The following is a 57,671-nucleotide window of genomic DNA, read 5'->3' on the forward strand; positions in this document are numbered from 1 at the left end:
ATGGACTGGGACTGGCTGGCCAGCTCGGTCAGGTCGGCCTGCTTGAGGGCATCCAGCACGTCCTGCCGGGTGGTCTTCATGCGATCCACCCAGTCATGGTCGGCGGGCAGCACCGCTTCGGCGGTAGAGAGCCAGGACGCCGTCGGGCTGTGGTCCATGATGAACTCGCGCAGGGCGTCCAGCTCATCCAGGGCCTTCACGGCCTTTTCGTGGGCCAGCACTTCGGGAGCGTTGTAGCGGAAGTTTTTCAGCTTACCCGGCGAGGAGTAGGCCTGCAGCGATTCAAAGAAGCCCTTGGCCTCGTCCAGCCCGCTGGCCTGGCTGGCCAGGTCGGTGCCTGCGAGCAGATCCAGGCCCCAGAAGGAGAGCCCTTCGCGCAGGGTCTGCTGGGTCATGACGATGCGCTTGACGATCTTGCCCACCGCTTGTTGCAGGTTCTGCACCGGCTCGTCCTTGCCCTGAGTGACGAGCTGGGCCATGCCCGGCGTCATGCCGAGCAGTTCGAACAGCGCTTTGAGCGCGGGCAGGTTCCATTCCTTGGGCTGCTCCAGGTGCTTGAAGCGGACCAGCTCGTCCATGCCGGTCGCGGCAAGCTGCTGTAGCCCGGTGGCGTCAAACTTTTTGCCCGGAATGGCGAGCACGATGTCGCCGGAATAGACCAGCGAAGCCAGGATGACCGCCACCCATTCCGGCTCAAGCCGACCACCGCCGGGGTTCATGTATTCCAGCCCGTGGTCGTCCTGGATGATCTCGCTGCGGTTGACTACCTGGCCGTGCCCCTTGGCCTTGACGGTATCGAGAATGAACTTGGTGTACTTCGACTTGTAGGGGTCGATCTTCTCGCCGTCGAGCAGCTCCAGGGCGTCCAGCACGGCGGTGGCCTGCTTGGTGCGGTTCTGCCCGGCGATGGCTCGCAGGGCGTCCTGCGCTGCCTGGGCGCGGTTGTTGCCGGTGATCAGGACCGAGAAGAACGGGTAGTCCGGGGCCTGGTTCTCGAAGTTCGGTGCCAGGCAGACACCGGCGATGGTGTTCACCAAGTCGCGGAAGTTGATAGTCTCGTGAGGCGACAGGCCCGACAGGTCGCGGATGGATTTGCCCTTGGCCCATTCGGTCATGGACTTGGCACGGCCCTGATAGGTGACCTCGAAGGCATCGCTCATGTGCTTCTGCAGCCACTGGACCAGCTTCTTCAGGAAGCCGTTGGCCTTCGATTCATAGGTGGCCTTGGCATGGCCCGACGAGGTGGCTGCAAGATCCAGCGCGGCCGCATAGGATTTCAAGCTGTGCATGAAATCATCAGGGGTTGGGGACGAGGGATTAGGGGCGAGAGAACCGCTCTCTTTGCTCGCCCCTCGCCCCTCGTCTCTCGCCCCTTTCAGATTCAGTTTCAGGAACACTTCGTCAGAGTTCTTCTCATCTTTAAATCTTGGACAATCAAACGGCGGCAAGAAGTAGAGGTAAAAGTCCCGCTGCGGCACGGCGGTGGAACGCTCGTTCGGTGCCCCGAAAAAGAGGTAGCCGGAGCGGGCTGCCTTGTGCTCCTGCCAGACCAGTTCGTGCTGCCAGATTTTGTAGCCGGTCACATAGGTGGCGTCCTGGCATTCCATGACCCGCTTGAGCGCCTCGTAATAGAAGCGGTCGAGCTGAGCCTGGCCCAGGCTTTCGGCCCGCTTGTCGATCAGGGCGTCGAAGTCGTCGGTCTTCTTCAGGTCGAGATAGAACTGGCGGTTGTCAGCATTAAAGGAGATGAACTGGCCGCTGACTGTCTTGTGGATCTCGCGCAGGACCGTTTCCACATGGGTCTGGAGATCCTTGTCGGGTTCGTCGCTACCCAGCTCGGCGATCAGCGGATCAAACAGGCAGAGACGGTCGCGCAGTTCCTCGGCGGATGCGCCCATGGGGGCATAGATGTCGCCAGTGGTAAGGCGGTGGACGGACAGAGCATGGATCAGGCGTAGCGCCATCGGCTTGTATTGTTTGCGGGTGATGGCGTTCTCGATGCGGGATTCCAGAACCTGGCTGCAATCAATGACTGCCCGGATTTCGGGAATGGCGCGGAACGAAGCGTTCTGCTTGAGGGTACCCCAATAGCTGTCGAAGGCAATCAACCCTGGCGGGTTGATTGCCAGGGGCGAGGGGTTAGGGGCGAGGGACGAGTCCATTTCCGGAACATCGTGGTTGAGGATGGCCTTCATCACATTGGAAAGCGTTTTGAGCACCTCGCGTTTTTCCACCACGGTGACCCGCTCGAAGGTGTCGATGTAATCGGGATGCACCGGGAAAAGGCGGACAAACTCGTCCATTCGCTCGTTGAGCCCGCCGTAGTATTTGGCAAAAGGCATCAGGTAGTCGCGGATCTTGGCCTGCTGCTCGGCGGTCTTCTTGAGTAGGCGCTCGGCCACGACAAATTTCACGTCGCTGCGGGCGATAAGGATCTGCTCGAAGCGGTCCTTCACCCGGCGGATGCTGTCGGCGACAAAAGCGAAGCGCGGGCTGTCGAAAATGGCTTCCTGGACACCGGCCATGAAGCGGAAGCGCAGGTCCTTGCAGACCTCGCCGACCTCGCGGAGGAAGTTGAGGTCGAGGATCAGCTCCTGGTCCTTGCGGGTGCGCAGGTAGTCGAGCAGCTCATCGACCACCAGCAGCAGACCATGCTCGGGGAAGACCTCGCCGAACTTGGCCATCATGTCTTCGAAGGCCCGTTTGTGGCTGGAGATGGTGCCCGCCTCGGGGAAGACATATTCCACGCCGAGTTTTTCGAGATGCTCTTCCAGTTCGGCCACCAGGATGTCGCGCAGGGACATGGTGGTGGCTCCGATCTCGGTACGGATAACCTTGAAACGCCCGGCGATCTGAGAGGCTGCGTCGCGGACACCTTCGCTTTTCAGCCCTTCCAGCAGGGAGGCATCTGCGGCAAGGCTGGAGACCACCGACATCAAGTGCGACTTACCGGTGCCGTAATTACCGACCACCAGCAGCCCCTTGTTATCCACCGGCTGGTCGAACTGCATTTGAGGAATGACAAGCTGCGTGAGCCGTTCCGCCATTTCCTCGGAAATGACATAGGTGTTCACCAGGTGCTGCGCTGCGCTCGATTTGTCCGCGTCACGCAACTGAACGACCGACTCAATCGGGTCGAATTGGATAAGGTCTCCGTATTTCATGAAAGCTCCGCTTTAGGGGCGAGGGACGAGGGGTTAGTGGCGAGTTTGCTCATCAGACTGTTGGTCATTTTGTTGATTTCCACTTGCAAGCTCAGGATTGGCGAAAGCTGATTCGCAGACAGGTAGCCAAGTCGTTGGGCAATGAGTAATTGAGTCTCAACCTCTGCCAATGAGCCCCTTGCGATTGACAGGAATCGATGGAATTCTTGTGTTGAGCTTCTTGCATGGCCTTCAGCAATGTTTGATGGGATCGAAACAGCGGCTCGTCGAAGCTGATTCGTCAAGCCGTACAATTCTTCCTTTGGAAATGCCCTAGTCACCTGATAAATCATCGCAACCAAATCCATCGCCTTTTGCCAGACAATCAAATCCTTATAACTCTGCACGCTCATATCTCGCCCCTCGCCCCTAAATCCTCGCCCCTCGCCCCTAAATCCTCGCCCCTCGCCCCTAAATCCTCGCCCCTTATTTCAACAATCAGCGCATCGACCGAGTCATAGCTGCGGTACTCGGGATGGCCGGTTTCGGCGTACAAAAGCCTCCCGGAGGACATGGTCCCGTTCCACGAAGCCACCACGGCCCGATTTCTCGAAATGGACTGCAGCAGGCGCAAGGGGTCCTGCTGGAGATCCTTGTCGAAAAGGATCTCGAGATTATCCAGCACCACGGGTGCTTGAGCCTGGTCCGCGATCTGATCGAGGATGCCCGGTAGCCGAAGCGACCGCTGCTTTGCCGTCAGCTCAAGCAGTTCGCCTGAAAGCGCCAGATTGACGTTGACGACGGACGAGCCGAATTCCTCGGCAATATCCCGAAGAACGCCGGTCTTGCCGGAACCGGTCTCACCCACCAGCAGTACCAGGCGGTGATATAAGCCTTCGGCTGCCTGGAGGGATCGTTTTATCTTGTCGTGAATCGGCTCGGCCATGGTCGCTCCTTATTGCTCGGTGTCCGGCTTATCGGATTTGTCGGCCGCACCGCCGGACTCAACCCAGGCGTCAACCTGACTTGTTTTAAATTTCCAAAGGCGTCCCATGCGATAAGCCGGCATCCCCTGCTTGATCCATTTATAAACCGTGTCGCTACTGACCCCAAGGTGTTCGCAGATCTCATGAATCGACAACCAGCGATCTTGCGCATTGGTCATTTTTTGTGCTCCGAAAAAATGTGGAGAGCAGAAATGCTCTTCCTAGCAGTCTGTCGGACTTTTCGTCCGAAAAATGTTAAACTCGCCGGGTCTTATTAATCCCCGCGAAGGTGAAATTTCCATGAGTCATACGTTCCGCCAACTTGATCGCGACACCCTGTTCCTGTTGCCACCGTCCATGCATGATTGGCTTCCGGAAGGACACCTTGCCCGGTTTGTTGTCGAGATCGTCGGACAGCTTGATCTGACCGCGATCAAATCCGCCTATGCGGGCCGAGGCTCCAGAGCTCACCATCCGGAGATGCTGTTGGCACTGTTGTTTTACGGTTATGCCACCGGCGTGTTCTCCAGCCGCAAGCTGGAGCAGGCGACCTATGATTCGGTGGCCTTTCGTTACATCGCCGCCAACGAACACCCCGATCATGATACCATCGCCAGCTTCCGCAAACGGTTTCTCCCTGAGTTGAGTTCACTCTTTGTCCAGGTTCTGCTAATTGCCCAGCAGATGGGTTGCCTGAAACTGGGCAAAGTCAGTCTCGATGGTACCAAGATCAAGGCCAATGCCTCCAAGCACCGGGCGCTGAGTTGGAAGTACGCCAACCAGCTTGAAGCACAGCTCAAGGCCGAGGTGACCGACCTGCTACGTCAGGCAGAAGACGCCGACAACAGCGAACGGCCTGATGGCCTGGACATTCCCGCCGAACTGGCACGCCGCGAGAAACGCCTGGAGGCGATCGCCCGGGCCAAGGCGGAGATTGAACACCGGGGAAAGGAGCGCTATGCCGAAGAACAGGCTGAGTACGAAGAAAAACTTGCCAAGCGTAAGGCCAAAGAGCAGAAGACCGGCAAGAAGGCCCGGGGCAAACAGCCCAAGCCGCCCGAGCCGGGACCGAAAGACAAAGATCAAGTCAACCTCACCGACGATGAATCGCGGATCATGCCGATCAATGGCGGTGGCTTTGATCAGTGCTATAACGCCCAGGCCAGTGTCGACCTGGAAACGATGCTGATCGTTGGTCAACACCTCACCCAGAACCCCAATGACAAGCAGGAACTCGACCCGGCCCTTGAGCTCCTCAAAACGTTACCGCAGTCCCTGGGGACGGTGGATACCTTGCTGGCCGATGCCGGTTACTTCAGCGAAGCCAACGTTGAGAGCTGTCAGGAAGAGACAATTCTCCCCTTTATCAGCGCTCATCGCGACAAGCACAACCCAAATCTCAAAGAACGTTTTTCCGAACCTGAACCTTTAGCCGAAGGTGCTGATTGCGTCGAAGCAATGAAGCATCGGTTACAGACTCAGGACGGCCGGGCCCTTTACGCAAAACGAAAATGCACGGTCGAGCCGGTGTTCGGCATCATCAAGGCCATCATGGGCTTCCGCCAGTTCCTGTTGCGCGGGGTGGAGTCCGTCCGCGGTGAGTGGAATCTGGTCTGCATGGCCTGGAATCTGAAACGGTTACATGTCCTGGCGGCCTAAAACGGCCCAGAACCTTTGTTTTTGTCTTCAAATAACGAATCAGCAGCCAACTGGAGCCGACGACTCAGATGCTTTGGCTGATTTTTTTCAACACATGCCCTCCGGAGCCGAATAGTTGTGGTCTGTCAACTCCAAGCCCGACAGACTGCTAGAAGGCGGGTAAAAATGAAGAGGCCCCTCCCACCATAAAATAATGTCAAGGATGTAATATTTGAAGGCAAAGGTCAAACGATATTAGCCGATATGGACCGATTCTGAAGGTAGAAATATTTTTGAATTGTAGTGTTTCATGCACATGACTTTTACTCTTGATCAGCAGCACAGCACACCCCAGACTTTTCATTCAGACCAACAAATGTGTGGGTTGAAAAATACCGTACCGAATGCACGACTGTTTGCGAGACTGCAAAGCGGAAGGGCAAGCTGGCTCAAAAAGGCCAGGTGGGAAGTCTGTCACCAGAAAGTCCTCAGATGATTACGGCAACATAAAAGAAATACTTAAAGCGACCATTATGTTCTTGATTCAGCCCAAAAGTTGATTCCCTTGCCATGGAAGGTTTTCCACTTTTCCCACATTGAAAAGTGGCGCGTCATTGGCGGCTTTGGCAAAGATCTTGGTTGGCTTGGCAACGTCGGTGCTTCAGGGATGTTCCGCCAGATTCTTGCGGGTGACGACAGAAAGCAGTTGAGGCCAATTGTGCGCGCGCTCAATGCAGCCTCGGAACTCAACCCGCCTATTTCGTGGAAGGAACTTGAAGGGGTACTCGATGACCTGGTGGCGGGAGGGTTCACGATGAAAATATGGGGGAGGCTTCTTTGCCTTTCACGACCGAACCTCTACTGCACTGTCTCATCAAATTCGGTACGCTCCAGCCTCTCCGATACGCTCAACCTTCCCCAGGTAGCTTTCGAAAAGAAAGAGGGGAAAAGAGGGTCGGACCAACCCAACTACCTGACATCCTTAACCTTTGTGCTCAAAAATATGTGTTTTTCTCTACTATGGGCTGATTTTGGGCTGGAAAATCCTCGCCATAGCCCTCTTCAGATTCACGCAAAACACAACAATCTCCGTTCGCGATGATGGCGCGGCTTTTTCCTCGTACACCAAGCAGACGTTGGGTTTTCAGGACAAACTCTTCACTTCCGACCGCAAGGCTTCTGGTCCAAGCCTCATCGCGCTGCAGGGCATTAGTGCGCAACGCTTCGCCCACCCAAGATCCATGATAATCGGCCAGCGCTTGCAGAGTGCTCAGACCGGCAGCGTCAACCAGCGCATCAAGATCAAGGAGCCGATTACGCCGCCGCTGACCCTGAATTTCACGGTAACCGCCATGAACCCACTCTTGCGGATGACTGACGACACCAGCGCGGACCATGTTCAGATCGATGTACACCAGGCAGCGCAGTAAATGCTCACCGGATTCTATGGCGGTGGCATGATACCGATCTTCCCAGAAAGCGCCTTTGCGTTGCTTGCGCTGGTTATATTCCTGTCCTGTGCGGCCGGCGATCAGTTGCATGGCTGAAGGGATGCTGCCGGCGGAGCCATGGTCTTTGACCAGAAGGTGCACATGATTGCTGGTCACCGTGAAGTTGAGAAGTTTCATTCCAAAGCGTTTGCGGGCTTCGCCGAGCCAGAAAACAAAGCGGCTGCGGTCGCGGGCGAATTTAAGAAGGAATTCCTTTTTGTGACAACGATGGGTGATATGCCAGATGCAGCCTGGGATGTAATGCCGATTGGCTCTTGCCATGGGTTCCCCTCCCCGAAGGATTTCATGTCAATACAGCTAAAGAGTTCCATTTTGCCCTCAAAAATCGAGCTATAGTGGGATTTTTGGAGGTGTTAATTTGATTTTTCGACATTATTCCAGAGAGTTATCTTGGTCCGACCCCATGGGAACCCATGATTTTTCGACATTATTCCAGAGAGTTATCTTGGTCCGACCCCATGGGAACCCATGTTTTGTGACAACGATGGGTGATATGCCAGATGCAGCCTGGGATGTAATGCCGATTGGCTCTTGCCATGGGTTCCCCTCCCCGAAGGATTTCATGTCAATACAGCTAAAGAGTTCCATTTTGCCCTCAAAAATCGAGCTATAGTGGGATTTTTGGAGGTGTTAATTTGATTTTTCGACATTATTCCAGAGAGTTATCTTGGTCCGACCCCATGGGAAACCCCACAGCGTCAAGCAGGTGCGCGAGGATCTTGCGAACCAGAGACAGCCGCAGGACAGGCTGCCGAGTTGCCCAGGGGGAAGCCGCAACCGGGGGCGGCGATGAAGATCTGGATTGATGCCGACGCCTGTCCGCGCGTGATCAAGGAAATCGTTTTCCGGGCATCCAAGAGGGTGCAGGTTCCGGTGTGCCTGGTGGCCAACACCGACCTGTCAAGATCGCATACGGCGCTGATCTCATCTGTTCGAGTGGCTGGTGACGATGATGCCGCCGACGATTATATCGTCGAACACGCAGCGGCCACCGATCTCGTGATCACAGCGGATATCCCCCTGGCGGCACGAATTGTCGCACAAAACGGGATTGCCATCGATCCGCGGGGGGAGATTTATTCGGAGGACAATATCGGCGAGCGCCTCTCTACACGCGATCTGCTGCATCAGTTGCGTGAAACCGGGTTGGTTCAGGGTGGCCCGGGGCGTATGGGCGCGACGGATCGTCAGAAGTTTGCATCCGCTTTCGACCGGCTTTTGACGCAGCGGATGATCTCCAAACGCTAAAAAAGACAGGCCGGATTTCCTCGAGGAAATCCGGCCTGTCTTTTTTTATATCAATGGTGGGGGCGGTCGGAGTCGAACCGACATGGACTTGCGTCCGCTGGATTTTGAGTCCAGTGCGTCTACCAGTTTCACCACGCCCCCTTTGGGACAAAAGCGAGGGAATTATAGTGGGAAGTTCTGCTCGGGTCAACAGTCTTATTGCATTTGCCGGTCAATGGTTCTCTGCAGCTGTTGCAGCAATGATTGCCAGAGCCTTCCGCCGCCAACGGTCTGATTTTCTACCTGGGTGACAGGGAGCACATCAATGAGCGAATTGGTCAGAAAAATCTCGTCTGCTGTCCACAGGTCTTTTCTACGGATCGTTTCTTCGCGGCATTCGAGGTCAAGGTCGGCGGCGGCATTCATGATCTGGCGGCGCATGACACCAGGCAGCACAAGTTCTCCTGCAGGAGGTGTGATCAGTGATTTGCCGCAGACGATGAACAGGTTGGAGGTTGACCCTTCAATAACCTCATCATCCTCAGTAACAAACAGCGCCTCGCGGGCCCCTTGTTTGCGGGCATGAGCCATTGCGTACAGGCAATCGGCGTAGTTGCCGTGTTTGAGCTGTGGAAGATGGGAGAGGGGGTTGACGCGACGGTTGGGGGCGAATACACAATGAGCGCCCTGCAGCCGCTCGGCCGCATCGGGTTCTTCGGTCGGGGTGGCGATCAGAACAAAGCGTCCGGCTTTGGCCGGTGGAAATTCAAGCCCGGTGAAGCTGCCGCGGGTCAGGGTCAGGCGCAACCGCGACACCGGGCGGTTCATGCGTTGCGCGGTGCGCTCGAGGGCGCTCTCGATGCGTTTCCGATCAAACGGGAATCCAAGCAGGTCGGCGGAAAGTTCAAGGCGATCAAGATGCTCTGCGGAAAAAAGAATCTTTTTCTCCCGTGCCTTGAATGTCTCGAACAACGTATCCCCGTAAAGGAAACTGCCGTCGGTGACGGGAATACGGGCCTCGCCCGGTTCAAGGAACCCACCATCAATATTGACGATCATCGAGATACCTCCAGAGCCTGGCGCAGGGCAGCCCCTTTGGCCAGGCATTCGTGCCATGCGTGTTCCGGATCTGAACCCGCGACGATACTGGCGCCGGCCCGATAGGTCAACAGGCAGCCGCATTTTAATATGATCGGATACATAGATACAGTCTTTATGGTGGCCGTTTTCAAAACAGGAGCTGTGCGCATCAGACCAAGAGACTGATCAGCGACAACAGGGCTGCGGCCATCAGGAAGGGATCGCAGCTGTGCCATTTGCCAAGGCAGATTTTAAGCAGAACAAACGAGACGAAGCCGAAGGCAAGCCCGGTGGCGATAGAGTAGGTCAGCGGCATCAGGATCAGGGTCAGGAAAGCCGGCAGGCTTTCCTCGAAGTCATAAAAGTCGATCTGCCCGATCCCGCGCATCATGAACAGGCCCACCGCCATAAGGGCGGGAGCGGTAGCATAAGAGGGAACTGCAGCGATTAAAGGAGTGAAAAATGCCGCGAGAAAAAAGAGAAGGGCAGTGAAGACCGAAGTCAAGCCGGTTCGCCCGCCATCGGCCACGCCACTTGCCGATTCGACATAGGCGGTGGTTGTGCTGGTGCCGAGCAGGGCGCCGCCCACCGTGGCCAGAGCATCGGCGGTCAGCATGCGGGAAAGGCCGGGAATTCGACCTTCACGGTCGGAGAGGCCCGCCTCGCGGCAAACCGCCAGCATGGTTCCCAGGCTGTCGAACAGGTCGACGAACATGAAGGAGAAGATGCTGGCCCACAGGGAAATCTTCATCGCTCCCCAGATATCCAGGGAAAACGCCAGGGGCGTTATCGACGGGGGAGGCGCAACGATGCTTTCGGGAAATGGGGTCAGTCCAAAGAGCATGCCCGCTACAGCCGTACCGAGAATGGCGATGAGGATCGAACCTCGCACATGTAGTCGCTCCAGAAGCGCGATGCCCAAAAGCCCGCCAAGTCCCAGAAGCACTTCCGGCGTCAGTGAGCCCAGTTGCACCAGGACAGCCTCGCTCTGGACCACCAGACCGAGGTTCTGCATCCCGATAAATGCGATAAAGAGGCCGATCCCCACAGATGTGGCAAGTCGCAGCGAGGCCGGGATGGCTTGCACCAGGCGCTCTCGCACGCCGAGAAGTGTCAGCACCAGAAAGAAGGCTCCGGAGAGAAAAACAACACCCAGTGCCGTTTGCCACGGCAGGCCTTCCCCAAGAACCAGGGTGTAGGCGAAAAAAGCGTTGAGACCCATACCAGGCGCCATCATCAATGGGACGTTGGCCCACAGAGCAATCAGCAGGGTGGCCAGAGCGGCAACAAGACAGGTTACCGTGGTCAGGGCGGCCCGGTCCATGCCGGTTTCGCCAAGGATCGCCGGGTTGACGAAAACGATATAGGCTCCCGTCAGGAAGGTGGTGGCGCCGGCAATTGCCTCGGTTCGCAGGTTGCTGCCTCGGCTGTGCAGATGAAAAAATTTCTCAAGCATGAAAAGTCCATGTTGAAGGGGCCGAAATCAATACAGCAGCCCATGTTTCATGTTGGTCCTTCAAAAGCACATCCGGCCGGGAGATCAGGGGCTTCGGGTATCGAGAACTTCCCACAGCCGCTCAATGTCCTTGATGAGGACACGATTTTCTGCCCTGTTGATGGCATGGTAGAGTGCGGCTACGGCCTTGTCTTCTTCTCCCATCTTCTGAAAGGCGAGAGCCTGATGGTAGAGGACAAGGGCCTGTTCATCATGATTTTGTGCCAGCGAAGCGGCCTGTGCCAGGTGCCGCAATGCTGCTTCCGGGTTGTTTCGGGCAATTTCTACAGCTGCTTCGGCATCCAGACGAAAAAGCGACTCGGGGGTGAGCTGCTCGAGATCCTGTGCTGCCGCGGCATTATCTCCAAGTTTCAAGGCGCGCAGCACAGCCATTCGATAAATCAGCTTTTGTTTCTGCGAAGGCGTTGGGCTGCTGTTCAAGGCTTGTCCCAGCACCTGCAGCGCCTCTTTCTCGAGCTGCAGTATTTCAAGTATTTCTGCACGGCGGAGATATTTCTCGGTTTCTGAGGGAGCCGCCTGGATTTCCCGGGCCAGAGATTGCTCAGCCTCATGCAGCCTCTGCTCAAAGGCGCCGTTTCGATTTTTGTCGCTGGCATACGTGGACGAGGGCGACGTTGTTTCGGGAATCCTTGCGCTGCAGCCGAAAACCAGACCAAGGATTAACAGTGGGAGAAGATAATGAAAAGGCGAGAGGTCAATTTGCATGCGGATAAAGGTGAGCCGCCCCATTCACTGGAGGAAAGGGGCGGCTCCGTATTGGATGCCTTGTCAGCGAGGAGGTTCGATCCCCGTCAGTTTTTTAAGGGCTTCAAGATATTTTTCACCGGTTTTGCGTACGATCTCTTCGGACAGCCGCGGCGGCGGTGCCTGTTTGTTCCAGTCGAGTGTTTCGAGGTAGTCGCGCAGAAACTGCTTGTCAAAGCTGGGCTGAGGTCCCCCGGGTTTGTATTGATCCTTAGGCCAGAAACGGGATGAATCGGGTGTCAGGGCTTCATCGATCCAGATCAGGCGGTCATTCAGAATGCCGAACTCGAACTTGGTGTCGGCGATGATGATCCCTTTGGTGTCGGCCAGATCACGAGCCCTTTTGTAAATGGACAAAGTGGCCTCGCGTGCCTGTCCCGCCCATTTCTCTCCACACAACTCCACAGCCTTGGAGTAGGGGATGTTTTCGTCATGCTCACCGATCTCGGCTTTAGTGGAGGGCGTAAAGATCGGCTCGTTCAGCTTGCTGCTCTCCTGGAGACCTTCGGGCAGTTTTATGCCGCAGATCGTTCCGCTCTGGCGGTACTCTTTCCATCCCGAGCCGGAGACATAGCCACGCACGATGCACTCGATGGGCAGCGGATCGGCCTTTTTGACCAGCATGCTGCGTCCTTCGAGGTCGTCGCGGTATTTGTGGGTCTGGGCGGGGAAATCCGAGACGTCCATCGCAACGATATGGTTGTCGATGATGTCGGTCATCCGCTCGAACCAGAAGCGCGAGATCTGGGTCAGGACATACCCTTTGTAGGGGATGGCTTCATCCATGATGACGTCGAACGCGCTGATGCGATCCGAGGTTACGATCAGGAGATGCTCGCCCAGGTCGTAAATGTCGCGGACCTTGCCGCGATTTACGAGGTTGAGATCGGAAAGATTGGTTTCTTTCACCGTTTTCATGCACATTACCTTTCAAGCAGATTCGACAGCGCAGGGGTTATCTCGATTGTTGCTTCTTCGCGCAGGGCGGCCAGCTCTTCTTCAAGGGCCTGTTGTTCTTTTTGTGACTGGAGGGCGGTTCTCAGCTCCTTTTTAGTCTCTTCGTCCAGGGCAGCCATGTCTGCGGCGCTGCGCTGCTTCAATACAGCGACAACGAATTTACCTTCGACCTCATAGACCTGGGGGAGAACAGAACCTAGCTTCTCGACGGTGAATGCATCCTTCGACATCGGCTCGCTGTTTCCGACCCGCGGGATGAACGTCTCATAGGTGCGGGAGAAAGTGCCGGTTTCTTCGACTTCTACACCTGAAGATTGTGCAGCTTGAGCCAGAGATTTGCCGTTTTGGAGAGCCTGCATCGCCTTTTTGGCCGTTTCTTCAGCCAGTTCGCAAGACTTTTCTCTGCGATAGCGTGCTTCAACTTTTTCGCGTACCTCGGAGAGTTCGGGCAGGCGACTGGGGCGGACCTCTTTGACGGTGAAAAGATAAACCCCGTCAGAGGCGACCACCGGTTTTGCAAGCTCGCCGGGCTTGAGGCTGAAGGCGACCTGGTTGATTTCCGGAATACGGCCGATGCCGGGAATCGACTCGTCCCGTGCAAAGAAGTCGGTTTCTTCTACGTTCAGGCCGCTTTCCTGAGCAGCGCCTTCAATATCGCCGTCTTTGCGGTTGAGATTGTAGGCATCCATCGCTTTTTCGATGGCAAGCTGTTTGGCCTTCTCTTCACGCAGGCTTTTTCTGACGGTGTCGATAACCTCGTCCAAAGGCTTGAAGCCGGCTTCGATGTGCCCGGTGACCTTGACAATGTGAAAGCCGTGGGAGGTGCGAACGAGGTCGCTAATTTCCCCCGGCTTGAGGTCGAAGGCTGCCCGCTCGAAATTCTGTGTCATGGTGCCGCGCGGGAAATACCCCAGTGATCCACCCTCGCGCGCGGTGGCGTCATCATCGGAGTAGCGTCGCGCCAGATCGGCGAAATCTTCACCGGTCCTGACCTGCTGCAGAACCTTTTCGGCCAGTTCGCGCCGCTTGTTGACCTTTTCCTGTTCGGCGTCCTCCTCGACCCGGATCAGGATGTGAGATGCCTCCACCTGCTCGGGGATTTCGAACTGTCCCAGGGTGCGCCTGTAGTGTCGGTCCAGCTCTTCTTCGCTGAGAACCACCTCGTCGCGGTAGTTCTCAGGATTGAACTCGACGTATTTCAGCGCAACGGTTGCAGGGATGCGGAAGTCCTCCCGGTTCTGCTCGAACCATGCGGCAAGCTCAGCCTCTTCGACCTGGACTTTGTTCTCGAAACGGGCTGGAACAAAGGAGATGAAGTCGAGGTTGATCTCCTCCCGGCGGCGGCGGAACTCGTCGGCGATTTCTTCTTCGCTGACGGAAACACCCTGTTTGATACGCTCGATCATTTTATCGATCAGAAGCTGGCGGCGCTGCGCGGCCTCGAACTCATCCGGGCTGATACGCTGGTATTGCAGGACCTCCAGATAGCGATTTCTGCTGAAGACCCCGTTTTCCTGAAAAGAAGGGATCTGGGCGATGGACTCGACCAGCTCTTCCTTGGAGACCTTGATGCCCGATTCTCGTGCCTGCTGCGCCAGGAGTGTCTGGTCAACGACCCGCTCCAGAGCCATCTGTTTCAGCCCGAGCTGGCGCTCCATCTCAGGTGTAAACTGTTCGCGGTAAAGGCTCTGATAGAGCGTGTAGAGATTGCTGTAGGCGCGTTGATAGGTGTCGAGAGGAATCTTGTCGCCGTTGATGCGCAGCGCCGTGGCGCTGGAATCCCCTCCGCGATCGTCACCTCGCCCCCAGACCAAAAAAATCGTGCCGACAAAGGCGGCGATGATGACCCAGAAAACAAGTTTAACGATGGTTGACTTCTGTTTTCTACGAATAAGATCAAGCATTTTTTCAAGAGTCTCCTCAGCTTTAGGACATGAAAATAAGAGTGCATATTAAGACATGGGGCAGGGTAGAAGCAATATTTTTTTGTATTTTATAACCTTGCTAAACAGGGGCGGTTTTGATACTGTAATCGCCGATTTAAGGGGGTCTGCCTCTATGCGTGAAAGGAGTCGCCGAAAAAATGTTTAACCTTTTCAATTCCGTACTCGGCCTGTTTTCCAACGATCTGGCCATTGACCTCGGTACGGCCAATACTCTGGTCTACCTGCGGGGCAAGGGCATCGTGGTCTGCGAGCCGTCGGTGGTTGCCGTGCAGAAGGACAGCGTCGGGCAGCGCAAGGTGCTGGCGGTGGGGATGGAGGCCAAGAAGATGCTGGGGCGCACCCCCGGCAGCATTGTCGCGATCCGCCCCATGAAAGACGGGGTCATCGCGGATTTCGACATCACGCAGGAAATGTTGCGGTATTTCATTCAGAAGGTTCATAACCGCAAAACTCTGGTTCGCCCCCGTATTGTGATTTGCGTGCCTTCGGGCATTACGCAGGTTGAAAAGCGCGCAGTCAAGGAATCGGCTGAGTCCGCCGGTGCTCGAGAAGTTTACCTGATCGAAGAGCCGATGGCTGCTGCGATCGGTGCGGGCCTGCCGATCACCGAGGCTTCCGGGAACATGATTGTCGACATCGGCGGCGGCACCACAGAGGTTGCTGTAATTTCGCTGGCCGGGATCGTGTACGCCAAAAGCGTGCGGGTCGGAGGCGACAAGATCGATGAGGCGCTGGTCCAGTATCTCAAGCGCAAATACAATCTTTTGATTGGCGAGCGTACCGCCGAGCAGATCAAGATTGAGATCGGCAGCGCCTATCCCGATCCCGATGGCGAAGTGCAAACGATGGAGGTCAAGGGGCGCGATCTGGTGAGCGGCATTCCGAAAACTCTGGAAGTCGACTCAAGTGAGGTCCGCGAAGCTCTCTCGGAAACGGTCAATGCCATTGTCGAAGCTGTCCGCATTGCCCTTGAACGGACTCCGCCGGAACTGGCGGCCGATATTGTCGACAAAGGAATCATTCTCGCGGGTGGCGGCGCCAACCTGCGCAACCTCGACATTCTGCTGCGCGAAGAGACCGGGCTCCCCGTCGTTATCGCCGAGGATCCGCTTTCCTGTGTTGTGCTCGGTTCCGGCAAGGTGCTCGACGAACTGGATCTGCTCAAGCGCGTCACGGTGACATCCTGAACGTAGCGAAATTCTGCTGCGAAGGTGAAGCACGCAGAAAGCTTGTGACGCTTTGATTTTTTCAACAAAGAGGGCCTGATGGCCCTCTTCGTGTTTTCCCGAGGTGGCTTTTGCGGGAACCCTATAAAAAATATCGACCGATATTGCTGGGGCTTGCTCTACTTCTGGCGGCGCTTCTTCTCTACAGTTTCAATTTGCGGCAGAAGCAGAGCACCAGCCTCTTTGAAAAAGCGGTCATTACCGTAACCGCCCCCCTGCAGGAAGGATTTGACCTGGTCGGTGAACGGGTTGCCCGTTGGTGGTCCCATTATGTCTGGCTGATGGATGCCGCCCGCGAGAACGAGGCGTTGAGGGAGGAGAACCGGCTTCTCAGGGGGGAGATCGACACCCTGCGGGAAATTCGACTCGCCAACGAGCGCTTGCGAAAGCTCCTTGAGTTCAAGGATGAGATTGCTTTGTCGGCGCTGCCGGCTCGTGTTATTGGTTTTGATGCCTCGACCTGGTCCCGTACCGTCGTGCTGGACAAGGGGGGACGCAGTGGCGTTGAGGAAGGAATGCCGGTCGTGACCAATGCCGGTGTTGTCGGGCGCGTGATCAAGGTCGCCCCCGCCCACTCGCGCGTTCTTCTGATTACCGATGCGGCTTCTGCTGCGGCAGTGCTGGTACAACGTACGCGGACCCGGGCCGTTTGCCGTGGTCGCGGTGATACGTTGATCCTTGATTTCGCTTTGCGTCAGGAAGACGTGCAATTGGGAGACCAGGTCGTGACTTCAGGCACGGGCGGTATTTTCCCCAAGGGGCTGCTGATGGGGGAGGTGGTAAAAGTCGCCCGGGGCGACTACGGCTTGTTCCAGTCGGTCGAAGTGGAGCCTGCAGTGGATTTTTCACGCCTGGAGGAGGTGTTGATCCTGACGGAGGAGTCCCCGTGAAACCTGTCGTTTGGATTTTGGGTGCCGGCATTCTCGCTGCTTTTCTGCAGACCACGATTCTCTCCCGCATTAATCCGCCTTCCATCCGCCCTGACCTTTTCGTTTTTCTGGTGGTTTACCTGGGCATGACCCGGACTACGGCCCAGGGCGGCCCGCTGGCCTGGTTGCTGGGGCTCCTCAAGGACAGTTTTGCAGGTGTTACCTTTGGTCTTCATGGGTTTGCCTTTGTCGCGACGTTTCTTTTGGCCCGGCTTGTTGTGCGTCAGCTCAACCCTGAAAGTTCCCTGCTTCTGGTTCTGCTGGTTTCGTGCGCCATGGCCGTGGAAAACGGACTGATCGCAATGAGCCTGCTGATGCTGGCCGATGCCGGCGACGGTTGGCGCATCGTTCTGCAGCAGATCCCGGCCCAGGTTGTGGTTGGGGCGCTTTTGTCCTGTTTTTTTCTGCCTTTCATCCGGTGGGACAGTCGCCGCGCGCGTGCCGCCAGCGGATCACGTCTGCCATGATGAACGTGAAAAGTCAGTGGTCGGATAAACCCGATCTTACCAAACGTTTCCTTTTTCTCTTTCTGGCCGCTGTTGCCATTATGCTGCTCCTGCTTCTGCGGTTGTGGTATCTGCAGGTCATAAGTGCAGAGCGGTTTCAGCACCTTTCTGAAAAAAATCGTATCCGTTACATTCCCATTTCCGCGCCCAGGGGACCCATTTACGACCGCGACGGACATTTGCTGGTGGACAATCGGCCTTCATTCAGCGTCTCTGTCATGCGCCAGGACGTGTCCGACCGCGACCAACTCCTTGAACGGCTTTCCGAGTATCTTGAAATTCCCGTCGAGGATCTTGCTCGTCGCTGGGAGGCCGGACGAAGATTTCCCTATTATCGTCCCGTTCCTCTGGCGGAAGATATCAGCCGCGAACAGCTCGAGCGTGTTCAGGAGAATTCCGTTGACCTGCCGGGCGTGTTGATCGATGTGCAGCCGCTGCGCTCTTATCCTTACGAAGATGTCGCCGCTCATGTGTTTGGCTACCTGGGAGAGATCACCGAACAGCAGTTGCGCAGTGGGGAGTTTCGGGATTACCGCTCGGGCGAATATGTCGGCAAGAGCGGCCTGGAGAAGAAGCTGGAATCCTATTTAAAGGGGAAAGACGGGCAACGTCTCCTGGAAGTTGATGTGCGGGGCAAAGAACTGCGGGTATTGAGGGTCCAGGAGCCCGAACCCGGCAATCGGGTGTTTCTGACCCTGCGGGAGGATGTTCAACTGGCAGCAGAGAGGGCCCTGGCCGGTCAAGCCGGAGCGGCAGTTGCCATCGATGTCAAAAGCGGCGAGATTCTGGCCATGGCCAGCCGCCCTTCCTTTAACCCGGCCATGTTCGCCCGCGGAATTTCAGGCGCTGAATGGATTGCTTTGCTGCAGGACTCCCGTCACCCCCTCCAGAACAAGGCTTTGACAGGGCAGTACCCTCCGGCTTCGACGTTCAAGATTGTCACGGCACTGGCGGCATTGCGGTCCGGCGCCGCAACAGCTTCAACCCGGGTTGACTGCGATGGTCATATTACCCTGGGACGACGCGATTTTCGATGTTGGAAACGTTATGGTCACGGCCCGACAGACTTGAAAAAAGCGATGCGCGAAAGCTGCGATGTCTGGTTTTACCGCGTCGGACTGGAGCTTGGCATCGACAAGCTCTCCGAAATGGCCCTGGAACTTGGACTCGGCAATGAACTGGGGTTTGATCTCGGCGGAGAAAAATCGGGACTGGTGCCGACTCGGGAGTGGAAACGTGCGCGATTCAATGCCTCCTGGTATGATGGCGAAACGGTCAATACCTCGATCGGGCAGGGGTTTGTTCTCGCCACTCCGTTGCAATTGGCCACCATGACTGCAACTGTGGCCAACGGTGGATTGCTGGTGCGGCCGCGTATTATCAAAAAGATTGAAAGCTGGGACGGGGAAGTTCTTCTGGAATCCGAGACCGAGGTGTTGCAGACTGTCGAATTTCAAGGCAATAATCTGGAAATCGTTCAGAACAGCCTTGAAGCGGTCGTGAATGAACCGCGCGGAACCGGTTGGGCAGCGCGTCTTGATCAGGTAAAAGTCGCGGGGAAAACCGGGACAGCGCAGGTGGTGCGCCTTCGTGCAGACGACGAGGAGCCGGATGAGGAAGGGATTCCCTATCGATTCCGCGATCATGCCCTGTTTGTCGCCTATGCGCCTGCCGATGACCCGCGTATCGCCGTTGCCGTTATCGTTGAGCATGGTGAGCACGGCAGCACTACGGCCGCACCAGTGGCGCGCAGCATCCTGCAGGCTTATTTCGGACTCCCGGAAGACCGCGTATCTCCGGTCAACGGCTACCCTGGAGACTGATTTTTATGTTTGACCGCCGTTTACTGTTCAACTTTGACTGGACTCTGCTGCTGACGGTTCTGGCCCTGGCTGCAATCGGCATCGCCAGCCTCTACAGTGCCACCTCCGGCTGGGAGACGACCAGTACCCCCATTTATCTCAAGCAGCTTTCCTGGCTGGGAATCGGTCTTCTCATCGCTCTGGGAATGTGTTGTTTCGATTACCGCCACCTTGAACACATGGGATTCAATCTGTACCTGGCCAACCTGCTGTTGCTGGCGGCGGTTCTGGTGGTGGGCAAGACCTCCATGGGGGCAACCCGCTGGCTTGATTTCGGGGTTTTTAATCTGCAGCCGAGCGAGGTGATGAAGATCGTCATCATCATCACCCTTGCGCGCTATTTCAGTGAACACGGGCACCTCCAGGGACATACGCTGCGGGAACTGGTGCGTCCTTTCGCGCTGGTGGCGGTTCCTGTCGTGCTCACCATGAAACAGCCGGACCTGGGAACAGCGCTTCTGATTCTGTTTATCGCCGTGGTTATGATTCTTTTCGCCGGCATCCGTCGCTCAACCCTGACGGTCCTCGGTGTTCTGGGCACGCTGGCGGCCGGTGGCGGATGGTTTCTGCTACGTGATTATCAGAAGCAGCGCATCCTGACATTTCTCAATCCCGAAAACGATCCCCTCGGGTCCGGTTATCACATCATCCAATCAAAAATTGCCGTCGGCTCCGGCGGTTTGTTCGGTAAGGGCTACATGCAGGGAACCCAGTCCCAGCTGTCTTTTCTGCCTGAGCGCCATACGGATTTCGCGTTTTCAGTTTTTGCTGAAGAATGGGGGTTCGTTGGAAGCTTCTTCCTTTTAATGCTTTATCTTTTCCTGATTGTGTGGGGGATTTATATTGCACGCTGCGCCGCCGACCGCTTCGGTACTTTCCTGGCGGTGGGGGTGGTGGCCATGCTGTTCTGGCATATCGTGGTCAACCTGGGGATGGTGATCGGACTGTTGCCGGTCGTCGGCGTGCCTCTTCCTCTGTTTTCCTATGGGGGCACAAGTATGGTGACGACCATGATCGGAACAGGACTGCTGCTCAATGTCAGTATGAGGCGCTTCATGTTCTGAGCGCGGATATCTGAACGCATTCCTCGCGAATGAAGAGTTTTTGTTATAATGAACCACGAACCTGCAACGACTGAACCCTGGCAGGAGGCTGGTGTTATGAAAAAGGCTCAATTCTGGCAACCTCTGGATCAGAACCGCGTCCTCTGTAATCTGTGTCGGTTTCACTGTCGCATCACACCTGGACGGCGCGGGTTATGCGGTGTGCGGGAAAATCGCGATGGTGCCCTCTATACCCTGGTCTATGGATGGAGCATTGCCGAACACGCCGATCCGATAGAAAAAAAACCGCTGTTTCATTTTCTGCCCGGCACGCGGAGTTTCTCCGTTGCGACCGCCGGCTGCAATTTTCACTGTCTGCACTGTCAGAATTATCAGATTTCCCAACTCTCCCGTGAAGCAGGCGGAGAAATCCCCGGCCAGCCCCTGTCCCCGGAACAGATTGTCTCCCGCGCGCTGGATGCCGGCTGCCGTTCCATCGCCTATACCTACACCGAACCCACCATCTTCTTCGAATACGCTTACGACACGGCCGTACTGGCCCACGAAGCCGGCCTGAAAAATGTTTTTGTCAGCAACGGCTATATCACAACCGAAGCTTTGGAAAAAATCGCTCCGTACCTTGATGCCGCCAACATTGACCTGAAAGCGTTTTCCGACAGATTTTACCGCGAAGTGACCGGCGCGAGCCTGGCAGGTGTGCTGGAGTGCCTGCGCGATTATCATCGGCTGGGAATCTGGCTGGAGGTGACCACGCTGCTGATCCCGGAACATAACGATGCCCCTGACGAACTGCAGGCGATGGCTTCATTTATTGTCGATGAGTTGGGAGTGGATACACCCTGGCATGTGACCGCATTTTATCCCACTTATCGCATGAACGACGTGCCTCCAACCCCTCCGAAAACCCTGCTGCGAGCACGTCGTATCGGTCAGGAGGCCGGGCTGCACTATGTCTATACCGGCAATGTTGCGGATGTGGAGGGTGAAAGCACCTTCTGTCCCCAGTGCGGCGCGCTGGTCATCGAGCGGCGCGGCTTTCGCCTGGGCACCTGCCACCTGGATGAGGGGAAATGCCGTGAATGCGGAGCCCGCATTGCCGGAGTCGGTCTGGATTAGTCCCTTGCCTTATCACGGGGCGGGGATGCCGGCCGAATTGGGAAGCCAGAAGTCGTTGTTGTCGAGCGGGTCGAAGTAGCGGATTCGGCCAGGCCCCGGCACGGGATGCGTTTTCTCCCGGGGGGTGTTCTCGTGGAGCAGGCGGTCGACGGTGAGCATGATCGCCAATGCCGGACCATGCCGGTCGAGGGCGTGAAGGGCATAGGCCGAACAGGTCGGCGTCATGGGGCAGCGGGGGCCATCAACGGGCGAGATGAATTCTTGGAAAAAGCCGATCCCGTAGCGCAGGATACTCATGTCGCTGCCCTTGTCGACCGGTGCTGAATTGCGCGCTGCCGGTACCTGCCACGGCCCCCAGGATGGTGCTTGGGCATTTGCTTTTGCGCCTCCGCTGGGGCCCGCCAGCAGCAGGATCAGGGCGGCGCCCCACAGGACTCTCATTCTGATGCATCCTTCGGATCGTCACCGCGCTTTTTTTTGTGCCGCAAGGATTCGTGATAGCGCATGCGCTCGCCGATCATCTTTTCGTAGCCGCGATCCGTCGGGGTGTAAAACCGCCGCTCCGCCAATTGGTCGGGGAGGTGGGTCTGGGGCGCCACGCCGTGTTCATAATCATGGGCATAGCGGTAATCGCGCCCGTATCCCAGGTCTTTCATCAGGGAGGTCGGTGCGTTGCGGATGTGCATCGGCACCGGCAGCGCGCCGCTGTTGCGCACTTCCTTCAAGGCGGCGTTTATTCCGGCATAGGAGGCATTGCTTTTGGGTGCCGTGGCAAGGTAGGTCACGCCCTGGGCCAGATTGATCCGTGCTTCGGGCAGTCCGATAAAATGCACCGCCTGCTGAACGGCGAGGGCGACCTGCAGGCCGCGCGGGTCGGCATTGCCCACATCTTCGGAGGCGAAAATAACCAGGCGGCGGGCGATGAACAGGGGATCGTCGCCGGCCTCCAGCATGCGTGCCAGCCAGTAGAGGGCGGCGTCCGGGTCGGAGCCGCGCATGCTTTTGATCAATGCCGATATGACGTTGTAATGCTCTTCGCCGCCTTTGTCGTAGAGCAGCGGCTTTTTCTGCAGGCTTTCTGCGACGTGGTCCCGTGTCAGAACATGGCCTTCGGCTGAGAGGGTTGCGACTTCCAGCGCGTTCAAGGCGGCGCGCGCGTCGCCGTCGGCGCTTTCGACGATGAAGTCAAAAGCCTCCTGCTCTAGTTCCATGTGGCGGTCCCCAAGGCCGCGTGGATCGCTCAGTGCGCGACGCAGCAGCGCGCCGATGGCCTCGGCGTCAAGGGGGTGAAGGACAAAGACACGTGAGCGCGACAGCAGCGCGGCATTCACTTCAAAGGACGGGTTTTCGGTCGTTGCGCCGATCAGAATGATGTCGCCGCGTTCGACGTGGGGGAGAAAGGCATCCTGCTGCGCCTTGTTGAAACGGTGAATCTCGTCGATGAACAGCAGTGTCTTGCGTCCGTGGTAGGCTTTGTCTTCCCGCGCCTTGGCGACAATCTCCCGCACGTCTTTGACTCCCTGCAGCACAGCCGAGAAGGAAACAAAATGGCTGCGGGTGGTGTGCGCGATGACTTGGCCCAGGGTTGTTTTGCCCGTGCCCGGCGGGCCCCAGAAAATCAGGGAAGATATCCGGTCGGTTTCAATCAGGCGCCGCAGGGGCTTTCCCGGGCCAACGAGATGCTGCTGCCCGACGACCTCGTCAATGCTGCGCGGCCGCATGCGTTCGGCAAGTGGGGCATCGGGGGATTCCTGTCTGCTGTGTTCAAATAGATCCATTTTAGATTTTATCTCCAGTCGGAGCGATTCTAGCATAAGGATTCCTGCTGCAACAACTGCCGCGGATGCCATCGACAGGGATAGACTCGGAGCCCGAGCTGTGGTAATTTCCGACGGCAATCAAGGAGGATTCCGGATGAAGAGAGTTGGACTCTACGCAAAAAAACATCATCCCGACGCCGTCGGTTTCGGACGCGAGGTCATGAACTGGCTGCTCGCGCGCAATATCGAGGTGATGCTTGAGGAGGATCTTGCCTCTGCTCTCGGCGTCACGCGCGATTATGTGGATGACGAGATTCCCGAGCGCTCGGATCTGATCATCGTTCTGGGGGGCGATGGAACCCTGATTTCAGTCGCCCGTCATGTCGGGGCGCGCATGAAGCCGATCCTCGGCGTCAATCTCGGCAGCCTGGGATTTCTTACAGAGATCACGCAGGATGAGACTTTTACCACGCTTGAACGGGTGGTTAAGGGAGATTTCGAGGTTTCCGGCCGTTTAATGCTCGACGCGGTGGTGCGCCGCGACGGCAACGAAATTGCGCGCTATTCCGTTCTTAACGATGCCGTAATCAACAAAGGGGCCCTGGCGCGCATTATCGATATGGAAGCCTGGGTCGATCAGGATTACCTGACGACATTCAAAGCCGACGGGCTGATCATTGCGACACCCACCGGTTCCACCGCTTACAACCTGGCCGCCGGCGGACCGATTATTTATCCCGGCCTGAACTGCCTCGTCATCTCGCCTATCTGCCCTCATATGCTGACCAACCGGCCGGTGATCGTTTCGAGCAAGTCGGTGATCCGCATCGAGGTTAAATTCCAGGACCAGCATGTGGTGCTGACAGCCGACGGACAGGTGGGCATGCCGCTGCGCGGCGGCGATGTGGTTGAGCTGCGTCGCTCACAGACCCGCACCATGCTGGTCAAGAGCCCGAGCAAAAATTATTTCGAGGTGCTGCGCGCCAAATTACGCTGGGGGGAGCGCTGAGGTGCTGACCGATCTCAACATCCGCAACTTTGCGATCATCGACCGGCTGCATGTGCGTTTCGGCGCCGGTTTCAACGTTCTCAGTGGAGAAACCGGCGCCGGCAAGTCCATTCTTCTCGGCGCGGTCGGCCTGCTGCTTGGCGCGCGGGCGCGTGTCGAGGATATCCGCACCGGAGAGGATGAAGCCGCTGTGGAGGCCTTGTTTGAGATCGACGAGCAGATGGCGGCCGACCTTGCTCCGTTGTTCGAGGAGGGGGCGATCGACTTCGATGGATCGGAGGTTCTGATTCGCCGACTCGTGAGCCGCAACGGCAAAAATCGCGTGTTTCTCAACGGCGCCCTGGTCACTCTGGGGCAGCTGCAGGCTGTCACCGGAAAACTGGTGACCATTTACGGCCAGCATGAGCACCAAAGTCTGCTCAAGTCTGAAAATCACCTGAAACTGCTTGATGATTTTGCCGGCAGCAGATCTCTTCTCGCCTCTTATCGCAGGGCTTATGAAGATCTCCGGCGGGCGCGCGAGAATCTGGACCGGCTGGAAACCGGCGAACGCGAACGACGGCAGCGCATCGATCTGCTCTCTTTTCAAAGCAGCGAAATTGCCGCAGCGCATCTCCAAGAGGGGGAAGACGAAGAGCTTGAGAGTGAAAGGCGCCTGCTGCAGAATGCTGAAAAACTCACTGCCGCGACGCTGGGCGGATTTAACCATCTGTATGGGGAGGATGGAGCCGTCTGCGAGATGGTCGATCAGGCGGCGACCTCCCTCGAAACACTGCTGGAGGTGGATTCACGCCTGGGCGAATTTGCCGAAGCCCTGCGCAGCGCACAATACAGCCTGGAGGATGTCGCGGCGCAGCTGCGCAGTTATTCCGAGGTCCTGACCTTCGATCCCCAGCGCCTTGATGAAGTGGAAAACCGTCTTGCCGTGCTGGCCGGGTTGAAGCGCAAATACGGCAGCACCGTTGCCGACATTCTGGCTTATCGTGACCAGATCGACAAAGAGCTTACTGAACTTGAGGATATCGACGAGTCGCGCGCACAGGTCACCGCCCGTATCGAACAGTGCGAAAAGGATGTCCGTGCTCGCGGCGAAGAACTCTCTGCCCTCCGGCGACAGGCTGCTCTTGAGCTGGCGCAGAAGGTGGAGCATGAACTGACGGATCTGGCCATGGGGCAGGCCCGGTTCGAGATCCGCTGCAGCACGCTCGAGGATTTTTCCGCTAATGGCCTGGAGAAAGTCGAGTTTTTTCTTGCGCCTAACCCCGGCGAGGAAGCGCGCCCCATGGCCCGCATCGCTTCAGGCGGCGAGCTGTCCCGCATCATGCTGGCCCTGAAGCGAGCCGCCCCGGGGCATGAAACTCAAACGCTCATTTTCGATGAAGTCGACGCCGGCATCGGTGGCGTGACTGCCACGCGGGTCGGTGAGAAGCTGCGCTCACTGGCGTCGGAGCAGCAGGTGCTGTGCGTAACACACCTGCCCCAGGTGGCCGCTTTCGCCGACCGGCAGTACCTCATCGCCAAGTCCGAGGTCGACGGGCGAACCCGCACCGAAGTTGATCTGCTTGATGAGCAGGGGCGGGTCCGGGAGATGGCCCGTATGCTTGGAGGCGCGCGCACCACCGAGCGCAGTCTTGAGCACGCACGTGAGCTGATCAGCTCTTCCGTGGTGCGCTGACCGTTTATCTGCTTTTACCTGTTGGCGTCGCGCCGCAGTACGGTGCGACAGAAAGGATGGCACACATGATCCGCAAAGCCCTGATCCCTGATGCCAGGGCAATTCAGAAACTGTTGATGGATTATTCGCGGGACGGGCTGATGCTGCCCCGTTCGCTTTCCGAGATTTATGAAAATATTCGTGATTTTTATGTCTTTGCTGAACAGGGCACCGTTCTCGGGACCGTCTGTCTGAGCATCTGCTGGGAGGACCTGGCTGAAGTGCGCTCCCTCGCAGTGGCAGAATCCGCATCCGGCCGGGGTATCGGCCGCAGCCTGGTTGAAATCTGCCTGGAAGAAGCCCGGGCATTGGGGCTGCGCCGTGTCTTCGCCCTGACTTACAAGCCTGGCTTTTTTGCAAAAATCGGTTTTCGGGAGATTGAAAAAAGTGAGCTTCCGCACAAGATCTGGGGCGATTGTCTGAAGTGTGCCAAATTCCCCGATTGTGATGAAATTGCGGTCTGCATCGATCTTTGAATGACGCTGAAAGTTGGGTTGAACTGCGAATTTCTTGACAAAAGCCTTTAATGTTTCGTAATAAAAGAGGTGTTGTCCGAGCCGTGCAACCCGAAAAGAAAGGTTTTCGTTTGGCCAACGGAAAATTCACAATCCTGGTAATCCCTGAAGACGCCCAGCAGGTGCGGCGGGTGGTTCTGCGGCGTGGAACGCTGCGCCTTGCCGTTGTTGCGCTTTTCCTGCTGTTTGGCGCGCTGGGGTTCCTGAGTTGGGATCTGACGCGGAACCGGGCCGACATTGGTGAGCTTGAGTGGCTGCGCCAGGCCCATGTTTCGCAGGATGTGGCCATGCGCGAGCTTTCCCGCGAACTTGAGTCTCTCCAGCGTCAGATGGCTGTGCTCGCACAAAATGATGCCAAGGTCAGGGTGCTGGCCGAGCTTACTCCCGCAGCGCTCGAGTCGGGTACCGGCGTGGGCGGCCCTGCTGAAATTTCTCCGATGGAAGAGGCCTCCGATCTGCAACGTGAAATTGACCGGGTACGTGAGGCGATTTCCCTGCGTCGCGACAGCCAGGAGCAGATTCGCGGTTTTCTAAACGATCAAAGTTCCCTGCTGGCTGCCACTCCCCAGGGCAGGCCCACCAAAGGCTGGATCACTTCTGGATTCGGTATGCGAAATTCCCCCTTCACCGGCGTGCGTAAAATGCATGAAGGCATCGATATCGCCTGCCGAACGGGAACGCCGGTTATTGCCACCGCCGACGGCATCGTCAGTCGTGCGCAGAGCGTGGACGGATACGGCAAGCTGGTGGTGGTCGATCATGGCTACGGGTATCAGACCTTTTACGCCCATAACTCACGCATCCATGTCAAGGTCGGCGATCGGGTCAAGCGCGGCCAGAAGATCGCCGCCGTCGGCAGTACCGGCAGTTCGACCGGTCCGCACGTTCATTACGAAGTGCGTCTGAATCAGGTTCCCGTCAACCCCTATAAATTTCTCTGAGTTTTTTGGTCGCAGCAGCAAGTTTCCGTCGCCGGGTTTCCGCCCGGATTGTTTGTGTTTTTCCGGAGTTGCGTGCTGCTTTGTTCTTGTGGCTCCCCGGGCGATGTGCTAAAATCCCCGCCTGGTAATGTTCATGAAAAAGTTCGTTTTTTTGTTTTTTTCTGATGCTTTTTCATCAGCTGCCTGATTGCTTTTCCCACCTCAATATCAAAGTATGTCCCGCCGCCGGCGCAGGGTTTCGTTTGCTTGGTTGGCAGGGCTTGGAGTTTGTAAATGATTGGAAGTCTAGTCCGTAAACTGGTCGGCAGCAAAAATGAACGTGAGCTGAAGCGCTTACAGGCAGCGGTCGATCGGATCAATTCCTTTGAGCCCCAGATGAAAGCCCTCAGCGATGCCGCGCTGCAGGCCAAAACCCCTGAATTCAAAGAACGATTTCAACAGGGCGAAACCCTCGATGACCTGCTCCCCGAAGCGTTCGCTGTGGTGCGCGAGGCCAGCCGCCGGGTTCTCGGAATGCGCCACTTCGATGTTCAGCTCGTCGGGGGGATGGTGCTGCACTCGGGGCGCATTGCGGAGATGAAGACCGGTGAGGGTAAAACTCTTGTCGCCACGCTGGCCTGTTACCTCAATGCCTTGTCGGGCAAAGGTGTCCATGTCGTCACGGTCAATGATTATCTTGCTCGCCGTGACGCCGAATGGATGGGCCAGCTTTATCGCTTTCTCGGGCTGACCGTGGGCGTTATCGTGCATGGTATCAACGATGCGCAGCGCAAAGAGGCCTACGCCGCGGATATCACCTACGGCACAAACAATGAGTTCGGGTTCGATTACCTGCGCGACAACATGAAGTTTTCCCTGGACGATTACGTTCAGCGACCCTTCAATTTCGCCATCGTCGACGAGGTCGACTCCATCCTGATCGACGAAGCCAGGACTCCCCTGATTATCTCGGGTCCAAGCGCTTCTTCAAGCGATCTGTATTCCGCGGCCAATCGTGTCGTTCCCATGCTTAAAAAAGGGGAAATCGTCGAATCGCGCGATGGCAAGGTCGGCCAGACGGTCAAGCACCACACCGGCGATTATACCGTGGACGAAAAAGCACGCTCCGCGACCCTGACGGAAGAAGGCGTTGCCAAGTGCGAGCGCCTGCTCAATGTTGAAAATCTCTATGATCCAAAGAATATAGAGCTGCTCCATCACCTCAATCAGGCTCTCAAAGCCCATGCGCTGTTCAAGAAGGACGTCGACTACGTCGTCAAGGACGGCGAGGTGATGATTGTCGACGAATTTACCGGTCGCATCATGCCGGGTCGGCGCTGGAGCGACGGCCTGCACCAGGCGGTCGAGGCCAAGGAAGGCGTCAAGATCGAGAGCGAAAACCAGACGCTGGCCACCATTACCTTCCAGAACTATTTCCGCATGTACGAGAAGTTGGCGGGCATGACGGGTACCGCCGATACGGAAGCCGCGGAATTCCATCAGATATACCAGCTCGAAGTCGTGGTCATCCCGACCAACCGGCCTTTGGTTCGTAATGACCAATCCGATGTCATCTATAAAAGTGAGATGGAAAAATTCAAAGCGGCCATTGAGGATATCGTTGAGTGTCATCAGTCGGGGCAGCCCGTTCTGGTGGGCACGATCTCCATCGAAAAGTCCGAAACGCTGTCCGAGATGCTTAAAAAGCGGGGCGTCCCTCACAATGTCCTCAATGCCAAGCATCATGAGCGCGAAGCGGAGATTGTCGCCCAGGCCGGACGTCGCGGTGCCGTTACCATTGCCACCAACATGGCCGGGCGCGGAACCGATATCCTGCTCGGCGGTAATCCCGAAATGCTCGCACGCAAAGAGGCTGCTCTGAATGAGGACCCGGAAGCCGCCTATCCGCAGCTTCTGGAACGCTACGAAGCTCAGTGCGCCCAGGAAAAGCAGGAAGTCCTCGATGCCGGAGGCCTTTACATTCTCGGGACCGAGCGTCATGAGTCGCGTCGTATCGACAACCAGCTGCGCGGGCGTGCCGGCCGTCAGGGTGATCCCGGCAAAAGCCGTTTTTATCTGTCTCTTGAAGATGATCTGCTGCGGATTTTCGGCTCCCAGCGTGTCTCTTACGTCATGGAAAAGCTCAAAATCCCCGACAACGAGCCGATTGAGCATGGTATTATCTCCAGGGCGATTGAAAACGCTCAGAAAAAGGTTGAAGGGCACAACTTCGAAATCCGCAAGCACCTGCTGGAATACGACGATGTCATGAACCAGCAGCGCGAAGTCATTTACAACCAGCGCCGAGAGGTTCTTGGCGGCGAAAATATCGAAGAAACGGTGCTGGCCGTTCTTGATGAAGCGGTCGAAGATATGGTGGCGACCTTTTGCCCTGAAAAGGCCCATCCCGAAAAATGGGATCTGGATGGACTCTGGAACGATTTTTTCAATCTTTTCTCTTTCCAACCGCAGTTGCCCGAAGGTGACCTTTCTGCCATGTCGCCCCGGGAACTGGAAGAATCTCTGCGTGAGCAGGCACGGGGACGCCTCAAGGAAAAGGAAGCGGAATTCGGCACTGAGATCATGGCCCACCTCATGAAAATGCTGCTGCTGCAAACCATTGACATGCAGTGGAAAGATCACCTTCTCTCCATCGATCACCTCAAGGAAGGAATCGGGCTGCGCGGTTATGCTCAGCGCAACCCGAAGCAGGAGTACAAAAAAGAGGCCTATGGCCTTTTCATGGAGATGATGGGGCGCATCCGGCAGGAACTGCTCATGAAGCTGTTCCGCGTCCAACTGGCACGGGAGCAGGATGTCGAGCAGATCGAGGCCGAACAGCGTCGCCGCAAGCTGGTGATGAACCGGGTCGGCGGCGAGGATCAGGCGGCCAAACCGGTCACGCGGGATACCGACAAGGTTGGTCGTAACGACCCATGCCCGTGCGGAAGTGGCAAAAAATACAAAAAATGCTGCGGAAAATAAAAGGGGCATGACAGGGTGAATCAGGGGGAGATGGGCATGGATCTGGCTGACAGGAACGAGGTGGCGCCGACCATTCTGGTTGTTGATGATGCGCCTTTTTTCCGCCAGTCTGTTCGCAATGATCTGGAAAAGCACGGTTTTCGGGTGCTTGATTCCAATCATGGCGGGGAAGCGCGTACGCTGTTGGCCCAGGAAAACGTCTGTGTGGTGCTGACCGATCTGGACATGCCCGAGATGGATGGGCTCAATGTGCTGCGCATGGTGCGAGAGCAGTATCCCGAACTGCCGGTCATCATCATTTCTTCGCACCAGGATTTCTCCGCAGCCCGCCAGGTGCTGCGTCATGGCGCCCTTGACTACCTGGTCAAACCGTTGGAAGAGGACGAACTGATCGAGTCGGTGCGCCGTGCGGTTGATGTTCACCGCGCTTCGCTTGATGAGGCTGCTGCCCAGCGTGAGGCGCAGCGGCGTCTGTCTGACCTGATTCTTCTCAAGGAGATCGGTGAAACGGCCAGCAAGGGCGACGATCTGCAAATCCTCTTCGACAAGATCGTTGATTCCATCAGTCTCTCTGCCAATGTGGAGATGGTTTCGATGATGCTGCGCGATGACGAGGGCAATCTTTCCATTGCCGCAGCGCGCGGACTGTCTTCGGATATCATGAGCCGGGCCAAGGTTGCGCCGGGCGAGGGTATCTCCGGCCACGTCCTGGCGACCGGGCGTCCGGTGCTGATCGCAGACCTGTCGCGGGATCAGCGGTTCCATTCCGCAGGCGACGCCGAGCGTTACAAGAACCAGTCGCTGTTATCCGTCCCCATCCGCATCAAGGACCGGGTGCTGGGCGTCATCAACGTCAACAACAAACTCTCCGGCGAGACCTTTCACGTTGAAGACCAGAATCTTCTGACCACCATCGCCCACCAGGTTGCGCTCGCCATTGAAAATTTCAAGCTTGTTTCCAACCTGCGCCAGCAGGCCCGGGAGCTTGAAGAGGCCAACCTGCACCTGGTCAAGTTCAACAAGGCACGATCCAAGCTGGTCTGTAATCTTTCTCACGAACTCAAAACCCCGCTGACTTCAATTCTCGGTTTCGTTGACCTGATCATCAATTTTTTCGATCATATCGACCGGGATGAACTGCGCGATTACCTGGGTAAGGTGCACTCTGAAAGCCTTCATATGGAGAAGCTTATCTCTGGGATGCTGCGCCTGTTCACCATTGATTCCGGCGGTGAGCAGTGGGATTGGCGCAGTTTCTCCATCGAGGGTCTGCTCAGCGAGGCGATGAACCGTAAAGGCTACGAAATCAACGAGAAAGAGATCGCGACCCGGGTGGAAATCCCACCGGATCTCCATGATATTTATGGCGATCCGGAAAAGGTGGCCATGCTGATCAACGCCTTGGTGGACAACGCGGTCAAGTTCAATCGGCTGGGAGGGGGAATTCTGGTGCGGCTTGAAAACCGGCTGGTGGAAGAGAGGCCGCATGTCTATATGAAAATTCACAACGATGGCCTGGCTGTGCCGCCTGAAGCAAGTGAGGATGTTTTTAACGAATACACCCAGTTGGGTGACATTAATACCGAGAAGCCCACGGGAGTCGGCATCGGGCTTGCCATCTGCAAGGCCATTCTCAATCGCATGGGCGGACATATTTTCCTGGAAGAAACCGACGGCGAGGGCACGACCTTTGGTGTCCTTTTCCCTACCGGCTGAACAGAGGAGCCCCCGGGTATGAGCGAGCAGAAGCCTCCCCGCGTCAAAGGGTATAAATTTGCCTCCCGCAGTGCGGGACTTAAGAAATCGGGACGTCCGGATCTGGCCTTGATCTTCTCCGAAGTTCCCGCGCGTTGTGCCGGAGTGTTTACCACCAACAAAGTCGTGGCCGCCCCAGTTGTCGTCAGTGCCCCGAAGGTTCGGGCAGGGCAGTGCCAGGCGGTGCTGATCAACAGCGGCAATGCCAATGCCTGCACAGGTCAACAGGGGCTCAGCGATGCTCTGCGTTGCGGCGAGTTGGCTGCTGCTGCGCTGGGTTTGCCCGAAGACCTGGTGGTGGTGGCATCGACCGGCGTGATCGGGCAGAATCTTCCCATGATCAAATTCGAACAGCATATCGGGTTGCTGCCTGGGGAACTCGAGGCCGGCGGCGCGCCCGGAGTGGCTGAGGCCATGCGGACCACCGATGCCTTCGCCAAGATCAGCTGGCGCGAGGGGGAGGTTGCAGGCAAGTTATACCGGATTCTCGGTCTGGCCAAAGGGGCGGGGATGATTCACCCCAATATGGCGACCATGCTGGCCTACGTCGTCACCGACGCCCTGGTTTCCCCGGAATTGCTTGACGAGACCCTGCGGTGGTGTGTCAATCGCTCTTTCAATGCCATCACGGTCGATGGCGATACTTCGACCAATGATATGGTGTTGATTCTGAGCAATGGCCAGGCGGAAACAGAGGAAATTTTTCCCGGAACCCCGCAGGCACAGGATTTTCAACAGAAGCTTCTCGAGGTTCTGACCGAACTGGCAAAGATGATTGTGCGCGACGGCGAAGGAGCCACGAAAGTGGTTCAGATCAGCGTGCGTGGAGCACAAGACAGCGTTCAGGCGCAGACCGTGGCGCGCAGCGTGGCCACATCCAGTCTGGTGAAAACCGCTTTTTTCGGGGAAGACGCCAACTGGGGACGCATCATCGCGGCCGTGGGCTATTCCGGTGCCGAAGTTGACCCCGATCGTATATCGATTTATTTCGATGACGTGGAGGTGGTTAAAAGCGGGTTGGGCACCGGCCCGGAGCAGGAAGCTCTGGCTACGGACGTGCTGAAAAAGCCTGAGTTTACAGTGCATATCGATTTAGCTCTCGGTGACGGGGAAGGTGTCTATTACACCTCCGACCTCACCTATGACTATGTACGCATCAATGCGGACTATCGAACCTGAATCCCCGGTATGACCTGATGAATCCTGCCTGCCATATCGATCATACCCTGCTTAAGCCCGACGCCACGCATGACCAGATCCGTACGCTGTGCGAACAGGCAGCTGAGTATCAATTTGCCGCAGTCTGCATTCCTCCTGTTTATGTCGCTCTTGCCGCGGAACAATTGTATGGCTCAGGGGTCGAGATCGCCACAGTGGTCGGTTTCCCTTTGGGATACTGCGATCCGCGCACCAAGGTGTTTGAAACCCGTGTTGCGCTGGAGCGGGGTGCGACCGAAATCGACATGGTTATTCCCCTGGGTGCGGCTCGTGAGAATGATTTTTCGCGGGTGGGCGATGAGGTGGCGGCCGTTGTCGAGGCCGCACCGAATGTGCCGGTGAAGGTGATTCTCGAAACGGCATTATTTGCTCCGCAGATTGTCAAATGCCTGGCCGAAACGGTGTTGGAGGCGGGAGCCGCCATGCTTAAAACATCGACCGGCTTTGGCCCCGGGGGGGCGACTCTGGAGATGGTGCGCCTGCTGGCACAGGTGGCGGATGGGCATGCCGGGGTCAAGGCGGCGGGCGGCATTAGGGACTGGCCGACCTGCAGTCAGTATCTGCGGGCCGGCGCCACCCGCATCGGCACCAGCAATGCTCTGCAGATCATGGCGCAGTGGCAGTCCGGAACCCATCGGTGAGCAAGGCGGGTACGGTCATCGAACGGGTTGTCCTGATTGTCCTCGACGGTGTCGGTGTCGGCGCACTGCCCGATGCGGAAGTCTACCGTGACGGGAGCGCCAATACACTGGGGCATGTCGCCCGCAGTCACGGAGGGCTTTCCCTGCCTCACCTTGAAGCGCTGGGCCTGGGGAACATCCTTACGCTGAGCGGTGTCTCACCCTGTCCCAACCCGCAGGCCGGGTGGGGGAAAATGGCGGAAAAAGCCGCCGGCAAAGATACCACTGCCGGCCATTGGGAAATTGCCGGCGTGGTGATGAAGCAGCCTTTCGCCACCTTTCCTGATGGTTTTCCTGATGAAATCATGCAGGCTTTCCATAAGGCCACCGGCCTGGGGTGGCTGGGCAATGAAGTGGCCAGCGGGACTGAAATTATCGCCCGTCTGGGTGAATCTCACCTGCGCACCGGCCTGCCGATTATTTACACCAGCGTTGATTCGGTTTTTCAGATCGCCGTCCACGAGGACATCATCCCCCCTGAGAAGCTTTACGAAATCTGCCGCGTTGCCCGCCGAATCCTTGATCCATACCATGTCGGGCGCGTTATCGCACGTCCCTTCATCGGTCGTAACTCAGCTGGTTTCCGCCGAACCTCCCGCCGCCACGACTTTTCCATGCCACCGCCTGAAAAAACCGTCCTCGATCGCTTGCGCGCGCTCGATCTGCCGGTAATGGGCGTCGGAAAGATCGGCGACATCTTTTGCGGGCAGGGTCTCAGCGCCTTCCACCCGAGCCGGGACAATCGCCACGGCATGGAGCTGACGTGGCAGTGTTTGGCGGAAATCAAGCGAGGGCTGGTATTCACCAACCTGGTGGATTTCGACATGCTTTACGGGCATCGCCGCGATGTTGCGGGTTTTGCCGCAGCCCTGCAGGATTTCGACCGGTGGCTGCCGCAGCTCATGGAGGATATGACGGGGCGCGACCTGCTGATCATTACCGCCGATCACGGCTGTGATCCGACCACCGAGGGGACCGATCACAGCCGTGAATATGTGCCGTTGCTGGTGTGGGGGCCTGCGCTGCAAACAGGGTGTGATCTGGGTGTGCGCGCAAGTTTTACCGATATCGCTGCAACCCTGGGGGATATCTTCGGCTGCGGCTCACCTGCCGGAAAAAGCTTTCTCCCCCAATTGCCCCTGCGGCTTGTATAGGCCCTTAAAAATCGAGAGATTTGGACAATTGCACCATGCTTTTGTCGATGGGACGGATCTTTCCTGTCAGCACCTTTTCCAGGTCGGTCAGTTTCATCTTCGACGCAGATAAGCCGATCATCTTACCCGACTCTCCCTCCATCAGGGCCTGTACTGCTCCCTGGCCGAATCGAGATCCGAGCAGGCGGTCGAAGCTTGACGGCGAGCCGCCGCGCTGATAATGCCCCAGCACCATGATGCGCGATTCGAAGCCGATACAGTCCTTGATCTGATTTGAAATTTCCTGGGCCGTGGCGACTCCCTCGGCCACCAGGATAATCGAATTGTCGCGCCCTTCGCGGTAACGTTTGCGCAGGTTCTCGCAGATCCTGCCGATATTGAAGGGGGTTTCCGGGATCAGGGCATGTTCTGCACCGCAGGCAATAGCCGCAACCAATGTCAGGTATCCACAATTGCGCCCCATGATTTCGACGATGAAGGCACGATCATGACTTGATGCGGTATCCTTGAGGCAGTCGATGGCGTAAACGATGTTGTTCAATGCCGTATCGACTCCCAGCGACATGGATGTGTAGGGGATGTCATTGTCAATGGAGGCCGGGATGCCGATCGTTTTGATGCCGCGCCGGTGCAGGCTGAGAGCGCCCCGCAGGGAACCGTCTCCCCCAATGACCACCAGTCCTTCGACGCCCATGCCTTTGAGGTTTTCAGCCGCGAGGTTCTGTCCGGCCTCTTCCATCATCTCCTTGCAGCGCGCACTCTGCAGAAAGGTGCCGCCACGCTGTAGAATATTGCTGACCGAACGGGTGCTCATCATGCCGTAGTTCCGGTCTATCAGCCCTTTATACCCTTTGTTGATACCGACGACCTCAAGTCCCGAAGAAAGGGCCGAACGCACCACCGCGCGCACTGCGGCGTTCATGCCGGAACTGTCGCCGCCGCTGGTCAATACCGCAATACGTTTCACAGATTTTCTCCTTTGGCTGAAGATATCAGGTGATTTCATGTTATTCGCTTCAAGTACGAGTTAACCATTCCACCTCCTCTTTGTCAAAAGCCGAATTGAGGCGGCTTGACAGGGGTGCAATGACTGTTATTTTTGATAAACAGTTGTAATTCCTTATTTCTTTCTGCCAGAGGAAAAATCCCCGTTCCGCTGAAGAGGAGACTTCAACTTTTGGATTCTCGCCGGATCCCCGATATTGTCCCCCTGGTTCCGTTGCGGGAGCAGGTGGTTTTCCCGCATATGATCTCCTCTCTCCATGTGAAAGGGGATGACATGGGTGCCGTTGAGCGGGCCCTGCAGGATCAGCGCATTCTGGCCCTGTTCTATAATGGACAGTCTTCCCCGCGATTCGACCACAACCAAATGGCGGAGATCGGCACATTGTGTCGTATCAACCAGGTCCAGCGGTTCAACGAAGGCAACGCCAAGATCACCGTCGAGGGTCTGGTCAGAGGCCGGTTGGGAACCTGTGTTCCCGACAGCCACTGTCTTATGGCGCGGGTGACGGTTCTGGAAGAGCCCCTTGATCAGGGGCTTGTGGCACAAACGCTGGTTCAGAGTGTCTATTCCCTTCTGAAGGTTGCCCTGGCCCACGGACGTCCGCTGCCCGGCGACGTCATGAAAATGGTCGAGCGCATTGAAGAGCCCGGACGTCTGGCCGACCTGATCGCTGTCTATCTGGGGCTTGCCCCTGCGGTTCAGCAGCGAATGCTTGAGATTCTCAATCCCGTGGAGCGGCTCAAGGAAGTCTACCTGATTCTTTCCGGCGAGATTCAGAAACAGCAGGTCCGCAGCGAAATTCAGGAGGAAGTCTCCCGCAAGATCGGCAAGAATCAGAAAGAATATCTGCTGCGTGAGCAGATGAAGCAGATTCAGAAAGAACTGGGTGATGATGATCCGCGCCAGAGCGAAATAGATGAATTCCGCTCCCGCCTGGAACGCACGCAAATGCCGTCTGATGTCCTGCGGGTCGCCGAACGAGAAATGGCCCGCTTTGAGCGCCTCCACCCTGCGAGTCCCGAGTATGGTGTTGCCCGCAATTACCTGGAGTACCTTGTCGAACTGCCCTGGAATCGCTCCAGCGAGGATGTGCTCGATATCCCACGCGCGCAGACCATCCTGGATGAAGATCACTTCGACCTGAAAGAGGTCAAAGAGCGTATTCTTGAGTTTCTGGCCGTGCGCTCCCTTCGACCGCAGGGAAGCAAGGGGCCTATCCTGTGTTTTGTCGGGGCGCCCGGTGTAGGGAAGACCTCCCTGGGACGCTCCATTGCCCGGGCACTGGGTCGGAGTTTTATCCGCATTGCCCTTGGCGGGATGAAGGATGAAGCTGAGGTGCGGGGCCATCGCCGAACCTATATCGGCGCCATGCCCGGCCGCATTGTGCAGGAAATCAATCGCGTCGGGGTCAATAACCCGGTATTCATGCTTGATGAAATCGACAAGATCGGGCACGATTTCCGTGGGGATCCCTCATCGGCGCTGCTTGAGGTTCTTGATCCGGAGCAGAACAACACTTTTCGCGATCATTATCTCGATGTGCCTTTCGATCTGTCCCAGGTGATGTTCATCACGACCGCCAATACCCTGGATCCTATCCCCGCAGCCCTGCGCGACCGCCTTGAAATCGTGCGCCTTTCAGGCTACGGTGATGAGGAGAAAGAGCAGATCGCCGTTCGTTACCTGATCCCCAAGCAGATTGAGGAAAACGGCTTGCAGAATGCCCCTCCCGAATTTCATCCCGAGGCGTTGCGAGCCATTATCCGGGACTACACACGCGAGGCCGGAGTGCGGCATCTCGAACGGCAGATCGCCGGAATCTGCCGTAAACTGGCCAAGGAAATCACCCTGGGGCTTGACCCGCAGCGCCAGGTGACGGTGAAGCGGGTTGGTGATCTGCTGGGTCCCTGTACTTTTTTTGCCGAGATCGCTGAGGATGTGGATCGGATCGGAGTGGCGACCGGCCTGGCATGGACTGAAAGCGGCGGAGACATTATCTTCGTGGAAGTGACCCGCATGCCCGGCCGCAAGGAACTGACCCTGACCGGGCGGCTTGGCGACGTGATGCAGGAATCGGCCCGCACCGCCCTGTCCTTTGTGCGGACCAATGCCGAGCGACTGGGGATTGACGGCGAGGTGTTCGAACGCAGCGACTTTCACGTGCATGTCCCGGCAGGGGCCGTTCCCAAAGACGGGCCTTCCGCTGGTGTCACCCTGGCGGTCGCGCTGGTGTCCCTGTTGACCGGACGGCCCGTGCGGCGGCGTGTCGCCCTGACCGGCGAGTTGACCCTGAGCGGTCGCGTGCTGCCTGTCGGTGGGGTGAAAGAGAAAATCCTGGCGGCCCGGCGGGCCGGCGTCGCCACTGCCTTGTTGCCGCGGCGCAATCAAACGCAGGTTGAAGCCATGGACAAGGGGATCATTGGAGATCTTGAAATCCAATACATGGAAACAGCGGATGATGCCCTTGCTACGGCGTTGCTCCCCGTTGAGCGTGTTCGCGGCTCCTTTACACGTTTTCCCTGTATTCCCCTTCCGATGTCGGACCGTCCGTTTGAACTTTCTCCCCAAAGAATAAATTCCTGCAAGGAGCAACCTCTGTGTGTACCTCTGTGCGTTCTATCGTCTTGCTGTGTTTTGTATTAATCGGTCTGCCCTTTGTGTCGGCTCAGGCGCAGACCCTGGCCGACAAAGTGATCGAACATGACCTGGACAACGGATTAAAGCTGCTTATGGTTGAGCGCGATGCCACACCCACGTTCACCGCCTACATCACCCTCGGTGTGGGAGCGGTGAACGAGACCAGTGAATATCGGGGAGTGGCCCATCTGCTTGAACACATGCTGTTCAAGGGAACCCGGACTCTCGGCACGGTCGACTATGAACAGGAGAAGCCGCTGCTGGAACAGATTGAGCAGGTCGGAGCAAAGCTTGATGAATTGCGGACGCGGCGGGATGTCGACCCCGACGAGGTTCAACAACTCGAACAGCGTCTGGACCGCCTGCAGCAGGAACACAAAAAATTCGTGGTCAAGGATGAGTTCGCCCGCATCTACGCTGAAAACGGAGGCGTCGGCTACAATGCCTTTACCAGCAAGGATCTGACCTCCTACCTGATATCGCTGCCGTCCAACAAGCTTGAACTCTGGGCCGCGATCGAATCGGACCGGATGAAGAATGCCGTCCTGCGTGAATTCTACACCGAACGCGAGGTGATCAAGGAAGAGCGCCGACGCTCCTACGAAACCAGTCCTCGTGGGCTGCTTTATGAAAACCTGCTGGCGACTGCCTTTACGGTTCACCCCTACCGCAATCCCATCATCGGCTGGATGTCCGATATCGAGAATCTGACCCTGGAGGAAACGCGCTCGTTTTTAAAGCGCTACTATGCGCCCACCAATACGGTGATCGCGCTGGTGGGTGATATCGATCCCGCGGAAACCATTGCGCTGATCGAGCGTTATTTCGGCGATATCGATCCCGGCGTTCCCGTCATGCCCGTTACAGCTGTTGAGCCCCCTCAGAACGGGGAAAAAAGGCGTCATGTTCAGTTCGACGCGGAGCCGCAGCTTTCGATGGCTTTTCATAAGCCGACTCTGCCGAGTCGTGAGGATTACGTTTTTGACCTACTCGACCAGATATTGGGACAGGGACCCACCTCGCGTCTTTATCGCAGCCTGGTGCTTGAGAAGCAGATCGCTACCGCAGTTTCCACCTATGGCGCCCCTGGAGCGCGTTATCCCAACCTCTATGTCATTAATGCCACACCCCGTCATCCGCATACCGTTGAAGAAGTGGAAGAGGCGATTATGGCCGAGATCGAGAGACTGACCCGCGAACCGGTGAGCGAAGCTGAACTCGAAAAGGCCCGCAGCCGCCTGCGCACCGACCGGCTGCGTTTTCTGCGCGGCAACAACGGGTTGGCCCGCATGCTGACCTACTATCAGAGTGTGGCAGGGGATTGGCGCTACCTGGTCAACTACGACCGGAAGGTGGCGCAACTCGATGCGGAGGACATTGTTCAGGTGGCCCGGCAGTGGCTCACGAAAGCCAATCGAACGGTTGTCACCCTGAGTGCTGAAGGAGAAAAGCAATGATATTGCGCAAGCTTGCTTTCCTGTTGCTGCCGACTGCCATGCTGGCGTTTTGTTTGTCGGGCTGTTCTCTCTCAGCCTCTGAAGCGTCACCGCGGAATCTGACCTTTGCGCCTCTCGAGTTTGATGTGCCCGAGATTGTGCGCGAAAAGCGGGAGAATGGATTGCAGCTCTATCTCAAGCCCGATCATGAGCTTCCCTTGGTTCGTATTACGGCTATGCTGGGTGTCGGCGCCATTGTCGAGCCGCCGGAAAAGACAGGCTTGGCAGCAATCTATGCGTCGCTTCTGCGGCAGGGGGGCGCCGGCGATCTCTCTCCCGATGAGATGGATGAAACCCTTGAGCAGATGGCGGCCAACTTTTCCGCCAATGCCGACACCTACGCCGTAACTCTTGAGCTGTCGCTGCGTGCCGCGGATCTGGATCGCGCACTGGAAATCCTCTCCCAGGTTCTGCGGCGCCCCCGCTTCGACTCGACGCGACTCGAAATCATCAAACGTCGGATGCAGGAAGAGATCCGGCGTCGCAACGACGACCCTGCGCAGCTTTCGCGCCATATTCTGTACCGGGCTCTTTATGGTGAGCATCCCCTGGGGCTTCGTCCGGAGATGGAAACGGTCAATGCCGTTGAGCGTGCCGACCTGGTCGAACTCCACCGGGAATACAGCCATCCCAATAACCTTCAGATCGGCATTTCCGGAGATTTCGACCCGCAGCAACTCGAAGGGCTGATGACCCAATATTTTGACGATTGGACCTCAGGGTCTGTCGCGCAGCTGCCGATTCCGCCCCTCGGCCAGACTCCCGCTCCCGCGACCTGGGTCGCGTCCAAGGAGCTGAGCCAGACCACGATCCTGCTGGGGCAAATCGGCCTGACAAAAGACAACCCCGATCAGTATGCCGTGCGGGTCATGAATTATCTGCTGGGCGGCGGCGGCTTCAATTCGCGCCTGATGCGCAAGATCCGCTCTGATCGCGGTCTCGCTTATTCCGTTTTCTCCTCCTATCAGGTGGGGCGCCGCCTGCCGGGGCCCTTTATCGCCGGCTGTGAAACGCGCCCTGACGCTGTTGAAGAAGTCATCGAACTGATGCGACAGACCATGGAAGAGATGCGCAGTGATCCCGTTTCTCTGCAAGAGCTCAAGCTGGCCAGGGAGAGCCTGATCAATTCTTTTGTCTTTACCTTTGAGGATCAGCACGACGTGGTGACCATGACCATGCGTCTGGATTACTATGATTATCCGGCGGATTACCTCAGCGGTTACCGGGATCGGATCGCCGCGGTCACCCGCGAAGACGTCATGCAGGTGGCGCGCCGTTACCTCGACCCCGAACGGCAGGCGTTGGTGCTGGTCGGCGATATCGATGCCGATGATCCCGCATTGAGGCGTTTTGGAAAGCCGGTCAGGCAATTCGATCAGGAATAACAATGCCGGATGAGGATGTCTTCATCGTTTTGGTGACGATCTCTTTTTTTGCCGTACCAGTATGTGCTCGACGGACTCACCGTCCTGTGGTGATGCGCCGGTCAATTGCCGGGAATCAAAAAGTGCGGCCTCGCTAACACCGGATTCACAGATGGAGGAACCTGATGGAGTACCCGGTATGGTATCTGCCCCAGTTTTCGGGGGGCAGCCTTATTGCCCTGATTGCCGTGACCCACGTATTCGTGGCTCATTTCGCCGTAGGCGGGGGGCTTTATCTGGTGCTGGCGGAGCGTATGGGGCTGCGGGAAGGCGACCCCGACGTTCTTGATTTCACTTACCGTCACGCACGCTTTTTCATCCTGGTCACCCTGGTTTACGGCAGCTTGACGGGGGTCGGAATCTGGTTCGCCATCTCCCTGGTACAGCCCGCTGCAACCTCTCTGCTGATCCATAATTTCGTCTTTTTCTGGGCCGCTGAGTGGGTATTCTTCCTGGTGGAGATCGTGGCCGCCATGGTTTATTTCTATACATTCGGCCGTATGCGGTCCGGAAGTCACCAGGTGGTCGGCTGGATCTACTTTATCTCCGCCTGGTGCAGTCTGTTTCTGATCAACGGAATCATCACTTTCATGATGACCCCCGGCGGCTGGCTTGAAAGCGGCAACCCCTGGGAGGGCTTTTTCAATCCGACTTTCTGGCCGTCCCTGCTGGTCAGGACTTTTCTCGCAATCTTCCTGGCGGGGATCTATGCCTTTGTTTCGACCGCTTTTTTGCAGGATGCACGTCTTAAGCGGCGCATGACCCGGTTTTCAAGTTGGTGGGTTCTGATCGCCGCCCTTGGCGCTCTCCCCAGTGGCTGGTGGTATCTGCAGCAACTGCCGGAGTCGGCGCGCAACATCCTGATGCACGCCCCGCCGCAGTTGGCCACAATACTGCTGGCGGCCCTCTGGATGGCCGCAATCGGCGGTGTGCTGAGCCTGATTTTCTGTCTGCTTCGCCCGCAATGGCACAATAAAATTGTTGCGTTGCTGGTTCTGGCCTGCGGGCTTGGTGTGATGGGCGGCTTCGAATGGGCTCGCGAGGGTTCGCGCCGACCCTTTGTCATCTATGACAGGCTCTATTCCAACAGCATTCCTCCGCAGAAGATCGAGATGCTCAATGAGCAGGGCTTTCTCCCCTCAGCCAGGTGGACCCATGACAAGGAAGTCACAGAAGCGAACCGTATGACCGCGGGCGAGGACCTGTTCAAGTTTCAATGTTATGCCTGCCACACGCTGGGCGGGCGCAATAACGACCTCTATTCGCGCACTGCGGGGATCGCTTTCGAGGGGATGGCCGGTTACATTGAAAACCTCCATACCATTCGCCCCTTTATGCCGCCCTTCGTCGGCACTGCGAATGAAGCCCGTACCCTGGCCGCCTGGCTGGTTAAGGATGTTCACGGAATTGAGATTCCGGCGCAGATTCTGTTGCCTGAGAAAGCGATTGAACGTGAGCATGAAGATCGCTCAACCCTCGGAGAATCTCTTTACCAGCAGCGCTGCTCCCCCTGTCATGGCTTGCGTCAGGGAGGCAACGCTATGAACGCCAGGGTGCGCGGTTGGGAACGCGACCGTATCCGCGCGGCACTGGATGACTTGCCGCGTATGAGCCCGGCCATGCCACCGCTTATGCTGCCTGCCGAGCAAAAAGATGCCCTGGCGGATTTTCTCGCCGATTTGGCGCAGGAGTAGTTCCCGATGACTGAACTCATACCCACTGCTGACGTTCTGCCCGCCGCCCCCTGGATCTTTCGCGCGCTGCAGGCACTGGTTTTTCCCATCCACCTGCTTTTCATGAACATGCTGCTCGGCTGCGCCGGAGTGGCCCTCTATGCAGGGATGAATGGGGCTGGTCCCCGGCGCCACCTGGCTCATGCCCTGGCCAGGGCCCTCCCGGTGCTGATGGCGATTGCGGTCAATTTCGGTGTCGCCGCACTGCTCTTTGTGCAGCTGCTGTGGGGGCCGTTTCTTTATACCAGCTCCATTCTTTCCGCGGTCTTCTGGATCAGTATTATCGCATTGCTGATCATTGCCTATTACGCCTTGTATCTGTACGATTTCCGTTTTGACCGCCTGGGGCGGCTGCGGCAGATTGTCATTTTTGCAGCGGCGCTCATTTTTCTTGTGATACCGTTTATCTTCACCAACAATATGACCCTGATGCTCAATCCTCAGGCCTGGGAGGGATATTTCGAGAGCAGCGCGGGAATTCTTCTTAATTGGGCGGACCCCACGCTGCTCCCGCGCTATCTGCATTTCATTCTTGGAAGCCTTGCCGTGGGCGGATTGTTCGTTGCCCTTTATATCCGCCATCGAGGTCGCCACGATTTTTTCGTCGAGGAGGAAGGGGTACGCATTGGAATGGCCTGGTTTTCCTGGTTGACTCTGATTCAGATGATCGACGGGATGGTCTTTCTGGTCTTGCTGCCTGCGCCGGTGCAGAAGATGTTGCTCGGAGGAAGCCCCCATGGCACAGGGGTTTTCCTGCTTGGTTTTGTTCTGGCTGTGCTGGCGCTGGTGGCTGGTTTCCGAGGACGGGTTACTCTGGCCGCAGTGGTCGTTGTGCCGCTGGTCTTTGTCATGAGCGAAGTTCGTGCCGTGGTTCGTTCCGGCTACCTTGCGCCTCATTTCAATCTGGAGATGGTGCCTGTTTCCACTCAGCTGTCGCCGCTGGCAATGTTTCTGACCGTACTTGTTCTGGGCGTGGCCGTAATGAGCTGGCTACTGTGGCGATGTGCCCAGGCTTTGCGTTTCGGGCGTTGACCCCGATTGTCTGTCTTTAGCATTTCCCCAATTGCTTTTTTGGGGGGAGGGGATTTGATTCATGTCCGTACCTGATTCGCCGCTGGATACCCTGCGGTCTGTCTTTGGTTTTCGAGAGTTCAAAAGTCGCCAGCGCGAGATTGTCGATACGCTGCTCGCCGGGGAGGACGCCTTTGTCCTGATGCCCACCGGCGGTGGCAAGTCGTTGTGCTACCAGATTCCGGCGCTTCTTCGCGGGGGCACCGCGATTGTCGTTTCGCCGCTGATTTCCCTGATGAAGGATCAGGTGGATGCTCTGCAGGCCAATGGCGTGCAGGCTGCCTTTTACAATTCTTCACAGAGCGCCGATGATGCGCGTCGCGTTCTTGCGCGCCTGCATGCGGGTGAGCTGCGCCTGCTCTATGTCGCGCCGGAGAGGTTGATGAGCGACGCCTTCCAGGACCGTCTGCGCGACCTGGATATTTCCCTGTTCGCCATCGACGAAGCGCACTGCGTCAGTCAATGGGGGCATGATTTCAGGCCGGAATATGTGCGACTGGGCGAGCTGCGCAGCCGCTTTCCCCAGGTACCCATGGTTGCTCTGACCGCAACGGCTGATCCGCAGACCCGCAACGATATAGCGCAGCGATTGAAGCTGGAGCGGGCGCGTATCTTTGTGGCAGGCTTCGATCGCCCCAATATCCGTTACACGATCACTGAAAAAGCCAAACCCTTCCAGCAGTTGATGACCTTTTTGGGCTCCAGGCACAACCAGGCGGGAATCGTTTATGCCCTGTCGCGCAAAAGAACCGAGCAGGTCGCCCACCGCCTGAGGGAGCAGGGGATCGATGCGGCACCCTACCACGCCGGGCTCGGTGAAGAGGAGCGGCGCAGGGTGCAGGAGGCTTTTCAACGCGACGATTTGCGGGTGGTGGTGGCGACGGTCGCCTTCGGCATGGGAATCGATAAGCCTAATGTGCGTTTTGTCGTTCATTACGACCTGCCGAAAAATATTGAAAGCTATTACCAGGAAACCGGACGCGCGGGACGTGACGGTCTGCCGTCCGAGGCGCTGCTGCTGTTCGGGCCCGGCGATGTGGCGCAGGCCCGCGCCCTGATCGAAAAGAATCAGAATCCGAATCAGAGAAGGATCGAGCTGCACAAGCTCAATACCATGGTCGGCCTGTGCGAGGCGCAGATCTGCCGCCGACGGGTGCTGCTGGGCTACTTCGGTGATGAGCTGAATGAAGATTGCGGCAACTGCGACCTGTGTCTCGATCCCCCGGAGCGGTTCGACGCTACGGTGCCGGCGCAGAAAGCCCTTTCCTGCGTGTTCCGTGTCGGCCAGCGGTTCGGCGTCGGTCATGTCGTCGACGTGCTGCGTGGTGCCGATAATGAGCGTATCCGCCGTCTGGGGCATGAGCGCCTGTCGACTTACGGCATCGGTGCCGACCTCGGCGTAGATGAGTGGAACAGTCTATTACGCCATCTCGTTCACCTGGGGTATCTGACACAGGATGCGGCGCAATATTCCGTACTCAAACTGACGGAAAAGGCGCGGCCGATTTTGCGGGGAGAAGAGAAGCTGGTGCTGCCGCGCCCCCGCACCCGGGTGGAGACGCCCCGCAAAGTCAAACGCAAAGGTCGGGAGGACCTGGACTATGACGCGGAATTGTTTGAAGCCCTTCGCCGCCTGCGTAAAGAGCTCGCCGACGCAGCCGCCGTCCCGCCTTTTGTGGTTTTCAGTGACGCCACCCTGGCGGAGATGGCGGCCTTTATCCCCAGGGATCGCGATGCACTGTTGAGCATCAACGGGGTGGGGCAGGCCAAGCTTAAGCGCTACGGTGAGGAATTCCTGCGTGTTCTGCGCAATCATGGCCAGGGCGAGGATGCCGCTGAAGACAACAGTATTCTTTTGGTGGAACACGAATGACAAACGATCCTCTGTCGCCCGATCATGGTTTTATGCTCGACCTGGTTCACACCCGCATGCCGTTCGGACGTTATGCGGGGCGCAGATTGATTGACCTGCCGGAACCCTATCTGGTCTGGTTTGCCGGGCAGGGCTTTCCCGAAGGCCGCCTGGGGCGCATGCTGCAGTCAGTTTATGAGATCAAGGTCAACGGGCTGGAGCATCTGCTGGAGCCCTTGAGAAACGTAAAAAAAGAGTAATTGTTCAGCATGGGAGCTGCAAACCCATGCGATGAATAGCAAAATACAAAAAAGAAGGGTCCCGGAAATAGAAACACGTTATACTCTGAATATCGGTTGCTGCTCAGAGTACGGATTGTTTTTTGGGGGGCGGCAGCAGCAACAACAGTATTTTCCCTGCGGATGCAGGATCGATCTGTGTGACGTGTGACGATTTGCCTTGGGGGAGAGACATGCGCCTTGATGCCGAATTGGCCCACCCGGCCGTGGAGAGTCTGGAAAAGTACCAGCAATTGCTCGATCAGGTTTTGCACAAAGATGCGAGAGTCGACAATATGAGAAGCGCCTCCGATTGTGCCCAGCCGGCGCTCCTGCTCTGGGTCGAGGCTGTGGCCCTGGCTCTCGAGTTGGAGCAACTGGATGAGAGCGAGGTTGAAAAAGTTCGTCGGCGTGCTGCCGAATACCACCCTGATGGGCTCTGCCCTTTGTTCTCCGATGGCGGGTGCCGTCTGGAGCAAAGCCGCCCCCTCTCCTGTCGTCTGCGGGATCCCCGCACACCCCCGTCTCTGGACAGAACCAGTTTTGCGGCGGACCTGGCAGCCATCAACCGTCAATTCGTCTCGGAAGTGTTTCATAGCCTGGCCCCGGAAACGAAGCAGCTGACCGTTGCTGAGTCTTTGTTGCTGGATGTGTAGAATCTGCAGGACGCCCGTCTGCAGTGAGGAGTTTTTTGAAGGTTATTATGGCAGATCTCAAGCAGGCATTCGAAAAAGTCAGAAACTTTGTGCGCCGTGATCTCTGGGACCCGGCTTTTTATCAGCAATCCCTTGGTCGGCGCATCCTTATACAGCCGGGGCAGGCGGTCACCCTTGTGGTTCGCGACTTTATTGCAGACCGTTGTCTGCTGCGTGCTTCAGCCCTGACCTTTGCCTCAGTGCTGGCCATTGTGCCCCTTCTGGCGCTGATGTTTGCCATGCTCAAAGGTTTCGGCGTGCAGAACCGGCTGGAGCCGCTCATCCTGGAACATATTGCAGTCGGTTCAGATCAGATCGTTTCTCAGATTGTCGCCTATATCGACAACACCAATGCCGGCCGCCTGGGGATGGTGGGCCTTGCCACGCTGCTGCTGACAGTGCTGGCTCTTCTTTCAAATATCGAGAAAAGTTTTAACGCGGTATGGGGTGTGGAGGAAACGCGCTCGCTTTTCCGCCGCTTCGCCGATTATTTTTCGGTGGTGACCATCGGGCCGCTGCTGATTCTTTCAGCGATCTCCATGACATCGTCGCTGCAGAGCACGGCGCTGGTAGAGGCCCTCAAAAATTACTCCTACGTCGGAGATCTGGTCCTTTTTCTGTTTAAAATCCTGCCCTTTCTCGGAATGTGGATCGCTTTTACCGCCCTCTATATTTTCATGCCCAATACCCGGGTGCGGGTTTCCACCGCTTTTGCCGGTGGGGTCATAGGTGGCTCCCTCTGGCAGTTGGCCCAATTCGGCTATGTTCATTTTCAGGTCGGCGTCTCCAAATACAACGCCATTTACGGCACAATGGCGGCTCTGCCCATTTTCATGATCTGGATCTATCTCAGCTGGCTGATCGTGCTTCTCGGGCTGGAGGTCAGCTACACTCTTCAGAATTTGGGCGCGTTGCGGCAACAGATCCGCGAAACCTCCTTTAATCAGGTCGGTCACGAGAAGGTCGCACTGGCGGTGGTGTTGCTGACGGCGAAAATATTCCATCGCGGTGAAAAGCCCTGGAGCCTGGAGCGGATTGTCTCCTATCTGCAATATCCGCCCCGCCTGGTGCGCGGCGAAGTCATTCGCTTGAAAAATATGGGGTTTCTCAGTCAGATCAGCGAAGATGGTGATGATGAATTCGCGTATCAGCCAGGGCGCTCGCCGCAGACCCTGCCCATGTACGAACTGCTTCGAAGCCTGCGTCATGACGGCCCCGAGGTGATTGGAGACGAGGGGGTTGAAGAGCAGCGGATTGTGGGCGATCTTCAGGAGAGGCTGGAGGCTGCAGAGCGTGAGGTCCTGGCCGGGGCATCATTGCAGGATCTGGTCGGCCGCCTGTCGCAGGACGCCGACAGCCGCAAGGGTCAGGCTGAGTAGGTTTTGAGTTCAAAGTGGCCGTTTTCATGCACCGCGTAGGAAAACCGGGTGATCCAGTCGCCGAGTCCCAGGAGCAGACCCTGATCCAGATCGCGCCGGAAGGCTTGGTGGAAATGTCCGGTAATGACGATGTCGCACCCCTGGGCAAGGCGGTCGCGGGCGAATTTCTCCAGCAACTCGAGGGGCAGGCTGCGTTTGCTTTTGGCCGCGTTGCCTTTCTGGCTCATGCGACTGGCCCATAACGCAACACGCCAGGTCAGGTCCCCGGGCAGTAGCGCCATAGACGCCTTGATTGGCGCGCTGCGCAACAGTCTGCGCCACAGCAGGTATCCCCGGTCCCGGTCGTTGATCAGATCCCCGTGACAGAGAAAAACCCGTTTGCCGTCGATTTCGACCGTTCCGCCGTCCGGCAGGATCAGACAATCCAGGTTGTCTCTGAAAAAGGGGCCGAGATGAAAGTCGTGATTTCCTTCGACGTAAACGATCTGCGTACCGTCACGATGCAATGACCTGAGTTTTTCGAGTATCGGTATGTAGGGGGTGAACACCAGGTGGCGGTAGCCCACCCAGAATTCAAAAAGGTCGCCGAGAATATAAAGAGTGCGCATCCGGCCGCGCTGCGATTCCAGAAACGTCAGCAGCTGCTGATAGTTTTTGGTGCCAGGGGAGAGCAGGTGGGCGTCAGCCAGGAAGATATCGCGCGTCATGGGGCGAATTTACCCGCCCCTTATGCCAAAGTCAAGCGCGGGGGGGGGGGCGGTTTTTCCGCGATCCGTTAACCTGCATTTTATTCCACAAAAACCAGGGAGGTTTTTTATGAGTGTTCAGGAAAAGATCAATCGTTTTCTCGAAGCTGAGGCTTTTGGTGTTGTGGGCGCTTCATCCAAACCCCATAAGTACGGATACAAAGTCCTGCGCTGCTATCAGCAGAACGACCGGCGGGCGATACCGGTCAATCCGGTCGAGAAGGAGATTGCCGGCGTGCCTTGCGTGAGCGACGTTTCGCAGCTGCCGCCGGAGGTTAAAAGTATTTCCGTCATCACGCCCCCGCAGGTGACGGAGAAAGTTGTCGACAAAGCGCTGGAGGCGGGGCATATCGAGAACATCTGGATGCAGCCCGGCGCTGAGAGTGCCGCTGCGGTGGAACGGGCCGAGAAGGCCGGCCTCAATGTGATCGCTGACGGCAGTTGTATTCTGGTTGTCCTCGGCTATCGCGGGCATTGAGTCGCACTGTATCTTCAGCCTTTGAATGACGGTCCGCCGGCGGTGGACAAGCGTGGGGATGATGGTTATCATGCGTTCACCTGTAAGACTGACACAATTCCCATCCCGTTGAGGACGCATTCGTGACAGAAGAATCCATCCCCGATGTGGCGACCCGCCTGAAAACCGGTTTGAGTGACGGATGGCGCACCAGCCTGAAACTGACCAAATGGGTCGTGCCCATTTACCTGGTGGTCGATCTGCTGAAACAGACCCCCGTTCTTGATCGGATGGGGGCCGTTTTTGCTCCCCTGATGACGACCTTCGGCCTGCCGGGAGAAACGGCCTTTGCCTTTGTCGCTGCTTTTACTCTCAATCTGTATGCGGCGATTGCCATTCTGGTTCCCCTTGAGTTGACCTCATGGCAGATTACGCAGTGTGGCCTGATGATGGGGATCGCTCATAATCTTCTGGTCGAAGGGGGTGTTTTAAGCAGCACCGGCGCACGCGGCGGCCTGCTGACCCTGTGTCGACTCCTCTTGGCTGCGTGCTGCGGCTGGCTGATGTACCTGGTTCGGGTTCTGTCGGCATGATTGAGCTGTTTCTCGATAGTCTGCTGGCGGCCTGCCGACTGGGGCTGAAGCTTGTTCTCATCATCGTTCCGTTGGTCACGATTTTCGAGTTGGCGCGTTACCTGTCGTTTTTCCGGCGGGTGGGGCAGGGGGTCGAGCCGCTGATGAAGGGCATGGGTCTCTCTCGGAGTGCAGCTGCACCTTTGTTCACCGGGATTTTCCTCGGCATCGCCTATGGGGCCGGCATTATCATTCGCGTTGCGCGACAGAACAATCTTTCGCGGCGGGAGGTTTTTCTGGTCGGGTTATTTCTGGCAACCTGTCACGCCGTGATCGAGGATACTTTGATATTTGTCGTGATCGGGGGGGATTTCTGGGTCATGCTGGGGGTTCGTCTTGTGCTCGCCGTGTTTTTGACGGCGCTGCTGGCCTGGCTGTGGCCCAAGCCTGATCAGGCGGCCCCCGCAGGACACTCAGACGACAGGGCGGTGCCATGAAAATAATTCTGATCCTGTGTGGGGGCCTTTTCCTCCTTCTCGGTGGTCATGTGTTCATGGCGGGATTAGAGGACTACCAATCCGAGAGCGCGCGCATGGCCCGCCAGATCGGCAGTCGACTCAATATCTCGCGACCGTTCTGGAATGAGCCGGGCGTGCGGGAAATGGCCATCGGCAGTTCGTCTATGGTGGCCGGGGCTGTTCTGCTGATTTTTATTGGCGGTGCGGGGCCGCGCCCCGGACCCTGATCCGGCCCTGCACTGGCTTTTGGCGTGAAACCACGCAATCTGATATGATAGCGGATAAACTTTCATCGTATTTCATAAAAGAGGTCATCTTGCGGACTCAGTGTCTGAGGCCGCAGAGACCATAACAACAGTTTTATGCCGTCGAGAAATGGACGTGCGATCCGGAGCATGCATGAACGAAGAATTTGACGACCTTGAAGATTTTTTTGACCAGGAAGGATTCGATGACCGTCTGGAGCTGGCCCAGATGTCTCTGGATCAGGGGGATAGTGAAGAGGCCCTTGAGCTGGTCGAGGAGTTTCTTGAGGATCACCCCTTCGATGTCGAAGCCTTGAATATCTGCGCCGTTGCCGCGACCAACCTGCAGGATGAGGTCAAGGCGATGGCGATTTACCGCAAAGCGCTGCGGCTCGATCCGAAAAACGGAGCCATTCATCACAACTACGGGGTGCTGCTCGATCGCCTCGGACGTCATCGCGAGGCGCTGGATCATCTGCGTAAGGCGTTGAATTTTCAGCCTGATTTTCCTGAAGCTTATGTCAACCTCGGCAATGTTCTGGATGAACTGGGGGAGACGCCGGAAGCCCTGAAAATGTATGACGAGGCCCTGAAACGCCGCCCTGATTCCGCAGATGCGTATTTCAACAAGGGGCATGCTCTCAATCGCATGGGGCGCTACGCCGAGGCCGAGGAATGCTTCCGGGCCGCTTTGGGCATGGAGCCCAATGACCCTGCCTGCCTCAATGGACGTGCTTTTTCCCTGGCCGGCCTGGGGCGCGATGAGGAGGCGGTTGCCTGTTACAACCGTGCCATCGGGCGCGAGCGCGGTAATCCCAACTATTTTTTCAACCGGGGACTGTCCCTGGTGCGCCTCGGGCGTTTTGAAGAGGCTCTCTTCGATTTTGAGACCGCCCTGGAAGCAGAACCCTCCTTTTTCGAAGCTCTCCTCGAAAAAGGCAATGTCCTCATGGAACTGCAGCGTTTCGATGAGGCGCGTGAAATACTCGAAGAGGCGGCACAGCGCGAACCTCTCAGCGCCGAGCCTCCCTTTTACCTGGCACTGCTGCTCGAACGTCAGGGCAATCGCGAAGCGGCTCTTGGTGCGCTAGAGGAAAGCCTGCGGATCGATCCGGACTCAATTCATACCCTCAACAACAAAGGCAGCGTTCTGATGGATCTCGGCCGCCTTGATGAAGCGATGACCTGCTTTGATGCTATCCTTGAACGCACCGATGTCTATCCTCTGGCCCACTATAACCGCGCCTGCATTTTTGCCCGTATGGGACGGACTGCTGATGCGGTCAGGGCTCTGTCCAGGGCCTCGCGCCTGGAACCGCATTTTCTGAGCGACGCACAGATCGATGCCGATTTCGACCCCATTCGAGAGAAACCATCTTTCAAAAAACTGGTGTGCGCCCAAGCCGGTGAATCCACAGGACAGCTGACGTCATGACCCCGCCCGACGCTCTCGATTCCCGCCTCAAGGGGATGATTTGTGCCAGGATTCATGCTGGTCTGGCCGTAACTGTTCAACGTGCCCGAATTTTGGTCTCCAGCAAGGCGCGAGCAGCGCAGAAGCGCAGCATACATCAGTTAGGTGAGCATTTAAGCAGCACAGCAACGCCGCTGGCGGGCAAAAGGCGGGTGTGCTGAATACGTCAGGCCATGGCTTTTTCCAGTGTCACCGTCGTGACCAACAGCCTGCTGCTCAAGCGGCGGGCGGCCGATTTGCAGGAGCGCGACCATGTCGGTACGGAAACTTATGATCGGAGTGATCGGAGCCGGTGAGGCCTCTGAGCAGGCCCGGCAGTGGGCCTATGAAATCGGGCGCCTGATCGCCTGGCGCGATGCGGTTCTGGTGTGTGGCGGAATGGGTGGAGTGATGGAAGAAGCCTGCCGCGGCTGCATCGAAGCCGGCGGCCAGACGATAGGCATTCTACCCGGCGACCAGGCCGATCAGGGCAACCCCTGGGTCAGCCTCCCGGTCGTGACCGATCTGGGCCACGCCCGCAATGTCATTATTGCCCATACCGCCCGTGCCCTGGTGGCGGTGGAGGGCGAATACGGCACCCTCTCCGAGATCGCCATCGCATTGAAGCTGGGCCGACCGGTAACCGCCCTGGGAGGCTGGCGCGATATCCCCGGCGTGATGCCTGCCGTCACCCCGCGCGGCGCCGTAAGCTGGATCTTCGACCGCCTCGGTCGGAAGGATTCCTGATCTCGAAACTGTTCAGCATGGAAGCTGCGCCCCCGCGAGGTAGATGCTCCAGATCTTCAACTGATCTGATTTCTTTCATAACGCAGTTCAAGGAGACTTACTGTTCATGGCCCTCGACCTGACACACTCTCGGGAATTTTCTGAACAGTTTATCAGTTGGGCCCAGGGAAAAGGGCGGGTGCTGATTGTCACCCATGATAATCCCGATCCCGATTCTCTGGCCTCCGCAACCGCTCTGCGCCACCTGCTTCTGGTCAAGAACGGACAGGACGCGGTGATCACCTTCGGCGGCATGATCGGGCGAGGGGAGAACCGCCAGATGGTCAGGGAACTGGAAATCAAGAGTTCCCCTATTCATTCCCTGGATCTCAATCATTTCAACGTGGTGTGCATGGTCGATACTCAGCCCGGCACCGGCAACAACTCCTGTCCCGAGGATCAGCCGGTTCATCTGGTCATCGATCATCACCCGGTCCGGGAGAACAGCCGCTGCTGCCGGTGGGTCGACATTCGCGAGGATTACGGCGCCTCCGCGACCATCCTGCATGAATACCTTCTCGCCCAGAAAATATCCATGAGCACAAAGCTGGCGACGGCGCTGTTTTATGCTATCAAATCCGAAACCCAGGACCTGGGTCGCGAGTGGTGCCGGGCTGACCGGGAGAGTTATCTGCAGCTGATTCCGCTGGTCAACAACCGGATTCTGTTCAATATCGTTCAATCCAAGGTTCCCCTGGAATATTTTCGTGTATTCAATAAAGCCATCAGCAATGCTCGCATATTCGAAGGTGTCCTGGTGTTCAACCTGTTTGAAATAAGCCATCCTGAAATTGTCGCCGAAATGGCCGATTTCCTGATGCGTGCCGAAGAAATTGATGTGGTGCTGGGCCTGGGAATTTACAAAAACAGCGGCGTCCTCTCCTTTCGTACCCAGTCTCAGGAGATCAACGCCGGGGAAGTGATGCGCCATGTGGTCGAAGGTTTCGGTACCGCCGGCGGTCACGGCATGATTGCGGGGGGGCAGGTGCCGGATCTGCCCGCCGACCCGGATGCTTTAAGAGATCTGGAAGAACGTCTGACGCAACGCCTTCTGGAGCGTTTGCAGCGCTCTCCCAACCATTGTGAAACATTGGTGGGATTTCAATCCATCCCCAGCCCGAGTAACATCTGAGTTGCTGCAGTGCTGACGCATGAAATTCCCTACGCCGATAAACAGCGCTACTCCGGGGGGACTCTAAAATATTTTGTCGCAAAACAACCCTAGACAACGCTTCGGCTTTTCGCTAAGGTAGCGTGGCATGACTGTGATTTCACCCAGGAGGCTGCGCCATGAGAGACGAGAGGAAGCAACTGGTTCACTGCGGGAGAACCATCGGACCTGAAGAAGTGGAGGCGATTCAGGAAACGGTTTCGACATGTTCAGGATTGAGCCGATTCGAACTGGCATTTACCATTTGTGAGCACCTGGATTGGCGCACCGCTTCGGGGAGTTTGAAGAGGGATGCCTGCCTGAAGCTACTGGAGAAGCTCGAACAGCAGGGATTGCTGAAGCTTCCGCGGAAGCGGACCATCGCCCCGGGAGCGGGGCTGAAGAAGCAGCCGAAGCCGACGCGCAGAACGGAGGCGACCACGGCGGTAAAAGGCAGCGTCGCAGAGATCGGACCGGTTCGGCTGGCAGGGGCGGACAGCAAGGATGCGGCCGATCTATGGAACGAGTATGTGAGCCGCTATCACTACCTGGGGTACACGCCTCCCATCGGCTGTTTCCAACGCTACTTCATCGAGAGCGAGAGGGGGCTTTTGGGGTGTCTGCTGTTTTGCGGCGCGGCGAAGTCGTTGCAGGAGCGGGATCGCTTTATCGGCTGGAGCAAGGATGAGCGACTGAGGAACCTGGGGTTCGTCATCAACAACAGCCGTTTTCTGGTGTTTCCCTGGGTACAGGTGAAAAACCTGGCAAGCCACACCTTAGGGAAGGCGGCAAGGCGCATCGGGGACGATTGGCACAAACGTTGGGGATATCGGCCGCTGCTGTTGGAAACGTTCGTGGACCCTGAGCTTTATGCAGGGACCTGTTATCTGGCAGCGAACTGGCAGTACCTGGGGATGACGACCGGCCAAGGTCTGGCGCGCAGGGGAAAGAGCTACAGCACGACCCCCAAGAAGATCTTCGTGAAGCCGCTTGCGGGAGATTTCCGCGGCGCGCTTTGCTCGTAGCAGGCAGGGGGTGGCGCCATGGGCAAAGCGAGCCGCCGTGCGAACCGCGAAGAGATCAAGGCGAAGGCAAGGCAGAGAAAACGCGCGCAGAAGGAACTCGGACGCAAGCAGGAAGAAGAGGGGTTGAAGAGGGCCTCCCACGCCACGATCGCCAACCGCAAGAGCGGCTATAAAAGCGTGGAGGAGGAGGGTCTTGCCCGCAACGAGGCGGCCTGGGAGCAGCTCAAGGTGTTTCGCGGCCAGTTGCCGGTGCTTTTGAGGCGATTGTCGGCGATACCGGATCCGAGAACCGCGAAGAAGACCAAGCACAAGCTATCCGTGCTGCTGATGTTGGGAATTCTGTCGTTCGTGCTGCAGATGGCATCCTCGCGGGAGGTGACCAGGGAAATGAGCCGTCCGATGCTCTGGGAGAACCTGAAGGCCCTGTTTCCCGAACTCGAAGAGACCCCCCACCATGACACCCTCAAGAGGGTATTGTCACAAATCGAGGTGGACCAGATCGCGTCGGTACAGCTGGAATTGATCCGGAAGTGGATACGAAACAAGAAGTTTTCCCGATACTTGGTCAATAATTGCTATCCCGTTGCGGTAGACGGTACGCAGAAGATGGCGCGCGGCTGGCTTTGGGACGAAGAATGCCTGCAACGCACGTTCAATAGAGGGCAGAGCGCGGAGCAGACGCAGTACTACGTCTATGTCCTGCAGGCGAATCTCGCCTTTTCCGGCGGGATGAGCATTCCCTTGATGAGCGAGTTCCTGTGCCATACGCAAGGAGATTCGCACAGGAGCAAGCAGGACTGCGAGCTGAAAGCTTTTTATCGATTGGCTGCGAGGCTCAAAGAGGCGTTTCCGGCGCTGCGGATCATGTTGTTGCTGGACGGGCTCTATGCGAACGGGCCAGTCATGGAGCTGTGCCGCCGGAACAAATGGCAGTACATGATCGTGCTGAAGGATGACGCCTTGCCGAGCACGGTGAAGGAATTTCAGGCCCTGGCACGGCTTGAGCCGAAGAACCGGCATTTTCAAACCTGGGGCGGCAGGCAGCAGCGTTTCAGATGGGCAAACAGGATAGAGTACAGCTTCGGGGCGAACGGCAGGAAGCGGGAGATCGTAAACGTCGTCGAATGTCTGGAGAGCTGGCAAGAGATTGGCAACCAGGGGTGCGACGTGGTGGAAAAGACCAGCCGGCACCTCTGGCTATCGAGTGAGCCCCTCGACCGATGGAACCTCCACGAGCGGTGCAATCTGGGCGCACGCTCGCGCTGGGGGGTCGAAACAGGCTTCCTGGTAGAGAAGCACCACGGCTACCAATACGAGCACTGTTTTAGCCATGATTGGAACGCGATGAAGGGTTTCCATTATCTGATGCAATTGGGGCACATGTTCAACATCATGGCGAGGTATTCGGAAAAGATCGCCAGAATCATTCGGGAGACCGGGGTGCGGGGATTGATCCGCTTGGTACGCGAAACGATAGCGAGTCCGTGGCTCAATCAGGCGTGGATCCGCGAGCAGATTGCTGCCCCTTTCCAGTTACGGCTGACATAAAAGAGGGTCAACCACACCTATCGCCGCAGGCGAAGGGGTAGGTACGCCCTGAATCAGGGAAAACAGCACGTGAGAAGCTCCGCCCACCCTGGGGCAGATGTCTCTGGGGTCATTCGGACAGCATTACGCCTCAAATTTCCCGCCGAGGCGTTGAGCACAGGCGCGGGTCATCGCTTCATGCGTCAGCACTGGAGTTGCTGAACGTAAATTGACACTCCTCCGGACCTTGATGTATAAGATTGTGCTTTGGTCTGCAAATGCCCCCTCCCTACAGGGGAAAGTGCGCATCCCGTTGCAGATCAGGTGAAGGAGAGGTGTATGCGGTATGTCCAACTGATCCTGTTGCTTTTTTTTGCGGTTTTGACCAGCTCCGTAGCGCAGGCTGTAGTGGAACTGGCGCCTGAAGGGCAGTCGCCCAAGGTCATTGATGAGGTCTACT

At 57.1% G+C, this 57,671-nt stretch carries 51 protein-coding genes and 1 tRNA gene (2 of these 52 running past the window's edge); 37 read left to right on the plus strand and 15 right to left on the minus strand.

The window, feature by feature from the left end:
• The 4 genes in view from GSUB_RS04365 to GSUB_RS04380 are tightly spaced (at most 9 nt apart) and all read right to left on the minus strand, a layout consistent with a single transcriptional unit that may run on beyond the window.
• Nucleotides 1-3,164, minus strand: the 5' portion of a protein-coding gene (locus GSUB_RS04365) for a DUF6079 family protein (protein ID WP_040199369.1). 700 nt of this gene lie to the left of the window's left edge; 3,164 of the gene's 3,864 nt are visible here — the first part of the coding sequence; its start codon is at nucleotides 3,162-3,164; its stop codon lies beyond the left edge, outside the window.
• Nucleotides 3,161-3,556: a four helix bundle protein gene (locus tag GSUB_RS04370; RefSeq protein ID WP_052464533.1), complete on the minus strand. Its 396-nt coding sequence runs from the start codon at nucleotides 3,554-3,556 to the stop codon at nucleotides 3,161-3,163. The genes GSUB_RS04365 and GSUB_RS04370 overlap by 4 nt, the downstream gene beginning before the upstream one ends.
• The gene (gene brxF / locus GSUB_RS04375; RefSeq protein ID WP_235269906.1) at nucleotides 3,553-4,089 is read right to left on the minus strand and encodes a BREX-3 system P-loop-containing protein BrxF; all 537 of its coding nucleotides are present in this window, start codon (nucleotides 4,087-4,089) and stop codon (nucleotides 3,553-3,555) included. Before brxF ends, GSUB_RS04370 begins: the two co-directional genes overlap by 4 nt.
• A gap of 9 nt (nucleotides 4,090-4,098) precedes the next feature.
• Nucleotides 4,099-4,308, minus strand: coding sequence for a helix-turn-helix domain-containing protein (locus tag GSUB_RS04380; RefSeq protein ID WP_040199371.1), 210 nt, complete (start codon nucleotides 4,306-4,308; stop codon nucleotides 4,099-4,101).
• Between the two features lie 121 nt (nucleotides 4,309-4,429).
• Here GSUB_RS04380 and GSUB_RS04385 point away from each other — a divergent pair, with 121 nt between their 5' ends.
• Nucleotides 4,430-5,788: an IS1182 family transposase gene (locus GSUB_RS04385; protein WP_040199373.1), complete on the plus strand. Its 1,359-nt coding sequence runs from the start codon at nucleotides 4,430-4,432 to the stop codon at nucleotides 5,786-5,788.
• Between the two features lie 974 nt (nucleotides 5,789-6,762).
• On the opposite strand, the gene GSUB_RS04390 is transcribed toward GSUB_RS04385, so the two are convergent.
• The gene (locus GSUB_RS04390; protein WP_040199375.1) at nucleotides 6,763-7,539 is read right to left on the minus strand and encodes a transposase; all 777 of its coding nucleotides are present in this window, start codon (nucleotides 7,537-7,539) and stop codon (nucleotides 6,763-6,765) included.
• 528 nt (nucleotides 7,540-8,067) lie between these two features.
• Between GSUB_RS04390 and GSUB_RS04395 the strand changes: the two genes are divergently transcribed.
• Entirely contained in the window at nucleotides 8,068-8,526 is a 459-nt protein-coding gene (locus GSUB_RS04395; protein WP_040199377.1) for a YaiI/YqxD family protein, read from the plus strand.
• Nucleotides 8,527-8,580: 54 nt separating this feature from the next.
• On the opposite strand, the gene GSUB_RS04400 is transcribed toward GSUB_RS04395, so the two are convergent.
• From GSUB_RS04400 to GSUB_RS04425, 6 genes are all read right to left on the minus strand, one after another.
• Nucleotides 8,581-8,667, minus strand: a tRNA-Leu gene (locus GSUB_RS04400).
• A gap of 54 nt (nucleotides 8,668-8,721) precedes the next feature.
• A complete protein-coding gene (locus GSUB_RS04405; RefSeq protein WP_040199378.1) occupies nucleotides 8,722-9,564 on the minus strand; it encodes an aminotransferase class IV in 843 nt (280 codons plus the stop codon).
• A 190-nt stretch (nucleotides 9,565-9,754) separates the two neighbouring features.
• Complete coding sequence (locus tag GSUB_RS04410) at nucleotides 9,755-11,041, minus strand: NCS2 family permease (protein ID WP_040199380.1); 1,287 nt, start codon at nucleotides 11,039-11,041, stop codon at nucleotides 9,755-9,757.
• Between the two features lie 84 nt (nucleotides 11,042-11,125).
• Entirely contained in the window at nucleotides 11,126-11,806 is a 681-nt protein-coding gene (locus GSUB_RS04415; protein ID WP_144401946.1) for a tetratricopeptide repeat protein, read from the minus strand.
• A 63-nt stretch (nucleotides 11,807-11,869) separates the two neighbouring features.
• Entirely contained in the window at nucleotides 11,870-12,769 is a 900-nt protein-coding gene (locus tag GSUB_RS04420; protein WP_435051170.1) for a phosphoribosylaminoimidazolesuccinocarboxamide synthase, read from the minus strand.
• On the minus strand, nucleotides 12,769-14,706 hold the full coding sequence (locus GSUB_RS04425; protein WP_040199385.1) for a SurA N-terminal domain-containing protein: 1,938 nt from the start codon (nucleotides 14,704-14,706) through the stop codon (nucleotides 12,769-12,771). Before GSUB_RS04425 ends, GSUB_RS04420 begins: the two co-directional genes overlap by 1 nt.
• A 179-nt stretch (nucleotides 14,707-14,885) precedes the next feature.
• On the opposite strand from GSUB_RS04425, the gene GSUB_RS04430 reads away from it, so the two are divergent.
• The 6 genes from GSUB_RS04430 (at nucleotide 14,886) to amrS (ending at nucleotide 21,451) form a co-directional block, all read left to right on the plus strand.
• On the plus strand, nucleotides 14,886-15,935 hold the full coding sequence (locus GSUB_RS04430; protein ID WP_040199386.1) for a rod shape-determining protein: 1,050 nt from the start codon (nucleotides 14,886-14,888) through the stop codon (nucleotides 15,933-15,935).
• 110 nt (nucleotides 15,936-16,045) lie between these two features.
• On the plus strand, nucleotides 16,046-16,864 hold the full coding sequence (gene mreC, locus GSUB_RS04435; RefSeq protein WP_040199388.1) for a rod shape-determining protein MreC: 819 nt from the start codon (nucleotides 16,046-16,048) through the stop codon (nucleotides 16,862-16,864).
• Nucleotides 16,861-17,370, plus strand: a complete 510-nt coding sequence (gene mreD / locus GSUB_RS04440; RefSeq protein WP_040199389.1) for a rod shape-determining protein MreD — start codon at nucleotides 16,861-16,863, stop codon at nucleotides 17,368-17,370. Before mreC ends, mreD begins: the two co-directional genes overlap by 4 nt.
• Nucleotides 17,367-19,232 carry a penicillin-binding protein 2 gene (gene mrdA, locus GSUB_RS04445; protein ID WP_235269907.1) on the plus strand — a complete coding sequence of 622 codons (1,866 nt, stop codon included), beginning with the start codon at nucleotides 17,367-17,369 and terminating at the stop codon, nucleotides 19,230-19,232. Before mreD ends, mrdA begins: the two co-directional genes overlap by 4 nt.
• A 5-nt stretch (nucleotides 19,233-19,237) precedes the next feature.
• Nucleotides 19,238-20,335, plus strand: coding sequence for a rod shape-determining protein RodA (gene rodA / locus GSUB_RS04450; RefSeq protein WP_040199391.1), 1,098 nt, complete (start codon nucleotides 19,238-19,240; stop codon nucleotides 20,333-20,335).
• Nucleotides 20,336-20,431: 96 nt separating this feature from the next.
• Nucleotides 20,432-21,451, plus strand: coding sequence for an AmmeMemoRadiSam system radical SAM enzyme (gene amrS, locus GSUB_RS04455; protein ID WP_040199393.1), 1,020 nt, complete (start codon nucleotides 20,432-20,434; stop codon nucleotides 21,449-21,451).
• 12 nt (nucleotides 21,452-21,463) lie between these two features.
• Here amrS and yidD read toward each other — a convergent pair whose 3' ends face one another.
• Both yidD and GSUB_RS04465 read right to left on the minus strand, forming a co-directional pair.
• Nucleotides 21,464-21,892 (minus strand): membrane protein insertion efficiency factor YidD, encoded by a 429-nt coding sequence (gene yidD / locus GSUB_RS19605; RefSeq protein ID WP_052464535.1) that lies wholly within the window; start codon nucleotides 21,890-21,892, stop codon nucleotides 21,464-21,466.
• Nucleotides 21,889-23,229, minus strand: a complete 1,341-nt coding sequence (locus GSUB_RS04465; RefSeq protein ID WP_040199394.1) for a replication-associated recombination protein A — start codon at nucleotides 23,227-23,229, stop codon at nucleotides 21,889-21,891. The genes yidD and GSUB_RS04465 overlap by 4 nt, the downstream gene beginning before the upstream one ends.
• Before the next feature lie 136 nt (nucleotides 23,230-23,365).
• Here GSUB_RS04465 and GSUB_RS04470 point away from each other — a divergent pair, with 136 nt between their 5' ends.
• From GSUB_RS04470 to GSUB_RS04510, 9 genes are all read left to right on the plus strand, one after another.
• On the plus strand, nucleotides 23,366-24,220 hold the full coding sequence (locus GSUB_RS04470; RefSeq protein WP_040199396.1) for an NAD(+)/NADH kinase: 855 nt from the start codon (nucleotides 23,366-23,368) through the stop codon (nucleotides 24,218-24,220).
• Nucleotide 24,221: 1 nt separating this feature from the next.
• The gene (recN, locus tag GSUB_RS04475; RefSeq protein ID WP_040199398.1) at nucleotides 24,222-25,895 is read left to right on the plus strand and encodes a DNA repair protein RecN; all 1,674 of its coding nucleotides are present in this window, start codon (nucleotides 24,222-24,224) and stop codon (nucleotides 25,893-25,895) included.
• A 65-nt stretch (nucleotides 25,896-25,960) separates the two neighbouring features.
• Nucleotides 25,961-26,410: an N-acetyltransferase gene (locus GSUB_RS04480; protein ID WP_040199399.1), complete on the plus strand. Its 450-nt coding sequence runs from the start codon at nucleotides 25,961-25,963 to the stop codon at nucleotides 26,408-26,410.
• Between the two features lie 83 nt (nucleotides 26,411-26,493).
• Nucleotides 26,494-27,390: a M23 family metallopeptidase gene (locus tag GSUB_RS04485; RefSeq protein WP_052464537.1), complete on the plus strand. Its 897-nt coding sequence runs from the start codon at nucleotides 26,494-26,496 to the stop codon at nucleotides 27,388-27,390.
• Nucleotides 27,391-27,663: 273 nt separating this feature from the next.
• Nucleotides 27,664-30,354 (plus strand): preprotein translocase subunit SecA, encoded by a 2,691-nt coding sequence (gene secA / locus GSUB_RS04490; RefSeq protein WP_040199401.1) that lies wholly within the window; start codon nucleotides 27,664-27,666, stop codon nucleotides 30,352-30,354.
• A 36-nt stretch (nucleotides 30,355-30,390) separates the two neighbouring features.
• Complete coding sequence (locus GSUB_RS04495; protein ID WP_158414039.1) at nucleotides 30,391-32,070, plus strand: hybrid sensor histidine kinase/response regulator; 1,680 nt, start codon at nucleotides 30,391-30,393, stop codon at nucleotides 32,068-32,070.
• Nucleotides 32,071-32,088: 18 nt separating this feature from the next.
• The gene (gene argJ / locus GSUB_RS04500) at nucleotides 32,089-33,288 is read left to right on the plus strand and encodes a bifunctional glutamate N-acetyltransferase/amino-acid acetyltransferase ArgJ (RefSeq protein ID WP_040199405.1); all 1,200 of its coding nucleotides are present in this window, start codon (nucleotides 32,089-32,091) and stop codon (nucleotides 33,286-33,288) included.
• 17 nt (nucleotides 33,289-33,305) lie between these two features.
• Nucleotides 33,306-33,968 (plus strand): deoxyribose-phosphate aldolase, encoded by a 663-nt coding sequence (deoC, locus tag GSUB_RS04505; RefSeq protein WP_040199406.1) that lies wholly within the window; start codon nucleotides 33,306-33,308, stop codon nucleotides 33,966-33,968.
• A complete protein-coding gene (locus tag GSUB_RS04510) occupies nucleotides 33,965-35,161 on the plus strand; it encodes a phosphopentomutase (protein WP_200890171.1) in 1,197 nt (398 codons plus the stop codon). The genes deoC and GSUB_RS04510 overlap by 4 nt, the downstream gene beginning before the upstream one ends.
• Before the next feature lie 4 nt (nucleotides 35,162-35,165).
• Here GSUB_RS04510 and pfkA read toward each other — a convergent pair whose 3' ends face one another.
• Nucleotides 35,166-36,128 carry a 6-phosphofructokinase gene (gene pfkA, locus GSUB_RS04515; protein WP_040199407.1) on the minus strand — a complete coding sequence of 321 codons (963 nt, stop codon included), beginning with the start codon at nucleotides 36,126-36,128 and terminating at the stop codon, nucleotides 35,166-35,168.
• A gap of 210 nt (nucleotides 36,129-36,338) precedes the next feature.
• On the opposite strand from pfkA, the gene lon reads away from it, so the two are divergent.
• The 9 genes from lon to GSUB_RS04560 all read left to right on the plus strand — a co-directional run bounded on the left by lon (nucleotide 36,339) and on the right by GSUB_RS04560 (nucleotide 48,732).
• Nucleotides 36,339-38,810, plus strand: coding sequence for an endopeptidase La (gene lon / locus GSUB_RS04520; RefSeq protein ID WP_235269908.1), 2,472 nt, complete (start codon nucleotides 36,339-36,341; stop codon nucleotides 38,808-38,810).
• Entirely contained in the window at nucleotides 38,765-40,261 is a 1,497-nt protein-coding gene (locus GSUB_RS04525) for a M16 family metallopeptidase (RefSeq protein WP_235269909.1), read from the plus strand. Before lon ends, GSUB_RS04525 begins: the two co-directional genes overlap by 46 nt.
• Nucleotides 40,258-41,685 (plus strand): M16 family metallopeptidase, encoded by a 1,428-nt coding sequence (locus GSUB_RS04530; protein WP_040199410.1) that lies wholly within the window; start codon nucleotides 40,258-40,260, stop codon nucleotides 41,683-41,685. Before GSUB_RS04525 ends, GSUB_RS04530 begins: the two co-directional genes overlap by 4 nt.
• Before the next feature lie 164 nt (nucleotides 41,686-41,849).
• The gene (locus GSUB_RS04535; protein ID WP_052464541.1) at nucleotides 41,850-43,418 is read left to right on the plus strand and encodes a c-type cytochrome; all 1,569 of its coding nucleotides are present in this window, start codon (nucleotides 41,850-41,852) and stop codon (nucleotides 43,416-43,418) included.
• Nucleotides 43,419-43,424: 6 nt separating this feature from the next.
• Nucleotides 43,425-44,489 (plus strand): hypothetical protein, encoded by a 1,065-nt coding sequence (locus tag GSUB_RS04540; protein ID WP_040199411.1) that lies wholly within the window; start codon nucleotides 43,425-43,427, stop codon nucleotides 44,487-44,489.
• 61 nt (nucleotides 44,490-44,550) lie between these two features.
• A complete protein-coding gene (gene recQ / locus GSUB_RS04545) occupies nucleotides 44,551-46,401 on the plus strand; it encodes a DNA helicase RecQ (protein WP_040199412.1) in 1,851 nt (616 codons plus the stop codon).
• The gene (locus tag GSUB_RS04550) at nucleotides 46,398-46,640 is read left to right on the plus strand and encodes a DUF3820 family protein (RefSeq protein ID WP_040199413.1); all 243 of its coding nucleotides are present in this window, start codon (nucleotides 46,398-46,400) and stop codon (nucleotides 46,638-46,640) included. The genes recQ and GSUB_RS04550 overlap by 4 nt, the downstream gene beginning before the upstream one ends.
• A gap of 212 nt (nucleotides 46,641-46,852) precedes the next feature.
• Nucleotides 46,853-47,314, plus strand: coding sequence for a hypothetical protein (locus tag GSUB_RS04555; RefSeq protein ID WP_040199414.1), 462 nt, complete (start codon nucleotides 46,853-46,855; stop codon nucleotides 47,312-47,314).
• 47 nt (nucleotides 47,315-47,361) lie between these two features.
• Complete coding sequence (locus GSUB_RS04560) at nucleotides 47,362-48,732, plus strand: YihY/virulence factor BrkB family protein (protein WP_040202095.1); 1,371 nt, start codon at nucleotides 47,362-47,364, stop codon at nucleotides 48,730-48,732.
• Here the strand turns inward: GSUB_RS04560 and GSUB_RS04565 are convergent.
• Nucleotides 48,720-49,439, minus strand: a complete 720-nt coding sequence (locus tag GSUB_RS04565; RefSeq protein WP_040199415.1) for a UDP-2,3-diacylglucosamine diphosphatase — start codon at nucleotides 49,437-49,439, stop codon at nucleotides 48,720-48,722. The two genes, GSUB_RS04560 and GSUB_RS04565, sit on opposite strands and share 13 nt — an antisense overlap.
• A gap of 109 nt (nucleotides 49,440-49,548) precedes the next feature.
• Here GSUB_RS04565 and GSUB_RS04570 point away from each other — a divergent pair, with 109 nt between their 5' ends.
• From GSUB_RS04570 to GSUB_RS04615, 11 genes are all read left to right on the plus strand, one after another.
• Nucleotides 49,549-49,956 carry a CoA-binding protein gene (locus tag GSUB_RS04570; protein ID WP_040199416.1) on the plus strand — a complete coding sequence of 136 codons (408 nt, stop codon included), beginning with the start codon at nucleotides 49,549-49,551 and terminating at the stop codon, nucleotides 49,954-49,956.
• 122 nt (nucleotides 49,957-50,078) lie between these two features.
• A complete protein-coding gene (locus tag GSUB_RS04575; protein WP_052464546.1) occupies nucleotides 50,079-50,528 on the plus strand; it encodes a nucleoside recognition domain-containing protein in 450 nt (149 codons plus the stop codon).
• On the plus strand, nucleotides 50,525-51,004 hold the full coding sequence (locus GSUB_RS04580) for a nucleoside recognition domain-containing protein (RefSeq protein ID WP_052464547.1): 480 nt from the start codon (nucleotides 50,525-50,527) through the stop codon (nucleotides 51,002-51,004). The genes GSUB_RS04575 and GSUB_RS04580 overlap by 4 nt, the downstream gene beginning before the upstream one ends.
• On the plus strand, nucleotides 51,001-51,252 hold the full coding sequence (locus tag GSUB_RS04585) for a hypothetical protein (protein WP_040199418.1): 252 nt from the start codon (nucleotides 51,001-51,003) through the stop codon (nucleotides 51,250-51,252). Before GSUB_RS04580 ends, GSUB_RS04585 begins: the two co-directional genes overlap by 4 nt.
• Before the next feature lie 172 nt (nucleotides 51,253-51,424).
• Nucleotides 51,425-52,705 carry a tetratricopeptide repeat protein gene (locus GSUB_RS04590; RefSeq protein WP_040199420.1) on the plus strand — a complete coding sequence of 427 codons (1,281 nt, stop codon included), beginning with the start codon at nucleotides 51,425-51,427 and terminating at the stop codon, nucleotides 52,703-52,705.
• 212 nt (nucleotides 52,706-52,917) lie between these two features.
• Nucleotides 52,918-53,040 (plus strand): hypothetical protein, encoded by a 123-nt coding sequence (locus GSUB_RS19865; RefSeq protein ID WP_268747561.1) that lies wholly within the window; start codon nucleotides 52,918-52,920, stop codon nucleotides 53,038-53,040.
• Nucleotides 52,997-53,470, plus strand: a complete 474-nt coding sequence (locus tag GSUB_RS04595) for a TIGR00725 family protein (protein WP_040199421.1) — start codon at nucleotides 52,997-52,999, stop codon at nucleotides 53,468-53,470. Before GSUB_RS19865 ends, GSUB_RS04595 begins: the two co-directional genes overlap by 44 nt.
• Nucleotides 53,471-53,576: 106 nt before the next feature.
• Nucleotides 53,577-54,641: a DHH family phosphoesterase gene (locus GSUB_RS04600; protein ID WP_052464549.1), complete on the plus strand. Its 1,065-nt coding sequence runs from the start codon at nucleotides 53,577-53,579 to the stop codon at nucleotides 54,639-54,641.
• Nucleotides 54,642-54,799: 158 nt separating this feature from the next.
• Complete coding sequence (locus GSUB_RS04605) at nucleotides 54,800-55,684, plus strand: Druantia anti-phage system protein DruA (RefSeq protein ID WP_052464357.1); 885 nt, start codon at nucleotides 54,800-54,802, stop codon at nucleotides 55,682-55,684.
• Nucleotides 55,685-55,702: 18 nt separating this feature from the next.
• Nucleotides 55,703-57,232 carry a transposase family protein gene (locus tag GSUB_RS04610; protein ID WP_052464355.1) on the plus strand — a complete coding sequence of 510 codons (1,530 nt, stop codon included), beginning with the start codon at nucleotides 55,703-55,705 and terminating at the stop codon, nucleotides 57,230-57,232.
• A gap of 318 nt (nucleotides 57,233-57,550) precedes the next feature.
• Nucleotides 57,551-57,671, plus strand: the start of a protein-coding gene (locus GSUB_RS04615) for an N-acetylmuramoyl-L-alanine amidase family protein (protein WP_040199423.1). 962 nt of this gene lie beyond the right edge of the window; only the first 121 of its 1,083 coding nucleotides appear in the window; the start codon lies at nucleotides 57,551-57,553; its stop codon lies off the right edge, out of view.

The organism is Geoalkalibacter subterraneus, assembly GCF_000827125.1.
GTDB classification, from domain to species: domain Bacteria; phylum Desulfobacterota; class Desulfuromonadia; order Desulfuromonadales; family Geoalkalibacteraceae; genus Geoalkalibacter_A; species Geoalkalibacter_A subterraneus.

Coding starts and splice junctions, on each gene's coding strand:
- deoC (WP_040199406.1), top strand. CDS start 33,306: ATGAATCCTGCCTGCCATATCGATCATACCCTGCTTAAGCCCGACGCC.
- GSUB_RS04535 (WP_052464541.1), top strand. CDS start 41,850: ATGGAGTACCCGGTATGGTATCTGCCCCAGTTTTCGGGGGGCAGCCTT.
- recQ (WP_040199412.1), top strand. CDS start 44,551: ATGTCCGTACCTGATTCGCCGCTGGATACCCTGCGGTCTGTCTTTGGT.
- brxF (WP_235269906.1), bottom strand. CDS start 4,089: ATGGCCGAGCCGATTCACGACAAGATAAAACGATCCCTCCAGGCAGCC.
- GSUB_RS04580 (WP_052464547.1), top strand. CDS start 50,525: ATGATTGAGCTGTTTCTCGATAGTCTGCTGGCGGCCTGCCGACTGGGG.
- GSUB_RS04495 (WP_158414039.1), top strand. CDS start 30,391: ATGGATCTGGCTGACAGGAACGAGGTGGCGCCGACCATTCTGGTTGTT.
- mrdA (WP_235269907.1), top strand. CDS start 17,367: ATGATGAACGTGAAAAGTCAGTGGTCGGATAAACCCGATCTTACCAAA.
- GSUB_RS04380 (WP_040199371.1), bottom strand. CDS start 4,308: ATGACCAATGCGCAAGATCGCTGGTTGTCGATTCATGAGATCTGCGAA.
- GSUB_RS04405 (WP_040199378.1), bottom strand. CDS start 9,564: ATGATCGTCAATATTGATGGTGGGTTCCTTGAACCGGGCGAGGCCCGT.
- GSUB_RS04570 (WP_040199416.1), top strand. CDS start 49,549: ATGAGTGTTCAGGAAAAGATCAATCGTTTTCTCGAAGCTGAGGCTTTT.
- GSUB_RS04390 (WP_040199375.1), bottom strand. CDS start 7,539: ATGGCAAGAGCCAATCGGCATTACATCCCAGGCTGCATCTGGCATATC.
- GSUB_RS04530 (WP_040199410.1), top strand. CDS start 40,258: ATGATATTGCGCAAGCTTGCTTTCCTGTTGCTGCCGACTGCCATGCTG.
- GSUB_RS04550 (WP_040199413.1), top strand. CDS start 46,398: ATGACAAACGATCCTCTGTCGCCCGATCATGGTTTTATGCTCGACCTG.
- GSUB_RS04540 (WP_040199411.1), top strand. CDS start 43,425: ATGACTGAACTCATACCCACTGCTGACGTTCTGCCCGCCGCCCCCTGG.
- GSUB_RS04565 (WP_040199415.1), bottom strand. CDS start 49,439: ATGACGCGCGATATCTTCCTGGCTGACGCCCACCTGCTCTCCCCTGGC.
- argJ (WP_040199405.1), top strand. CDS start 32,089: ATGAGCGAGCAGAAGCCTCCCCGCGTCAAAGGGTATAAATTTGCCTCC.
- GSUB_RS04480 (WP_040199399.1), top strand. CDS start 25,961: ATGATCCGCAAAGCCCTGATCCCTGATGCCAGGGCAATTCAGAAACTG.
- GSUB_RS04595 (WP_040199421.1), top strand. CDS start 52,997: ATGTCGGTACGGAAACTTATGATCGGAGTGATCGGAGCCGGTGAGGCC.
- GSUB_RS19865 (WP_268747561.1), top strand. CDS start 52,918: ATGGCTTTTTCCAGTGTCACCGTCGTGACCAACAGCCTGCTGCTCAAG.
- GSUB_RS04560 (WP_040202095.1), top strand. CDS start 47,362: ATGGCAGATCTCAAGCAGGCATTCGAAAAAGTCAGAAACTTTGTGCGC.
- GSUB_RS04425 (WP_040199385.1), bottom strand. CDS start 14,706: ATGCTTGATCTTATTCGTAGAAAACAGAAGTCAACCATCGTTAAACTT.
- secA (WP_040199401.1), top strand. CDS start 27,664: ATGATTGGAAGTCTAGTCCGTAAACTGGTCGGCAGCAAAAATGAACGT.
- GSUB_RS04410 (WP_040199380.1), bottom strand. CDS start 11,041: ATGCTTGAGAAATTTTTTCATCTGCACAGCCGAGGCAGCAACCTGCGA.
- GSUB_RS04610 (WP_052464355.1), top strand. CDS start 55,703: ATGGGCAAAGCGAGCCGCCGTGCGAACCGCGAAGAGATCAAGGCGAAG.
- GSUB_RS04385 (WP_040199373.1), top strand. CDS start 4,430: ATGAGTCATACGTTCCGCCAACTTGATCGCGACACCCTGTTCCTGTTG.
- GSUB_RS04430 (WP_040199386.1), top strand. CDS start 14,886: ATGTTTAACCTTTTCAATTCCGTACTCGGCCTGTTTTCCAACGATCTG.
- GSUB_RS04465 (WP_040199394.1), bottom strand. CDS start 23,229: ATGGATCTATTTGAACACAGCAGACAGGAATCCCCCGATGCCCCACTT.
- GSUB_RS04415 (WP_144401946.1), bottom strand. CDS start 11,806: ATGCAAATTGACCTCTCGCCTTTTCATTATCTTCTCCCACTGTTAATC.
- GSUB_RS04395 (WP_040199377.1), top strand. CDS start 8,068: ATGAAGATCTGGATTGATGCCGACGCCTGTCCGCGCGTGATCAAGGAA.
- yidD (WP_052464535.1), bottom strand. CDS start 21,892: ATGAGAGTCCTGTGGGGCGCCGCCCTGATCCTGCTGCTGGCGGGCCCC.
- GSUB_RS04555 (WP_040199414.1), top strand. CDS start 46,853: ATGCGCCTTGATGCCGAATTGGCCCACCCGGCCGTGGAGAGTCTGGAA.
- GSUB_RS04600 (WP_052464549.1), top strand. CDS start 53,577: ATGGCCCTCGACCTGACACACTCTCGGGAATTTTCTGAACAGTTTATC.
- GSUB_RS04370 (WP_052464533.1), bottom strand. CDS start 3,556: ATGAGCGTGCAGAGTTATAAGGATTTGATTGTCTGGCAAAAGGCGATG.
- GSUB_RS04470 (WP_040199396.1), top strand. CDS start 23,366: ATGAAGAGAGTTGGACTCTACGCAAAAAAACATCATCCCGACGCCGTC.
- GSUB_RS04590 (WP_040199420.1), top strand. CDS start 51,425: ATGAACGAAGAATTTGACGACCTTGAAGATTTTTTTGACCAGGAAGGA.
- rodA (WP_040199391.1), top strand. CDS start 19,238: ATGTTTGACCGCCGTTTACTGTTCAACTTTGACTGGACTCTGCTGCTG.
- GSUB_RS04585 (WP_040199418.1), top strand. CDS start 51,001: ATGAAAATAATTCTGATCCTGTGTGGGGGCCTTTTCCTCCTTCTCGGT.
- GSUB_RS04605 (WP_052464357.1), top strand. CDS start 54,800: ATGAGAGACGAGAGGAAGCAACTGGTTCACTGCGGGAGAACCATCGGA.
- amrS (WP_040199393.1), top strand. CDS start 20,432: ATGAAAAAGGCTCAATTCTGGCAACCTCTGGATCAGAACCGCGTCCTC.
- GSUB_RS04420 (WP_435051170.1), bottom strand. CDS start 12,769: ATGTGCATGAAAACGGTGAAAGAAACCAATCTTTCCGATCTCAACCTC.